Raw genomic sequence first — 57,671 nt, 5'->3', positions numbered from 1 at the left:
CCGCCAGCCGACAGCATGGCAAACAGTTCGCCCGTCATATAGGTGGACAGCGACTGGATCAAACCGTCGCGCAGCAGCACCCATTTGCTATGGGTGCCGGGTAGCACCAGCCAGCCATCACGGTGGCCTAGCGCCACAGCGCCCAGCAACTGGGTCTCTTCGCCACGCATCACATCCACCGCAGCACCGCTGCGGTAACGGTAGCCCGGTACGATGTGGCAGCGGCCCGCCCATGCAGGGTCCTGCAGTGCCGCCAGATGGGCCGGCAAAAGCTGCACCGGAATGGCGCTATCGAGGTAATCGACCTCCTGCCAGCCGGAAGCGCTGCCCACCATACCGGACATCACCACCGGCACGTGATCGGCCACGCCCATGTTCTGGCATAGCAGCGTCAGCGCGTCGCTAAAGCGTTCGCGTCCGCCCACAGCCAGCATGCCCAGACCATCTTCATGTTCGGCCAGACACTGGCCCTGTTGATCGATCAGATAAGCGCGGCGGTTACTGGTGCCCCAGTCTACCGCCAGAATTTGTTTGTCCACGTTGCAGTTTCCCTATGCAGATGCTGCAGCCATGGTAAGGAAAACTAGCTAACGCTTCCAATGAATTATCTCGTCCGAGTAATACGAAAATAGTATAGGCGAGGGCGAAAATGCCCCGAAATCGTTGCCCCTGAAGTGGCTTTGGTTTAGTATGGCCGACAATAATATTGCCCAGGCCCGCAAGTTTATGGAATCGCATACCCAGTCCTCCCGAAATCTGTTTCTCGCAGGCGTAATCGCCGGAGCGACCCTACTGGGTGGAGGGCTTTATTTCGCAAACCAGACGCAGGCTGGTGCACCGAACGTCACCGCACCGTCCCTGCCGGCCGCCAGCGCTAGCAGCAGTGTCGCCAGCGCCCCAGCCGCCACGGCCAGCGTAGCGCGTGCCAGCAGCGCACCGGCACCGGTTGTCACGGCCGAAGCCCATCACCTGCACAGCAAGGAACAGAGCGCCGCCGCCCTGATGGCGCTGCCGGAACTGCAGGCCTGGTCGGCCATCATCGAAAAGAATTCGGCTGGCAAATCGCGTGGCGCGCTGATCGAATACGACCCCACGCCACGCAAGCTGAACGGCAAACTGTATTACCAGTTCAGCTTCGTCGATAACAGCAGCGAAGCGGCCCAGCGCTGGGAAAGCTTCCTCGTCTCGTCCAGCGACGACGAAATTCTGGTGGAAGATGCCAGCACCGACGAAGTGATCAGTCTGGCGCGCTGGCGGCGTGAAAAACACCCGTCCAAGCGCACCAGCATTGACGGTTAAGCTTTGACCGCTTGTGGTGCTGGCGCCATGCCGGCACCCACCCGCCCTATCCAGAATACGGAAAACAGCGTCAGCCCTACGGCCAGCCAGCCGTTCAGGCCATAACCGCTGATATGCCCGCCCGCATCCGTCTGCAGCAGCAGACCGCCCAGTAGCGCCCCCACCCCATTGCCCATAGACTGGATCGCCGAGTTAGTGCTGAGGAAAGCACCGCGCCGTGCCGGCTGTGGCACCGTCGTCATCAGCGCCTGCAACGGAATATTCCGCCCTGATAGCGCCATCATGAAGAACGGGAAGAACAGCAGCACGCCCCACAGGGGAAGCTGCGGCATATGGGTCATGAACAATATCGGCGGCAGCGAAAGCAGCGCCACCGCGCGGTAGACGAACTGGGCGCCGGCGCGGTCGGACCAGCGGCCGATGCGGCGCGCGCTGAACAAAGTCGCCACCCCGCCGGCCAGATACACGAAAGTGATTTCCGCCGGCTGCACGCCGATGTTATTCACCAGCACAGGCGAAATGAAAGGGATTACCAGCATCCCCGTCAGCATATTCACGCCGGACAGCAGAAAGGCCTTCTGGTGTCCCGGCACGCGGTACAGCGCCAGCAGTTCGGGCAGCACCTGCGCCAGCGGCACACGGCGCGCCAGATGGCCATCCAGCGCAGGCAGCACGCGCCAGGCAGCCGCCCAGATCAGCAGCGAGAACAGCACCAGCAGATAGAACGGCGAGGCCCAGCCAAAGTGGGCGGCCAGCATCACACCGGTGGGCACGCCCGCCACGGCAGCCAGACTGAAGGACGTCATGACGATGCCGGTGGCCGCACCACGCCGCTCGGCGGGTATCAGATCGCCGATGATGGCCATGATGATGGAAGCGAGCACCCCGCCCGTCAGGCCGGCGAAGGCGCGCGACAGCACCAGCACATGGAAGCTGGGCGCCAGCGCGCAGGCCAGATTCGACACAGTGAACAGCGCGAACATGGTCAGCAGCAGACGCTTGCGGTCAAAGCGGTCGATATACATCGAAGCGAGCAGGCCGGAGATACCGGCGCACCACGCATAGGCCGACACGGCGCCCGAAACGGCCGCCGGCGAGATATCGAAGGCGCGCATCAGCTGGGGCGCCAGCGGCATCATCACCATGAAATCCATGATGACGGTGAACTGGGTCAGCGCCAGCAGCCACAGCACGATGCGCTCGCGCGCCGGTGCCAGTACACCGGCCGAAGTAGCGGCACTCGGACTCATTCCAGCCCCTGAATCTCTGCCGTCGCGCGACGCAGCACGGCGCGGATGGCATCGAGCCGCTGCGGATTGGACTGGAAATCCTGCGCCTGCGTAATCACCGCATGTTTCAGTTCATGCATGAGGGTGCGCAGATCATCGCGCGCATCGGCCGGATCGCCCATGCGCTTCTGGATCGCATCGACGAATTGGCGGTTCTCGGCCAGAAACGCCTCGCCTTCCGGCGTAATCGTGTGCAGCTTCTTATTGCCGTCGGCACTGGCGACCACATGGCCCATATCGAGCAGCATAGACAGCAGCGGATAGATAGCGCCCGGGCTAGGCGTATAGGCGCCGCCCGAACGCTGCTCGAGTTCCTTGATGATTTCATAGCCGTGACGTGGTTTCTCCGCGATCAGCTGCAGCACGATATAGCGCATGGCGCCCGCATCGAACATTTTCGGGCCACGGCCGCGGCCACCGCCACGCAGACCGTGATGTTCGCCATGGCTGGCGTGATGGCGATGCTGATGATGTGAAAATTTAAACATGATAGAGCTCCTTAAGATATGGCAACTTAAGTAATATCTTCTTACGATATAACTTAATAAGATATATCTTAAACTCTTTTCTAAAGAATGCAAGAAAAATTCGGGGTCAAGATTCGGGGTCAGATCTGTCATTCGGACAGTCGCCCCGTTAGATTGAGCCAGCTCAATACGGACGTAAAAAATCAAAGACGCCTTCAATCTCACGCTTGAAGCGCGAAATTGAAGGCGTCTTGAGTTTGCTCAACAGTGTGCGGGCAATGTCCGAATGACAGACCTGACCCCGAATTGACGGTGGGGAGATTAGCCGTCGAGGTGGGAGATCAGTAGGCGGCGGTTTTCGGCGTCACCGCCGCTGGCTTTGTGCTCGACCACCAGTCGCGAGTTCTGCGCGTCGAGCGAGATGCCGACCGAGAGGATGTCGATCAGTAGCAGCTGCAATATGCGCGAGATCATCGATAGGAAGGTGGTGCTGTCTTCGCTGTGATCCACCGCCAGACACACGCTGGCTTTCTTGGCCAGCGGCGAATTGCTGGAGGTGATGGCGATGACGTCGGCACCCGCGGCGCGCGCTGCATCCACTGCTTCCAGCAACTCGGGCAGGCGGCCCGAATTCGAAATGGCGATCACGACGTCGCCCGGATTGAGCAACTCGGCCGCCAGCGTCAGCAGGTGCGAATCGCCATACGCCGAAGTGGGAATGCGGAAGCGGAAGAATTTGTGCTGACCGTCCAGCGCCACTACACGCGAATTGCCCATGGCGTAAAACTCGACGCGCTTGGCTTTGGCCACCAGTGCAATCGCTTTGTCGAGCGAGCGCACATCGAGCTGGTCGCGGAATTTCAGAATCGCCGATACGGTGTTGTCGATCACTTTGGCGCTCAGGTCGTGCGTGCTGTCGCTGACCCGCACCTGACTGTGACGCACCGGGATGGCGCCCGTCAGGCTGCTGGCAAACTTCAGTTTGAAGTCGGCCAGTCCAAGGAAGCCCAGCGAGCGGCAGAAGCGGATCACGGTCGGCTGGCTCACTTCGGCCAGTCGGGCGATATCGGCAATCGGTTCGTTCAGCACGAGGCGTGGCTGCTCCAGCACCAACTGCGCTACGCGCTGTTCGGCCGGCGTCAGCTCATGCTGCAGATGCTGCACCCTTTCCATCAGGGTGTTGGCACCGCTGCGGCCGCGCAGGTGCTCGGACAAAATCGTCGCTACGCCGTAGAAGGCCGGATTCGGCGTGGTAATCACATAGGTCGGGATCTCGGCCAGATAGCTGGTGAAACGGCCCTTGGCTTCGAAGCGGGCGCGGAACGGCGAGCTGGCAAACCACTCGCCCATGCGCGGTACGATGCCGCCGCCAATGAACACGCCGCCGAAGGCGCCCAGCGTGACCGCCAGATTGGCGCTGGCACCACCCAGCATGGCGCAGAAGCATTCCAGCACTTCCATGCACAGCGGGTCTTTATCGGTCAGCGCGCCGGCCATGATTTCCTGCGAGGTCAGATCACGCACTTGCCGGCCATTGCGCTTGGCGATGGCGCGGTAGATGATTTCCATGCCGGGGCCGGAGATCAGACGCTCGGTCGAGACGTGCGACCAGGTCTGCCATGCGTATTGCAGAATCGCGTATTCGCGTTCGTCGGCCGGGGCAAAGTTGGTGTGACCACCTTCCGAACCCAGCGTGACAAAACCATCCACCGTCGGGATCACGCCCGACACCCCGAGACCCGTGCCGGGACCCAGCACGCCGATGACGGAATTGGAAGCCGGCTTGCCGCCGCCTACCTGCATCAGGTCGGACGATTTCAGACCCGGCAGCGACATCGCCAGCGCAGTAAAGTCGTTCACCACCAGCAGCGTGTGCAATCCCAGCGCGCGCCGCACTTCGTCGGTGGAAAATTCCCACGCGCGGTTGGTCATGCGCACATAGTCGCCACTGACGGGATTGGCCACGGCCAGTGCGGCGTGGTTCAGCGTCAGGTCGGCATGGTCGGCCAGATAGGAACGCAGCATGGCGACGATGTCGGTGTAGTCGTCGCACTTGAGTACGCGCACCGCGCGGAACTCGCCGGGCGCCGTCTGCAGGGCAAAGCGGGCATGGGTCGCACCAATGTCGGCCAGCAGGCGCGGGCCATCAGCAAAGGCGGTACGGTTCAGTTTTTGATCCACTTCGGCTTGTTTCATTGTCTATACAGTTAAAACAGTTGGCGGAAGCATACCCGAAATACCCGATGTTAAAAAGCCGCAGCGCCAAGGCAAGGCCGTGGCGATGCCAAATCTCCGGCTTGTCTACTACAGCATCAGGCGGCGTAACCGAACCACGCGCCAAAGGCAGGCAGCTCGACCTGACCGTTCTGCACCGAACCGGGCAGGCCATAGCCGGCCAGCTGTTCGGCACCTGCGGCCTGTGGCAGCGAGCAGCTGACTGGCGCAGCACTGAGATTGAAGACGGCGATGATGCTGCGCTCACCTTCTGCATCGCGGCGCAGCGCCAGCACGGGTTCCGGTGCGTCGAAGAATTCGATGCCGCCGCGCGTCAGTTGCGGGAACTGGCGCCGCCATGCGATGAAGCGGCGGGTAAATTCCAGTGACGATTGCGCATCGCCTTCCTGTTTCGACGCGGCCTTGGCCAGATGGTCAGGCGAGACGGGCAGCCACGGTTTGCCCGTAGTGAAGCCACCATGCTCGGCATCGCTCCATGCGATCGGGGTGCGGCAGCCGTCGCGGCCTTTGAACTCGGGCCAGAAGGTGATGCCGTACGGGTCCTGTAGCAGTTCGAACGGCACATCGGCTTCGGCAAACGCCAGCTCATCACCCTGATACAGACATGGCGTACCTTTCAGCGACAGCTGCATGGCCAGTATCATCTTGGCGAAAGCAGCCGGTGCTTCAGGGCCGCCCCAGCGGGTGGCCACGCGCTGCACGTCGTGATTGCCGACCGACCACGAGGCCCAGCCGCCTTTTACACGGGCTTCGAAATTCTCCACCTGCTGACGGATGTAATGGGCCGAGCATTGCGGCACCAGCAGGTTGAAGCTGTAGGCCATGTGCAGCTTGTCGCCATCGGCCGTGTATTCGGCCATCACGGCCAGCGAATCATCGGCCCCCACTTCACCGATCGCCACGGCCTTGTACTCATTCAGCAGCGCGCGCAGCTTCTGCAGGAAAGCCAGATTCTCCGGCCGGCTCTTGTCGTAGATGTGGGCCTGCATGCCGTACGGGTTCACATCCGATACAGTCGCCGTATCACGGTTGGTGGCGGGCGGATTGCTGCGCAATTCAGTGTCGTGGAAGTGGAAATTGCAGGCGTCCAGACGAATGCCGTCCACGCCGCGCTCGAGCCAGAAGCGCAACGCATCGAGGTGCGCCTGCTGCACGGCCGGACTATGGAAGTTCAGATCCGGCTGGCTGGTGAGGAAATTATGTAAATAGTATTGACGACGGCGCGTATCCCACTGCCACGAGGAGCCGCCGAACACCGACATCCAGTTATTGGGCGGGTTGCCATCGGGTGCAGGATCAGCCCACACATACCAGTCGGCTTTAGGATTATCGCGGCTGGAACGGCTCTCCTTGAACCACGGGTGCTCCTCGGCCGTATGCGACATTACCTGATCGATCATAATCTTCAGGCCCAGGCTGTGCGCCTTGGCGATCATGCTGTCAAAGTCGGCCAGCGTGCCGAACATCGGATCCACATCGCAGTAATCGGAGATGTCGTAGCCGAAGTCCTTCATGGGCGATTTGAAGAACGGCGAAATCCACACGATGTCCACGCCCAGCGATGCGATATAGTCCAGCTTGGACGTAATCCCCGGCAAATCCCCCACCCCATCACCATTGGTATCCATGAAACTGCGCGGATAAATCTGGTAAATAATCGCTTCGCGATACCAGTCCGACGCGTGAGGAGAGACTTGTGTAAGTTGCTTGGTCATATGAGAATCCGGGGTGGGCTTGGTAGTGGATTATGTTTGTAGATAATATACATCACGAATCTATAATTTTCAATTGCTAACCACACCGCAGATTTTGCAACTTATCCGTTTAAAATCAATAACATAGAATTTTTACAGAAAATTCATTTCTAAAAAATAGTAGTCAAACTACACAAATCAGGAGAAACACAGTGAGCGATCACGGTAACGGGCCTATGCCCCGACAGATTCCCTACATCATTGCCAACGAGGGCTGCGAACGTTTCAGCTTCTATGGCATGCGCAACATCCTCACGCCTTTCCTGCTGAGTACCCTGCTGCTATTCATTCCGCTGGGCGACCGTCCGGCCGAGGCCAAGCACGTCTTCCACACCTTTGTGATCGGGGTCTATTTCTTCCCCCTGCTAGGCGGCTGGCTGGCCGACCGCTTCTTCGGCAAGTACAACACGGTGTTCTGGTTCAGCCTGATCTACGTGGCCGGCCACGCCTGCCTGGCCATCTTCGAAGATAACCTCCAGGGCTTCTATCTGGGGCTGGGCCTGATTGCCTTCGGCTCGGGCGGCATCAAGCCGCTGGTGGTAGCCTTTGTGGGCGACCAGTTCGACCAGACCAACAAGAACCGCGCCAAGCTGGTATTCGACGCCTTCTACTGGATCATCAACTTCGGTTCCTTCTTCGCTTCGCTGCTGATGCCCGTATTCCTGCGCGACTACGGTCCTGCCGTCGCTTTCGGTATCCCCGGCCTGCTGATGGCCGTGGCCACCTTCGTGTTCTGGCTGGGAAAACGCAAATACGTCCATGTGCCACCGGCCAAGCCAGATCCGAACGCCTTCAGCAGCGTGGCCCGTACCGCCTTGCTGGCCAAGCGTGAGGGTCAGGGCCGTCCCGGCCTGATGGTGGCGGGCGCCGGTGCAGTGGGCGCGCTGGCATCGCTGGCCATGACGCCGCAATGGGGCTTCGTGATTGCCGCCTGCACGGCACTGGTGCTGCTGCTGGCCTTTGGCGGCATCGGTGTATCGCTGCAACTGGAGCGTGCGCGCGGCCTGCATACGGATGAAGCGGTGGAAGGCGTGCGCGCCGTGCTGCGCATCCTGATCGTGTTTGCCATGATTACCCCGTTCTGGTCGCTGTTCGACCAGAAAGCCTCGACCTGGATCGTGCAGGCCAACACCATGCACAGCCCGCTGCTGTCGCTGTTCGGCTGGGAATTCACCCTGCTGCCCGCGCAGATGCAGGCAGTCAATCCAATTCTGGTGATGCTGCTGATCCCGTTCAACAACCTCGCCCTGTTCCCGCTGATGCGCGCCATCGGCATCACCCCTACCCCACTGCGCCGCATGGGCATGGGCATCGCCCTGTCGGCACTGGCATGGGTGGTGGTGGGCCTGCTGCAATTGCAGCTCGATGGCGGCGACAAGATTTCCATCCTGTGGCAGTTGCTGCCCTACGCCCTGCTGACGCTGGGCGAAGTGCTGGTATCGGCCACCGGTCTGGAGTTTGCCTATAGTCAGGCCCCCGCCACCATGAAGGGCATCATCCTCAGTTTCTGGTACCTAGCCGTTACCGTAGGGAACCTTTGGGTGCTTATTGTCAATTCTGGCGTGAAGAACGAAACCGTCAGCGCGCAAATTGCCAGCAGTGGCATGAGTCCGATTGCCTTCCAGATGTTCTTCTTCGCCGCCTTCGCAATGCTGGTGGCAGCACTGTTTGCGCTGTATGCCACACGCTACAAGATGGTCGATAATTATCGGAAAGAAACTATGAGTTAACTGGTTTCACTATTAATTGTTGCCGCAGGGGAGCAAAATAAGGGAGTTACTTATTTTGCGAGCCCTGCATGAAGAAAGTCATCAGCCAGTTTTTATCCCTCCCCCTCTGGCGTCCCGGCGCCCGGCTTATGCGTACCATGCGCCTGCCGGGCAAATTCCTGCTGATTAGCGTCAGCTTCCTGATTCCCCTGATCTGGCTGTTCTACAGCTATAACGCGGCCGCCACGCAGGATTTGCGCACGGTCCGCAAGGAACGGCTGGGCATAAGCCTCATGTCGCCGCTGCTACAGGCCCGCGAAGCGGCCATTAGCTGGCGCCTGCAGGCGCGCAATGCTGCTGATGGCGAAGCAGCGCCCGAACTGAGTGCCGCCCGCAGCGCGTTCGACAGCGCCTTGCAGAAACTCGACAGCGTAGAAACGGGATCGGCCAATGCGCTCGGCACCAAAGCCGACATGGTCAATGTGCGCGAAGCCTATCGGGTCGCGCAAGGCAATTTCAGCTCTGGCGAAGACGCGGCACAGAAACTGCGCGCCCTCGATCTGGCGCTGGTGCGACTGGCCGAAGGAGCACTGGATAATTCCGATCTGTCGCTCGATCCGGCACTCGATAGCTACCACCTGATGAGCGCTGCCCTGCTGCACGCCCCGCAGGTGATCGATCGCCTGTCCGAGCTGCGCACACTGGGCCGCAACGCCCTGAAAGCAGGCACGATCACGCCGCAGCAGAACGCCCAGATCCAGCGTCTGCAGGCCATTATCGAACACGAGCAGCGTCAGGCCAAACAGGACCGCGCCATCGTTGCCGCGTTCAAACCGCAATATGCCAGCGCCCAGCGCAGCGAAAGCGAAGCGGCGCTGAACGCGCTGGCCACGCTGCTGCGCAGCAGCTTCCCCTACGGCCAGAGCGAAGTGGCAGGCGACCGCAACGCCTTCGGTGCACAGGTCAGCAACGCCATCAAACTGCAGTTCGAAGATATTGCCGCCAATCTGGCCGTGCTGGACACCATGCTGGCCGAACGCGAAGCGAGTTCGCGCACGGCACTGTATGCCACCCTGACCCTGTGCCTGATTGCGATTCTGCTGTCGGCCTATCTGTTCGTCGGCTTCTACAATTCCATGCAGAGCGGCTTCAAGAAACTGCGGCGCGAACTGATCGCCATTTCCATGGGCGATCTGCGTTCAGACATCAAACCTACTGGCCACGATGAACTGGCCGGCATGCTGCGCGAACTGACCAATATGCAGAAGGCCTTACGCGATACCGTGGCAGCCGTACAGAAGGCCAGCGATCAGGTGGTGGCGTCGAGTATCGACATTGCCGACGGCACGCGCAATCTATCCAGCCGCACCGAGGCGGCCGCTTCGGCGCTGGAACAGTCCTCGGCCGCGCTGGAACAGACCATCTCCACCGTGCAGATGACGGCCGATTCGGTACGTCAGGCTTCCGCCATTTCGATCGAAAACGCCAGCGCCGCCACCCGTGGCGGCGACGTGATGCAGAACGTGGTGGTGACCATGGAAGGCATCGAAGCGTCGTCGAAAAAAATCAGCGAAATCATCAGCGTGATCGATGGCATCGCCTTCCAGACCAATATTCTGGCGCTGAACGCCGCTGTCGAAGCAGCGCGTGCCGGCGAACAGGGGCGCGGCTTCGCCGTGGTGGCGACGGAAGTACGGGCGCTGGCCGGCCGCAGTGCCGAAGCAGCGCGCGAAATCAAGGCGCTGATTACCCAGAGCTCGCAGGAAGTCCGGGCCGGTACGGACGTGGTACGTCAGGCCGGCCAGACCATTACGGAAATCGTCGCCAACGCGGCACAGATCAAGACCCTGCTGGACGACGTCGCCAACGGTGCGCGCGAACAGAGTCTGGGCATAGGCCAGATCGGCGAAGCTGTGGCCGAACTGGATCGCAACACGCAGGCCAACGCCCAGCTGGTGGAAGAAACGGCTGCCTCGGCCGGCACCCAGCGTGATGTGGCCATCCATCTGGCGGCACAGGTGGATGAATTCCGCCTGCCCGGCAAGGGCGCCGGCAAGCTGGTGGAAGGCGTCGACGTGGACAGCATCATCGATGCGCACCGCCAGTGGAAAGTCAAACTGCGCGACGCCATCGAAAAAGGCGACCAGATCGACGTCAAGACGCTGGAGCGCGATGACTGCTGCGCACTGGGCAAATGGATCTACGGCGACGGCCAGCGCCTGAGCGGCCGCCCCAGCTTCGTGACCCTGATCGACAAGCACGCACGCTTCCACCGCATCGCCGGTCAGGTGGGCGAATTGATCAACAAGGGCGAGTACCTGCGCGCCGAACAGGCACTGGGCCATGGCACGCCATTCTCCAAGGCGACGACCGAAGTAGTGGAAGTGCTGTCCGGTGCAAAACGCGTAGGTTTCGAGTAAAAAACAGCCATCAAGTATCAAAACTACAGATTTTGGATTACCATAACCGGCAAATCCAAGCGTATTGCACCTGATTTTGTAACTGCACTACGAAAATTCTAACGTTTCGGAGACTTGTATGGCTGCTCATCCCCGTGCCGTGTGGCGTTTCGCCGCCGGCCTCACTCTGGGCGGCGCCACGGCGCTGTCCGGCCACGCCAGCGCGGCTACCCCCGCGCTAGCCGCCTGCGACGGCCCTTACGCCACCACCCTGCAGGCCGCGCCAGCCAGCGATGCCCGTGCCTACTGGCTGGATCGCCAGACCATACAATGGCCCAATACCGGCACCAGCGCCAGTGATGGCGTGTTCAAACTGTACTACGCCAGCAGTCCTGTCATCAGCGCCGTACGCGGTGCTGCCGTGCGGGGCGCCGAACTGGCCCTCACGCTCAATCCCGCCAGTGCCGCGCTGCCAGAAGCGCTGGCACAGCGCTTCCGCTTCGTCGGCCGTGGCGCCCAGTTACAACTGGCCGCTGCCGATAGCGCACGTCTGCCGCAACTGCTGACCGGCCAGCTGCTACTGGTGCAGGAAAGCGCCGACGGCAAAGTGCGCGATGCCACCGGCCTGCAGCTGGCCGGCGTGCTGGATGATCTGTATGCCGCTGCGGCGGATGTGGGCGACCTGGGCGTTAGCGTCGGCACTGGCGCGCCCGCTAGCGTGGGCTTCAAGCTATGGGCGCCTACTGCCCAGCAAGTCTCCGTCTGCACCTATGCCAGCGGCGCGGCGGCGGCCAGCAGCATCCTGCCCATGCAGCGCGACAGTGCAACCGGCGTCTGGTCGCTGCAGACTGGCGCCGCACAGGATGGCCAGTACTACCGCTACGTCGTCGATGTCATCGCCCCTTCCACAGGACTGGTACGCAATCTGGTGACTGACCCGTACTCCGTCAGCCTGACCACGGATTCACGCCGCAGCTATATCGCCGATCTGAATGCGGCTCGCCTGAAACCGGCCGGCTGGGAACGCGAGCACCGCCCCAAACGGGTCTACTTCCAGCCCGACATGACGGTGTACGAACTGCATGTACGCGATTTTTCCATCAACGATGCCAGCGTCAGCGTTGCCAACCGCGGCAAGTATGGCGCTTTCACGGAAAGCGCCAGCAACGGCATGCAGCATCTGACGGCGCTCAGCAAAGCCGGCATGACGGATATCCACCTGCTGCCCGTATTCGATATCGGCAGCGTGCCGGAACAGGGTTGCGTCACGCCGCAGATACCGGCCGGACTGGCGCCCGACAATACCGAAGCACAGGCCATCATCGCCCGTACTCAAGCCAGCGACTGCTACAACTGGGGCTATGATCCCTACCACTACAGCGCACCGGAAGGCAGCTTTGCCAGCGACCCGGCCGATGGCGCTAGCCGCATCATCGAGTTCCGCCAGATGGTGCAGGCGCTGCACAAGACCGGTCTGCGGGTGGGCATGGACGTGGTGTACAACCATACCTTCATCGCCGGCCAGAACGAGAAGTCGGTACTCGATCGCATCGTACCGGGCTACTACCACCGTTTGAACGGTAATGGCGATGTCGAGCGCTCCACCTGCTGCGACAACACGGCCACGGAAAACCGCATGATGGGCAAGCTGATGATCGATTCGGTAGCGCTATGGGCGCAGCAGTATCACATCGACTCGTTCCGCTTCGACCTGATGGGGCATCAGCCACGCGCCGCCATGGAGCAGCTGCAGGCACGCGTCGACAGCGCCGCCGGCCGCCACATCAACCTGATCGGCGAAGGCTGGAACTTCGGCGAAGTGGCCGATGGTGCGCGCTTTGTGCAGGCGTCGCAACTCTCGCTCAACGGCAGCGGCATCGGCACCTTCAGCGATCGCGCACGCGATGCCGTACGCGGCGGCGGCGCTGGCGATAGCGGCCTGCAGATGATTAGCCAGCAGGGCTATATCAACGGCATGGTGTACGACAACAATACCCAGGCAGCGCGCCGCAGCGTGACCGATCTGCTGCAGACGGCCGACATGGTGCGCGTCGGTCTGGCCGGCTCGATCCGCAGTTACACCATGCGGCGCTATGACGACAGCGTGCAGCCGCTGCAGAACATCATCTACGGCGGCAACCAGCCGGCCGGCTACGCCAGCGAACCGGGCGAAGTGGTGAACTATGTGGAGAACCACGACAACCAGACGCTGTACGACATCAACGCCTTCAAGCTGCCCGCCTACACCAGCAGTGCCGAGCGCGCGCGCGTACAGATGCTGGGTGCTGCAATTAACGCCTTCAGTCAGGGCGTGGCCTACTTCCACGCAGGCATGGATATTCTGCGTTCCAAATCGCTGGACCGTAACAGCTTCGAGTCGGGCGACTGGTTCAACCGGCTGGACTGGACCTATCAGGATAACTACTACGGCATCGGTGCGCCCCGTGCGGAAGACAACGGCAAAGACTATGACCTGATCCTGCCGCTACTGCGCAACAGCAGCGTCAAGCCCACGCCGCAGGACATCGCGTTTGCGCGCGATGCCTTCCGCGATCTGCTCCGCATCCGTGCCAGCAGCACCCTGTTCCGTCTGCGCAGCGCGGCGGAAATCCGCCAGCGTCTGAGCTTCTACAACACGGGTAGCCAGCAGGTGCCGACCGTACTGGTGGGCCACCTTGAAGGCGCCGGTTATCCGGGTGCCCAGTTCAAATCCATTACCTATCTGATCAACGTCGATACGCAGGTGCAGAAACTGGTGATCAGCGAAGAAAAAAACCGTCGCTACCAGCTGCATCCGGTGCACACCAGCATGACCGCAGCGGACAAACGCGTGGCCTCGGAAGCCAAGTTCGACGCCGGCACGGGTTCCTTTGTAATTCCGCCACGAAGTGCCGTGGTATTCGTAGAAACGTACTAAAAAATCATGCTATCTTTCCGGCTCCCTATGGATCCGGAAAGAGATCATGAAGAGACACCACTACGCAGCAGCCCTGTTCCTGTCAGTGTTACTTTGTGCCTGCGGTGGCGGCGACTATGTGCCGCAGGCGAATCATGCGCCCGTGGCCAGTGCCGGTCCGGCACAAATCGTCAGTGTGGGAACTTCGGTGAAACTGAATGGCTCGGCGACCGATGCCGATCAGGATCTGGTGTCGTACACGTGGACGCTATCCAGACCGGCGAATAGCGCCGCCTACCTGCTCAACTCCAAAGTGGCGACACCAACCTTCAATCCCGATGTGGCGGGTGTGTATGTGGCCACGCTGATCGTCAATGACGGCAAGCTCGATAGCCTGCCGTCCACCGTGATGATCACAGCGCAGTAAGCGAGGGGCATTAAGTGCAGCGCTTGCCGCGCAATGCAGCCGGCGCCGGCGCCGGCCCTGCCGCTGCCTAACTATCAGTCCTGCCCTATCAGCAGCACGGCATTGCGCGTGCCGAAGTTCACCTGACCATTACGCACCACGGCAGATTTTCCACTGTAGTAGTCGCGCACTTTGGCGCCATCGGCAAATACGCCATGTAGCGCAATGCTGGTGCTGCGGTCGGTCGGCAGATCGAGCGCCACCACCACCTTATCCTGCAGCGCGCCCTTGCTGTAAGTACGCTTGAAAACGTAAGGCTGCGCCTGCAGTTGCTGATGCACACCAGCGCCAACAGCGATGTGCGCCTGACGGAACAGGCCCAGCTTGGCCCAGTGCGCGCGCACTTCGCCTACGCGATAGCCGTCACGCTGGGCATTCTGTTTCAGCTCATCCCAGTTCATAAAGGAACGCAGCTTGGCATCGCCCACGGCATCGGCCACATCGAGCTTGCGCGCGGTCTCGTCGCCGTAATAGATCTGCGCCGCGCCCGGTGCCAGCAGCAGCTTGTTGGCCGTCACGAAAGGACGCTTGCGCGCCGCATCGTATGGCCGATCAAAGTCATGCGAAGCCAGATAGTTAAGCACCGAATAGCCTTGCAACGCGCCACCGTGCAGCATGGCGGAATAGCGACTGAACATGCTCTCGTAATCCTGCTCGGCATCGGCCACGGTGCCGAAGTTGATCAGGCTATCGAAGCCGTTCTGGTAGTAGTTGGCCTGCTGGCCGCCACCTAAGTCGTGCAACTGACCATCGTCCAGCCGGTAGTTATACACCTCGGCCGTCATGTAGAAGCGGTCATCCGACAGCTTCTTGGCAGGGTTGGCACGCTTCCAGTCTTCGAACGCGGCATCGGCCACATTGCGCAGCTCTTTCCAGACAGGCGCTTCCACGTGCTTTACCGTATCGGCACGGAAGCCATCCACACCGTATTTACGCACCCAGTCGCTATGCCACTTCATCAGGTAGTAGCGCGGCGCACGGGGATAGCCGGTGCGCGCAAAGAACTCGTCCAGCTCGCGCTGCTCGCGCTCCAGCCGGCCTTCGCGCTGCCACTTGGCCACTAGCGCTGGCGGCAGCGCCACCGGCGTATCGCTTTCCGTACGCACGTCCGGTAGATTCTTCACCAGCGTGCAGCTGATGGTACTGGCTGCGTCTTTATAAGTGCAGGCCGGCCCCGTCCGCACCCACTCGTCCGGCCACACGGGATCGGCTTGCGTTACCGGCCCCGTGTGGTTCATCACCACGTCCAGCAACACGCGGATACCGCGCTGGTGCGCCGCTTCGACCAGATCGCGGAAATCCTGCTCCGTGCCCAGATTGGCGTCGACCGCGGTGAAGTCGCTGGCCCAGTAGCCGTGGAAGCCATACGACTGGCCCGTGCCTTCATCAGTGCCGGCATGGATCTGCTCCACGGGCGGCGTCAGCCAGATGGCGTTCACGCCCAGACTGGTGAAATAACCCTCGCGGATTTTCGCCGTGATACCGGCCAGATCACCGCCCATGAAACCGCGCAGCGGCGCAGCATCGGCTTTGCGGCCATAGGCCAGATCATTGGCCTTATTAGCGTTATTGAAGCGGTCCGTCAGCAGGAAATAGACTGTCGCGTTATCCCACGAGAATGGTCGAGCGGCCTGCACCGTGGCTTTACCTGCCTGCGGCGCTGCGCTGGCCACTGTGCTGCCGCCCAGTGCCAGAGCCAGTGTGAGTGCGATTGGGGTCAATTTCATGCTGTCGTCCTGTAGTAGGTTGAATTGAGAGCTTAGGTGATAACGCTAGGGCGCGCACGGCCGGTCCAGCCGCTGATCCCGGCCACCTGTTCGGCGATCAGGATCAATGCGGACAGGGCCTGCTGCGTGAGCAGGTGGTGATAGGTAGGGTCGGCTTCGTAGCGCTCCAGATAGACGCGCAAGGTGGCGCCTTCCGTGCCCGTGCCGGACAGGCGGAACACGATGCGCGAACCGTCAGTCATAACGATGCGCACGCCCTGCCCCGTCGAAACAGAGCCGTCAACCGGATCGGTGTAGGCAAAATCGTCGGCATAATCGACCACGTAATTGCCCAGATCCTTGCCTGCCAGTGCGGGCAGCTTGATACGCAGCGATGCCATCAGCTCGCTGGCGGCGTGGGCGTCGATGGCCTCGTAATCATGGCGCGAATAATAGTTACGGCCAAAGCGGGCCCAGTGTTCGTCCACCAGCTGCTGCACAGGTTTGCCCGTCACAGCCAGCAGATTCAGCCAGAACAGCACAGCCCACAGGCCATCCTTCTCGCGGATATGGCTGGAACCCGTGCCGTAGCTCTCCTCGCCGCACAGGGTCGCCTTGCCGGCATCGAGCAGATTGCCGAAGAACTTCCAGCCGGTGGGTGTTTCAAAGCATGGGATGCCTAGCGCTTCGGCCACACGGTCGGCCGCACGCGAAGTGGGCATGGAACGGGCAATGCCGGCCAGTCCCTGACGGTAGCCAGGCGCCAGCGTAGCATGCGCCGCCAGCACGGCCAGACTGTCGGATGGGGTCAGTTCGAAACGGCGGCCGACGATCATATTGCGGTCGCCATCACCATCCGACGCAGCGCCGAAATCCGGTGCGTCCTCATCGGCCATGATGGCGATCAGCTGGGCTGCATTGACGGGATTCGGATCGGGATGGTGGCCGCCGAAATCTTCCAGCGGCACGGCGTTGATCACCGTACCGGCCGGCGCCCCCAGCTGCCCTTCCAGTATGGCCTTGGCATACGGACCGGAGACCGCGTGCATGCCGTCGAAGCACATGCGGAAGCCGCTGGCGAACAGTGCGCGCATGGCATCGAAATCGAACAGCTGCTGCATCAGCTCGGCGTAATCGGCCACCGGATCGATCACCTGCACCGTCATCTGCTCCAGCTGATAGGTCGCCGGCTGGCTCAGGTCGATCTCGTCACTATCGCTGATGCGGTAGCTGTTGATGGTAGTGGTGCGCTGGTAAATCGCTTCGGTCACACTCTCCGGTGCCGGCCCGCCGTTGGCGATGTTGTACTTGATGCCGAAATCGCCATCGGCACCACCGGGATTATGGCTGGCCGATAGCACGATGCCGCCCATGGCGCCATATTTGCGGATCACGCAGCTGAGCGCAGGGGTGGACAGGATGCCGCCCTGCCCCACCAGCACACGGGCATAGCCATGGGCCGCCGCCATGCGCAAGATGGTCTGCACAGCCACGCGGTTGTGGTAGCGGCCATCGCCGCCCAGCACCAGCGTCTGGCCGCTGCAATCGCCCAGCGTATCGAACACGCTCTGGACAAAATTCTCGAGGTAGCCGGGCTGCTGGAAGATGGTGACTTTTTTCCGCAGACCGGAAGTGCCGGGCCGCTGGCCCGTGAAAGGAAGAGTGCTACGTACCTGGATGCTCATGTTCGCTCCGCGCAGTAGTAGGGCAGATTTCAGGCACCTCGCGCGCCAGCTGCACTAGCCACGAATGGCCAGTGTAGCGACGCGAAAAGTGATCATACGAACAATATTACCTTACTGGCCGACAGGTTCTGCGTTATCGCGCACAATCAGGGTCAGCACACCGGCCACGATCATGCACACCCCACCCAGCATCACAGTCTGCACGGTGTGGCCCGCGAACAGGTGCTTGGTAACGAAGCCCAGCAGCAGACCGCTGACGATCTGCGGAATCACGATGAAGAAATTGAACACGCCCATGTAGTAGCCCATGCGCTTGGCTGGCAGCGCGCCCGCCAGAATCGCATATGGCATGGTCAGAATACTGGCCCACGCAATGCCCACACCGATCATCGGCAGATACAGCAGGCTGGCATCATGAATGGCATACAGGCTAAACAGGCTAACGCCGCCGATCACCAGACAGCTCATGTGGACAAATTTACGGCTGGTGTAGCGCGCGAAAATAGGCAGAATGAACGCGGCCAGTGCCGAAACGCCGCTATACACGGCAAACATCACGCCCACGCGGTTCCCCGCTTCTTGATATGCCGCAGACTGGGCATCCACCGTACCGAACACGTTTTCGCCGATGGCCGAGGTGGTGTAGATCCACATGGCGAACAGCGCGATCCACGTAAAGAACTGTACCGCTGCCAGTTGCAGCATGGTGGCCGGCATGCGGGTGAAGCCGCCCATGATTTCGCGCACGGCAAAGGCCATACCTTTGGTACGACGCTGCTCTGCGCGGAAAGCTTCCAGATCGTCAGGCGGGGTCTCTTTCGCCGTCAGCACGGTCCACAGCACGGCCAGCATGTAGATGGCGCCGCCGCTGTAGAAGGAGTAGCGCACGGTATCCGGAATGGCACCATTGACGGGCACATTGCTGACATGCAGATAGTCGGCAAAGATGGTCGGCAGCAGCGACGCGATCACAGCGCCCCAGCCGATGAAGAAAGTCTGCATGGCGAAACCGGCAGTCTGCTGGGAAGGCCCCAGTTTGTCGCCGACGAAGGCGCGGAACGGTTCCATCGACACGTTGATGGCGCCATCCATCAGCCACAGTACAGCCACGGCCATCCACAACGCGGTGGAATTGGGCATCAGGAACAGTGCGATCGAGGCCAGCAAGGCACCGATAAAGAAGAATGGACGGCGGCGACCCCAGGTCGGGTGCCAGGTGTTATCACTGAGGTAGCCGATGATGGGCTGTACCAGCAGGCCCGTTACAGGGGCGGCCAGCCAGAACAGGGAAAGATCGTCGGGATTCGCACCGAGTGTGGAAAAAATACGGCTAGTGTTGGCATTTTGCAGCGCAAAGCCGAACTGGATACCGAAGAAGCCGAAGCTCATATTCCATAACTGCCAGAACGACAGAATGGGCTTACTGGTGGAAGTGTGCATGCGGCGTGTCCCCGACTATTTTGAGATTTGTAGCAAAATAACACGCCGCACTATGTGTGTCAAATGATAGAACCCAAGGTAAAATACAGGAAAAAAGCCACCCGCACGGTGAATATCCCTGCTTAAATGTAGCCAAACAACATAAACACGGACCATTTCGAGACGACCCGACTACATGAAAAAACCAACTTTGACCCGCCTCGCCGCCCTGCTGCCCCCGGCTCTAGCTCTGCTGGCCAGTCACAGCGCACTGGCACAGAATGCCGCCCGCAAGTTCGAAACGGCCAGCCAGCGCGACGGCGTACTGGAAGTGCGCACCAGCGATGGCTACTACCTGATCAAGCCCTACACGGGCAGCATCGTCGAAACCACCTTTGTGCCAAACGGCCAGAGTATCGAGCCGGCGTCGCATGCTGTGGTACTGGCACCGACGGGCATAAAAACCACACTGGCCAGCAAAGCTAACAGTGTCGAATACACGGCTGGCGGCATGCAGGTGACGATTACCAAAGCACCGTTCCAGATCAGCTACGCCTACAAAGGCCGCAAGCTGGTGGCGGAAAAACACGGCTACCTGACGAAGCAGGACGATCCTGTCAACGGCAGCAAGGATATCCATCAAGGCGCCGCACGCCCGCTGGAAGCCATCGAATTCGCGCTCGACAAGGACGAAGCCCTGTATGGGGCGGGTGAACGCGCCACCGGTATGAACCGGCGCGGCCAGCGCTTTACCCTGTATAACAAGGCGCACTACGGCTATGGCGAGCACTCCACCCAGATGGGCTATGGCATGCCGCTGGTGCTGTCGTCGAAGATGTATGCGCTGCACTTCGATAATTCCTACACCGGCTATCTGGATTTCGACAGCCGCAAGGACAATAGCCTGAGCTACGAAACCACGGGCGGCCGCAAGACCTATCAGGTAATCGCCGGCGACAACTGGCAAGACCTGATCGCCAGCTACACCAGCCTGACGGGCAAGCAGCCCTTGCCGCCGCGCTGGGCGCTGGGCAATTTTGCTATGCGCTTCGGCTACCGCGACGAAGCTTTCGCCCGCGCCACCGTGAACAAATTCATCGCCGACGATATCCCGCTCGATGCCATCGTGTTCGACCTATTCTGGTTCGGCAAGGACATCAAAGGCACCATGGGCAATCTGGCCTGGGATAAGGATAACTTCCCCAACCCTAGCGGCATGATCAGCGACTTCCGCAACAAGGGCGTGCAGACCGTAGTGATCACGGAACCGTTCATTGTCGATACCTCGGCGCGCTGGCAGGAAGCCATCGACAAAAAAATCCTCGGCACGGACGCCAGTGGTGCCCCGCTGGCCTACGACTTCTACTTCGGCCACACGGGCCTGATCGACATCTTCGGCCAGAACGGCAAGGACTGGCTCTGGAACATCTACAAAGAACTGCACCAGCAAGGCGTGGCTGGCGTATGGGGCGATCTGGGCGAACCCGAAGTACATCCGGCCACCATGCAGCACGCCACCGGCAGCGCCGACGCCGTGCACAACATCTATGGCCACCAGTGGGCCAAGCTAGTCGCGGAAGGCTATCAGCGCGACTACCCGACCGAACGCCCGTTCATCCTGATGCGGGCCGGTTATTCGGGCACCCAGCGCTACGGCATCATCCCGTGGTCGGGCGATGTGGATCGCAGCTGGGGCGGTCTGCACTCGCAGCCGGAGATCGCCCTACAGATGGGCATGCAGGGTGCCGCCTATATGCACTCCGATCTGGGCGGCTTTGCCAACCCCGTGCTGGATAACGAACTATATGTACGCTGGCTGCAGTATGGCGTGTTCCAGCCCATCTTCCGCCCCCATGCACAGGATGAAGTAGCACCGGAACCCGTGTACCGCGACGACGCCACCAAGGCGCTGGCGCGTGCCGCCATCCGCCTGCGCTACCGCCTGCTGCCATACAACTACACGCTGGCGTTCGAGAATAACCAGCAAGGCCTGCCGCTGATGCGCCCCATGCTGTACGAAGAACCGCGCAACGCCAAAGTGCAGGCCATGTCCTCCACCTACCTGTGGGGTAAAGACCTGCTGGTAACGCCAGTGCTAGCAAAGGGCGCCAGCACGGTGGAAGTCTACTTCCCTGCGCGCAGCGTGTGGTTCGACTTCCACACGGGTGCCAAACATGCGGGCGGCATGAGCGACAGCGTCAAACTGGAAGCGGACCACATTCCCGTGTATGTGCGTGGCGGTGCCTTCATCCCTATGGCCAAAGTAGTACAGAGCACGCGCGACTACAACACCCGCCACCTCGAACTGCACTACTACCACGACGCCAGCGTCAGCGCGGGCAGCGGCAAACTGTACGACGACGACGGCAGCACCGCCAACGCCTACGAACAGGGCCAGTACGAACTGCTGAACTTCGCCAGCAAGCTGCAGGGTCGCGAACTGACCATCAAGGTCGATTCCGCCACGGGCAAGCAATACCAGCGTCCGGACCGCAGCATCGCCCTGCAGGTACACAACATCAGCCGTGCACCGACGGTGGTGCGGGTCGATGGCAAAGCCGTGATTTTCGTCTGGGACGAAACCAGCAAAGTGCTGAGCGTGGCCATGCCGGCCAGCAGCGCCGCCAGCCGCAACGTCAGCATCACCCTTTAACCCCTGGGGTCAGGTCGGGCAAAGTGCAGGTGTCAGGTCGGGCATTGGTGCACAGTTCGCTACACAAGTAGCGAGCTCTGCGCCAATGCCCGACCTGACCCCGCTTAGGTGTATCATTGCCGCCCATCGGATGAATCCATCCGGTGCCATGACAAGATCAGCTAGGGAGATGCCTGTGACACCAAAAATTATCAGCACGCTGCTGGCGCTAGGCGCCATGTCAGCCGCCAGCACCACCGTGCTGGCCGCCCCCACCCAGAAACCAACCGTTGCCGAAGCCGAGCGCTTCCTCAGCGAGACGGAAGCCAAACTCAATAAACTGAATAACGAGCAGGCACTGGGCGCCTGGGTCGGTTCCAACTTCATTACCGATGATACGGAAGCGATTGCCTCCTTCTTCGCCGAGCGCTATCTGACGGCCTCCGGCGAAGCGGCCATCGGCGCACGCCGCTTCAACGGCCTGAAACTGTCGGCCGATTCGGCCCGCAAGCTGATGCTGCTGCAGCAGACGCTGGTGTTCGCCAATCCGAAAGAGCGCGAACAATATGCCGGTCTGCAGGCCGCCCTGAACGGCGCCTACGGCAAAGCCAAGTACTGCCCGAAAAATGCCGACGGCAGCGCAGGCACCTGCATGGCACTGGGCGAAATGGAAAAAGTGCTGGCGAATAGCCGCGACGAAGCCAAGCTGAAAGAAATGTGGGCCGGCTGGCACGCCCAGTCGCCTGAATACAAAGGCAAATACCTCGACTACATCGCGCTGTCCAACAAGGGCGCCAAGCAGATGGGCTTTGTCGATACGGGCGCCATGTGGCGCTCGCAGTACGACATGCCGGCCGACGCGTTTGCCAGCGAAATGGAACGCCTGTGGCAGCAGGTCAAGCCGCTGTATGACTCGCTGCACACCTACAGCCGCTACAAGCTGCGCGAAACCTATGGTGCCGATGTGGTGCCGCTGGAAGGCCCGATTCCTGCACACCTTTACGGCAATATGTGGAGTCAGACCTGGAACAATCTGTATCCGATTCTGAAGCCAGCTACCGGTGCAAGTAACTACAGCCTGACCAAGGTGCTGGAAGATCGCAAGACCGATGCCAAGCAGATGACCAAATATGCGGAAGCCTTCTACACCTCGCTGGGCATGCAGAAGCTGCCCGCGTCGTTCTGGGAGCGTTCGCTGTTCACCAAGCCGCGCGACCGCGATGTGGTGTGCCACGCTTCGGCATGGCCGATCAACGAGAAGGATGATGTGCGTATCAAGATGTGCATCAACCCGACCGCAGAAGACTTCACCGTAATCCACCACGAACTGGGTCACGTCTACTACTTCCTCGGCTATACGGGCCAGCCTTACCTGTACCGTGGCGGCGCCAATGACGGCTTCCACGAAGCCATCGGCGACACCATCGCCCTGTCGATTACGCCTGACTACCTGCAGAAAATCGGTCTGATGGATCAGGCGCCTGATGCCGATGCAGATATAGGTCAATTACTGGAACGCGCACTGGGCAAAGTTCCAATGCTGCCGTTCGCCTACATGGTCGATAAATGGCGCTGGGATGTCTACGCCGGCAAGACCAAACCGGCTGATTTCGACAAGAGCTGGTGGCAGTTGCGCGAGCAGTACATGGGCATGAAACGTCCTGTCGCGGCAGACGCCAAAGGCGCCGGTTTCGACGCCGGTGCCAAGTACCACGTGGCCGCCGATGTACCTTACGCCCGCTACTTCCTGGCCAATATGCTGCAGTTCCAGTTCCACCGTGCGCTGTGCCGCGAGGCTGGCTACACGGGGCCTCTGCACCGTTGCTCGATCTACGGCAACGCCAAAGCAGGCGCCAAACTGCAGCAGATGCTGGCCATGGGCGCCAGCAAACCGTGGCCGGAAGAGCTGAAAGCCATTTCGGGTGAAGAACGTATCGACGGCGGTGCGCTGCTCGATTATTTCGCACCACTGAAGACCTGGCTGGATGCCCAGAACGCTGCCTACGCAGCGGCTGCCAAGAAGTAAAAATGCTAACAGCAGCGCCCGAATACGGCGCTGCTTTTTAGCGACATTCCGAGACTCCGCGCAGCCCAGCGTGTATGATGAAGCACCCCAATCTGCGGGTGCTTCATCAGCTAAAAAATCGGAGTAAAAATGAGTCTGGGACTGGTTAAAAAAGTCGTCATCGTCGGTGGCGGCACATCGGGCTGGATGACCGCCGCCGCGATGTCTACATTAATCTCCAACGGTTGCGAAATCCGCCTGATCGAATCCGATGAGATCTCCACCATCGGCGTAGGCGAAGCCACCATTCCTGTCATCCGCGGGTTCAATGACCTGATCGGCATCGACGAAAACGAATTCCTGCGCAACACGCAAGGCACTTTCAAACTCGGCATCGAGTTCGTCAACTGGGGCAAACAGGGCGACTCCTATCTGCACGGTTTCGGCGTGATCGGGCGCGACCAGATGCTGGCGCGCTTCTACCATTACTGGCTGAAGATGTATCAGGAAGGTAAAGCGCCGAACATCGAAGACTATTCGATCAACACGGCTGCCGCACGCCAGTTCAAATTCATGCGTGCCGACCGCGAAAGCGGTGATTCCCCACTGGCCGACATTTCCCACGCCTTCCATTTCGACGCTTCACTGTATGCCAAATACCTGCGCCGCGTGAGCGAAAGCCGTGGCGCCATCCGCACCGAAGGGCGCATCGTCAAAGTCGAACAGCGCGCCAGCGATGGCTATGTGGAAGCTGTGGTACTGCATAGTGGCGAACGTATCGAAGGCGATCTGTTCATCGACTGCTCGGGCTTCCGTGGCCTGCTGATCGAGGAAACCCTGAAGACAGGCTTCGAGGACTGGTCGCACTACCTGCCGTGCGATCGCGCGATTGCCGTGCCGTGCGCTTCGGTCAGCCCGCTACTGCCCTACACCCGTTCCACCGCCCACAAGGCCGGCTGGCAATGGCGCATTCCGCTGCAGCACCGCATCGGCAACGGCCATGTGTACTGCAGCCAGTTCATGCAGGAAGCCGAAGCAGAAGATATCCTGATGAATAATCTGGATGGCAAGGCGCTGGCGCATCCGCGCCACCTGACGTTCAAGGCGGGCAAGCGCAAGCTGGCATGGAACCGCAACGTGGTGTCCATCGGGCTGGCCGGTGGCTTCATGGAGCCACTGGAATCGACCAGTATCCATCTGGTGCAGACAGGCATTACCCGTTTGCTCATGATGTTCCCGCACATGGGCTTCGAGCAGGCCGACATCGACGCGTTCAACCGCGCCAATGACGACGAATACATCGGCATCCGCGATTTCCTGATCCTGCATTACAAGCTCAATCAGCGCATCGGTGATCCGTTCTGGGACTACTGCCGCAATATGCCGATTCCTGATACGCTACAGCGCCGCATGGATCTGTACCAGAGCAACGGCCGCTTGCTGCTGTCGCGCGACGAACTGTTCACGGAAACCAGCTGGATACAGGTGATGCATGGTCAGGGCCTGCGCAGCAAGGGCTACCACCCGCTGGTGGATCAGCGCACGCCGGAGGAAATCGAAGGTTTCCTCAACAACGTCAAGGATGTGGTACAACGCTGCGTCGATCACATGCCCACGCACGAGGAGTACATTGCAGCGCATTGCGCCGCAGAGAAGATGTAAGTCCGGAAGCGAGGCAGCGCCTGGACGCTGCCTCGTTACCCTTTTACTTAGGCATAGGCTGGCGCGGCGCAGCGCAATGCTGCGCGATAAAGTCGGCGTGGGTAGGCATATGCTGCACACACTGAGCGATCACATCGCGTATGCTCTCCAGATACTTCTCCGCTTCTTCCACCGGCAGCAGATCGGCCAGCGGATCATAGCCTTGCGGCTTTAGATTCTGGCCGTGCATCACCTGCAGCCAGCCCGTCTCCGCAAACAGCTCGTTATCGAAGCGCACCACGCGGCCACGTGCCTGGAACAGATCAATCTTGTGCTGCAGCGAGTCCGGCACCGGCATGGCAGCACACTGTTTCCAGAACTCGGAATCATCACGCTGATTGGCCTTGTAGTGCAGGATCACGAAGTCGCGGATACGTTCGTATTCGAAGCGGCTCTGGCGGTTGTACTCGGCCACTTCCAGCGGATGGAAGCCGCTATCGGGGAAGAACTGCAGCAGCCGCGCAATCGACGACTGGATCAGATGGATACTGGTCGATTCCAGCGGCTCGAGGAAGCCGCTCGATAGCCCGATCGCCACCACATTACGGTTCCAGCCCTGCTTGCGCATGCCCGTCTTGAACTTGATCTGGCGCGGGTCGGCCAGCACAGCGCCATCCAGATTTTTCAGCAGGATATCCTGTGCCTGCGCATCGTCCATAAAGGCACTGCAATACACATGACCATTACCCGTGCGGTGCTGCAGCGGAATACGCCACTGCCAGCCCGCCGTGTGTGCAGTCGAACGGGTATAAGGCGTCAGCACGGAAGCGGATTTGCACGGCACCGCCAGCGCACGGTCACACGGCAGCCAGTGCGACCAGTCCTCGTAACCCGTCTGCAGTGCCTCCTCGATCAGCAGACCACGGAAGCCGGAACAATCGATAAACAGATCGCCTTCGATACGCTCGCCCGATTCCAGCACCACCGCTTCCACAAAGCCGTTATCGGGCCGCAGCGCTACACTGGCGATCTTGCCCTCGGTACGGCGCACGCCGCGCTGCTCGCACACGCCGCGCAGGTAGCGCGCATACAGGCTGGCGTCGAAGTGATAGGCGTAGGCGATATCGGCCAGCGGCGAATTCGGCAGATCAGGCCGCGCCGGCATGAACTTGTTATGGCGTGCCGCCATGCGCGTGATTGAATACTCATCCAGCTCGCGCGCCTTGCCCAGCGCGCGCAGGCGCTGCCAGTACTGATCGAAACGCACGGTCCACAGGTCCTGTCCGAGGATGCCGAAGCCGTGGATATAGCGGTCGCCCAGCTTGCCCCAGTTGACGAATTCGATGCCGAGCTTGTAGCTGCCCTGCGTGGCCTTCATGAACTCCGCTTCATCGATGCCGGCCACCTGATTGAAGCGCTGGATCATCGGTATGGTGGCTTCGCCCACACCGACAATGCCGATTTCGTCCGACTCCACCAGCCGGATGTTGTACTGCCCGCGCAGCACAGTGGCCAGCGCGGTCGCGCTCATCCAGCCTGCCGTACCGCCACCGACGATCACGATGTTTTTAATCGCAGTCTGCTGCATCCAACTCACTCCTCGAAAAACCTGCTCCAGAAACGAAACAACCCCGGCGAACCGGGGTTGATGTTAGCACTAACTACCGACTACTTACGGAAGTTAGAACTTGTAGGTCAGACCGAACTGGTAAGTACGACCGAACACAGTTTTGTACGAGATGGCGCTGGAATCAACACCGTTGTACTCCTGGTAAGGCGTATTGTTCCAGTTGTTAGCCTGTACGTAGACCGACAGACCTTTCAGGAACGACTGCTGGAATTCATACGAAGCCTGCAGATCGATGATGGTCTCGCCTTTTACGAAGGTCAGCTGTGCGTTGTCCTGGTAGTCGCTGATCTGACCCAGGAAGTCCGAACGGCGACGGGCAGCCCATGCGAAGTGGAAGCCATTCTTCTCGTAGTACATACGCAGGTTGGTTACGCGCTTCGACAGGCCTGGCAGAGGGATCTTCACGCTGCCTACGCCCTGAGTAGCGAAACCGACTGCTGGCAGTTCGATACCGCTCTCGGTGTTCGAGAAGTTAGCCGAAGCACCGAAGCCGTCCAGATAGGTCGACACCAGCGAGAACGGTACGTTGACTGCGAACTCGTAGCCGTGCAGGTTGCCGCCGTCGCCGTTGGTCGGGGTGGTCAGCAGACCAACCGTCGAACCAGCGTATGGGCCGGTGGTTGGCAGCGGGGTAGCAGCCGTAACCTGACCTTTGAAGTCAAACGCACGTGGTGCACGCAGGATGTAGGTATCGAGCTTTTTGTAGAAGGCAGCAGCGCTGAAGTAGCCCTTGTTGCCGAAGTACTTCTCGTACGATACGTCCACTGCTTTAGCGCGGAACGGTTCCAGCTTGGCGTTACCGCCGCTACCGGTCAGGATAGGCACGTTGTTGTTCTTGCTCACGCCGAAGGCCGAGCTAGCGCGCATATCGTCCAGGTTTGCACGGGCCAGCACTTTCGCCAGACCGAAACGTACCTGCTGTTCGCTACCCAGATCGAACGACACGTTTGCGCTAGGCAGGATGTCGTTGTACGAGGTGCCGTCGGCGATCACAGCCGATGGGCAGGTTTCTGCGGTGATGCCGGTGCAGGTTGCCAGATCCACTTTGTTACCGGTGGTCGACTGGCTGGTGTGCACGAACTGGGCACCGAAGTTACCGCGGTAGCTCAAGCCAGCCAGCGAACCGTCCAGATCACCCATGGCGTAGGCGGTGGTGACTTTTTCCGACACCGACCAGTCTTTGGCCAGCACGCTTGCATCGACCCACTTAGCCAGCGTGTAGATCGAACCCAGCGTACCGGTAGGGTCGAACGAAACGATAGGAATGCCGGTGGTACCTGCGGTGGTGACTTCGCTGCCTGGAACGGTAGCGGTAGCGTAGCCGTTGGCGCCTTTCACAACCAGACGACCTTCTTCGCCGTAGCGTACTTTGCTACGCTTGGTGTAGTTCACGCCGAACTGCACGGCAGCCACTGGGCCCCATTCCACTTGCTGACGGCCCGACAGACGGACTGCATCAATCTTGTCATCCACGTTAGGCAGTGCGACATAGCCAGCCTGTGGCGAGTTAGGACCACCACCCCAGCCATCGGTGTCGGTCAGGAAGGTCTGCGAGCGGTTCGAGTAGTCGAAGCTCGAGGTCAGTTTCATACCCGACAGGTTTTTGCCATCGAAGCCAGTCCACGAGAGGGAGCCGATCTGCGAAGCTGCCACGTTACCAGCCTGACCAGCAGTGGTTTCGTAACGCGATGCGTTTTTGGTCGCTTTCGAGTGCGACAGGTCGCCGGTCAGGGTCCAGTCAGCCACTTTCCACTGGGTATTCCAGCCGATCGCCGTCAGTTTGTCGTCGGCCGATTCTTTGTGGTTACGTACGTCGCCTTTGAAGTTGCTGAACGTACCGCTGGTGGCTACACCGTTCTGGATGGTGGCGTTGCTCAGTACACCAACCGGGTCATAGCCGCCCCACGAGCCGCCGATCGAACCTTCCAGACCGGTTTTCTTCAGGCTCGAGCTACCTGCCGAGTAGAACAGGTCGACCGAAGTCTTGAAGTCTTTGTTAGGACGGTATTGCAGCATGGCGGACACGCCATCGCGGTTGTTTTTCGAGGTTTCCGTGTCAGCTTTGAAGCCGGCAGGAACCACGACGCTCTGACCGTTGTAGGTAATGGTGTCGGTGCCGCCGCCTTCGAATTTCTGCTGGCCGCCGCCGTTTTCTTTGTAGCTGGTGATACCCACTGCCACACCGATGGTGCGGTTAGCGAACTGGTCCACGTAGCTGAAGGTGTAACGCTTGCCGTCGCCTTCTGGCGAGCCGGAACGCACGCCGGTGCGCTCGTTACGGATACCAGCAGCCAGCACGCGCTTGCCGAAGTCCAGCGGCTGCACGGTGCGCAGGTCGATGGTCGATGCCAGACCCTGACCGATCACGGTCGCATCCGGAGTTTTGTAGATCATGGCGCTGCCGATCAGTTCTGCTGGGAACAGATCGAATTCAGGGCTACGGGCATTGCCGGTCGACGCCATTTCGCGGCCGTTGACCAGAGTACCGTTGAAGCTTGGTGCCAGACCACGCACGCTGATGTCAGCGGCTTTACCCGAACCGCGGCTACGCTGGGCGGTGACGCCTGGCAGACGGGAGATCGATTCAGCCACGCTGGAATCCGGCAGCTTGCCGATGTCTTCCGCGGAGATGGCTTCAACGATGGAGGTGGAATTCTTCTTGATCGAGATCGCTGCTTCGATACCGCGACGGATACCGGACACGACCACGGTCTGTACGTCGGCCGATTTGGCGTCGGCTTGAGCGGCCGTTACATCAGCAGCCTGAGCAGCTTCGCCTTGCGCAGCTTCTTGCGCGTAGACATTGCTTGCCATCATAGACAGGAATACAGCGCAGCCTGCTGCCACTGGATTCAACTGGAACGCAGCGCTTTGACGGCGCTTATTCGCGAAAATACTCATTTAATGTCCCCTCAACACACGACACAAAAGTTAATTCCCGCAAACATCAGCCGCTCCGCAAGCCGGGGCGTCTCAAACTACACGGGATCCAAGGAAAAACAACGTTCTTAAGACGTTCTGGAAAGAATTTTGTACTAAAACTAGATTCTATGTCAAACAAAAGCACAGCCAGCTACGCTTGAAAACACGCATACAAGCGGGTTTCCCTAGCGAATACGGCCTTCTCGTTGTATTTCGGCTACAGCAACTGAGCAAAGAACTTGTAGTGGAACTACATATTTCCAACCAAGACCACTTTTTTCTGCAAGAATTTTTCAACATCCAGCCGCCTATCGGGCACTAAACAGACGGGAGCGGGATGGCACGGAGACAAATTTCAGGCAAACTTTGTATTTTGACTAAAATTGCTTTTCACCCCCACCACAATCTATGCACTTTTTTGACGCAAACTATTGGCTATTAAGGCAAAGTGGTTGAAAAGCAATAAAAAATACCGTCTGTAGTACGACTACTCACCTCTAACGGAGACTACATGAACAAGCGTCTGCTGCTGGTCGCTCTAGCCAGCCTGATGGTAGGTGGCGCCAGCGCCGCCCCTGCCGATTACCGCATCGACCACATGGAACCGCCCAGCTGGTGGACCGGCATGCACGAACGCAGCCTGCAGCTGATGGTGCATGGCCCGCAGGTCAGCCAGCTCACCCCGCAGCTGCACTACCCCGGCGTGACCATCACTTCGGTGGAGCGGGTGGACAATCCCAATTACCTGTTCATCAATCTGCGCATCAGCGCCAGCGCACGCGCGGGCGAACTTGATCTGACATTTGTCGCCCCCGCACAGGCGGGCGCGGGCAAACAGGCCGGCGCGCCCAATGCCGCCGCCCTGCACTACCGCTATCCGCTGCAGGCGCGTGCTGCAGGTTCGGCCCAGCGCCAGGGCTTTGGCCGTGCCGATGCCATCTATCAGGTCATGCCAGACCGCTTTGCCAATGGCGATGCAACCAATGACAATGCGCCCGATATGCGCGAACAGGCCAGCCGCGCCGAGGCTTCCGGCCGCCATGGAGGCGATCTGCGCGGCATCACCAACCATCTCGACTACATCGCCGCCATGGGCTACACCCAGTTGTGGCCTACCCCGCTGCTGGAATCGAATATGCCGGCCTATTCGTACCACGGCTATGCCGCCACCCACCACTACCGCATCGACCCGCGCTACGGCAGCAACGAGGACTACCGCGCCATGGTGGCGCAAGCCCGTAGCAAAGGGCTGGGCGTGATACAGGACGTGGTGCTCAACCACATCGGCAGCCAGCACTGGTGGCTGCAAGACATGCCGGAACCGGACTGGCTGACCTATCAGGGCAAGTTCGTCCCCACCGAACACCACCGCGTCGCCGTGCAGGACCCGTACGCATCACAGCAGGACAAACGCAACTTCACCGAAGGCTGGTTTGTCGAAAGCATGCCCGATCTGAATCAGGCCAATCCCCGCGTGGCGCGCTACCTGATCCAGAACACCCTGTGGTGGATCGAATATGCCGGCCTGTCCGGTCTGCGCGTGGATACCTACAGCTACTCCAATACGGACTTCCTCAGCCGCTGGTCGGCCGCCGTCATGGCCGAATACCCGCGCCTGAATCTGGTGGGCGAAGAATGGAGTACCCACATTCCCGTGGTGGCGCACTGGCAGCGCGGCAAACCCAATGCCAACGGCTATGTGTCGCACATGCCCAGCATGATGGACTTCCCGCTGGCCGATGTACTGCGCCGTGCGCTGGCCGCACCCGAGGGCGGCGATTACAGCCTGACTAGCCTGTACGAAGCGCTGTCGCAGGACTATCTGTACGCGGATGCAGGCAATCTGGTGCTATTCGAGGGCAATCACGACATGTCGCGCCTGTTCAGCGAACTGGGAGAGGATGATCAGCTCTACCGCATGGCGCTGGCCTTTGTGGCGACCGCGCCGCGCATCCCGCAGTTCTACGCCGGCACGGAAATCCAGATGCCGAGCACCACCAAGGGACGCGACGATGCTTCCTACCGGCGCGACTTCCCCGGTGGCTGGCAAGGTGACGCTATCAATGCCTTCACGGGCGCCGGCCTGACACCGCAGCAGAAATCCGCGCAGGACTACATGAAGAAGCTGCTCAACTGGCGCAAGAGCGCCAGTGTGATCCATCACGGCCGCACCATGCATTTCGGACCTGAACAGAACACCTACGTCTACTTCCGCTATGATGATCAGCGCAAGGTAATGGTGGCATTCAATAAAAACTCCACCGAGACGGTACTAAACACAGCACGTTTTCAAGAGATGCTGAAGGGTGCCCAGAGCGGCACGGATATCATGACTGGCCAGCGTGTCACGCTGGGTCAACAGCTTACCTTGCCGGCGCGTTCGGCACTGATACTGGAGATTGCCCCTTGAAGCCCCACCCGCATATTCTCTCTGCCAGCATCCACATCGCTCTCGGCCTGCTGGCCGCTAACGCATTGCTGGCACAGGCCAGCACGCTAACAGTCAGCTATCCCGTACCGGCAGCCGCGCCCTACACGGTGCAGTACAGCGTCACGCCACTGGAACAGGGACTACGCCGCTACACCCAGCGCAGCAGCATGCCGGTACGCGTGGGCGAACAGGAGATCAGCTACAGCGAAGTGGCCGGTCAGCCCGTCGTCCGCAGCGGCAATGCCGGCTTCGACGCGCTGTTCTCGCTGGCCGGTCTGGAAATGGGACAGAATTCCGTCAGCCAGATCCGCGACGGCAGCTACAATAACGGTCAGCCGATCAGCTGCAACTGCTTCGAGACGGGCGAATACTGGCACTACGTCTGGACCCGCGATCTATCGTATGCAGCCTCGCTGGGGCTGGGCATGCTGGACCCGCGCCGCGTGCGCAATTCGCTGGAATTCAAGCTATCCGGCTATCGCACCGGCATCACAGCTGCCAGCAATGTGGCCGGCAGCAGCGACGGCCTGCAGATCATTCAGGATACCGGCAGCGGCGGTAGCTGGCCCGTCAGCACGGATCGTGTCAGCTGGGCTTTCGGTGCCGACGAAGCGCTCAAGGCGCTGGCGCCGGACGAACGCCGCGCGTTTGCCCGCACGGCCCTGCGCGCCCTGTCCAACACGCTGGAAAACGACCGGCTGGCAGCCTACGATAGCGGCGACGGCCTGTACACGGGAGAGCAGTCCTTCCTCGACTGGCGCGAACAGAGCTATGCGCCATGGATCACGGCCGATCTGGCCAGCATGGCCAGCAGCAAAGCCCTGTCCACCAACGCGGCCCACTACAAGGCGCTGACGCTGGCGGCACAACTGGCCGGCGAGCAGCAACAGCCGGAACTGGCGCGGCGTTATGCCGGCTGGGCAGAAGATCTGAAGCGTGCCATCAACCAGCGCTTATGGCAGGCCGATAGCGGCATGTACAGCAGCCTGACGGCCGGCCACTTCGACAGTGCGCCACTGTACAAATACGACTGGCTGGGCCAGTCGCTGGCCATCATCACCGGCATTGCCGATGCGCGTCAGGCCGCCAGCATACTGGCGCACTATCCGCACGGCCCCATGGGTGCGCCCGTCATCTACCCGCAGCAGGCCGATACGGCGATCTACCATAACCGCGCCATCTGGCCTTTCGTCACGGCTTACGGCCTGCGCGCGGCCGCCATGGCAGGCAATACCGCCGTGGCCGATGCCGCCTATCAGACCCTGATGCGTGGTGCGGCCACCAATCTGTCGAATATGGAAAACATGGAATGGCTGAGCGGCCTGCCCATGCTCAAAGACCAGCACGAAGGCAAAGACCTGAGCGGCCCCGTGATTAATTCGCGCCGCCAGCTTTGGTCGGTGGGTGCCTATCTGGGCATGGTGGTCGGCCATGTGTTCGGCGTGCAGACCACCCAGCAGGGCATCGCTCTGCGCCCCTTCATCACGGCACAACTGAGGCGCGAACAGTTTGCCGGCAGCGACAGCATCAGCCTGCAACACCTGAACCTGCGCGGCAAGCAGCTACAAGTCACCTTGCGCCTGCCTCCCGTCAAACAGAGCGATGGCAACGGCTATTACAGCGTCGCCGGCATCAGCCTGAATGGCAAACCAGCCGATAGCAATATCGACTGGGCTGCACTGGCCGAGGACAACCTGATCATCATCACGCTCGGCGCGCTGCAGGCGGGCCAGCAGCAGATCCACAAAGTCAGCGCAGCGCCACTGGCACAGGACAGCAGCGTGACAGCTCCAGCCGAACCGCCACTGCCCGTGCTGGCACGTGGCAGCTTCGGCTTCCCCACTCTGAGCTTTGGCGCGCCGCCACAGGGCGTGCGCTACAACGTCTACCGCAATGGCCGACTGGCCGTGCAGGGGCTGACCAGCCAGAGCTGGGCAGATCGCCGTGCGCCGCTGATGGGCAAGGGAGCTGCGGACAACCTGTGCTACAGCTTGGAAGCCGTGCATCAGGCCAGCGGCCTGCGCAGCCACCATACGCCGCCCGTCTGCCTGCACAGCGGCGTGGAAATTGCGGCCGATGATATGCGCGTGCAGTCCAGCATCAGCCCGCAGCAGGGCCGCATTGCCAACTGGGGCGCCAGCAGCGATACCTTGGTAGTGAACCAACTGAAGGTAGAACGGGCTGGCCGCTACGCCGTGCAGCTGAAATACCGCAACGCGGCGCACCAGATCAATCTGGGCATCAGCGGTGGCGTCAAGTGGATGACCCTGAGCGACAGCAACCAGCGCATCGTTGCGCAAGGCGTGGTGCAACTGCCGCACAACGCTGCCGTAGGCTGGTCCACGCCGCTGACGGCACAACTGCAGGCAGGCAGTTACCGCCTGCAGCTGAGCGACTTCTACAACATGAGCTACCTGCAGAGTAACAGCAGCTATGGCGATGCGGGCGGCAAGCAAGGGCCGTCCAACCGCTTCGATCTGTACGGCTTGCGCCTGCTACCATTGGCTGCCGCTGGCGCAGACAGGCCGGCGCGCAGCCCAGCCCGCGCGGCAGCAGGAAGCGGCGCGACCGCAACTGCCAGCGCTGCGGCCGAGCCGCCACCTAAGCTGCCACCTAAGCTGCCGGCGCTGTCACCGCAGGGCAGCGTAACGGTCACGCCCCCGCTGGCCTCACCCCAGCTGGGCAACCAGCGCCAGCTACGTATCTACCTGCCACCCGGCTATGCGCGCGATACGGCGCAGCGCTATCCCGTACTGTACATGCATGATGGCCAGAACCTGTTCGATCCTGCCACGGCAGCCTATGGCGCCGCATGGGAAATGGCCAGCGTGATGGATCGATTGATTGCCAGCGGCGAAATCCCACCCGTGATCATCGTCGGCATCGACAACAATGCCGACCGCATCCCCGAGTACACGCCCTGCTGCGATCCGCAGTATGGCGGAGGCAAGATCGATGCCTATCTGGCCTTCATTACCGACACCGTCAAGCCGTGGGTCGACTCCCATCTGCGCACCCGCCCCGAACGCGAACACACGGCCGTAATGGGCTCCTCGCTTGGCGGGCTGGCCTCGGTCTATATGGCGCAAAAGCGGCCCGATGTTTTTGCCATGGCGGCCAGCCTGTCCGGCTCGTTCTGGTGGAACCAGCAGGCGCTGATCCGCCAGCCACCGGCCCATCTGCCCGTGCGCTTCTATCTTGATGCGGGCACCAGCAGCGATGGTCTGGAACAGACAGAAAAAATGCGCGACGCCTTGCTGGCACAAGGCTATCGCGCACATACGGAACTGGAATTCGATGCCGCCGAAGGCGCCATCCACAATGAACGTTCATGGGCAGCGCGGGTAGAACGGCCGTTACGCTGGCTGTTCGCTGCCCGCCCCGCTAGCAGCCAATAATCGTCCCATCCCCCGCCACCCGCCAGCAGTGACGCACTAGCCGTCACACAGCAGCAACCCGCGCAGCACCAGCTGCGCGGGCCCGAGAGCTTCAGGCCGGTGCTGCCAGCAAGGCGCGCTTCGGCGCTGCCGCCAGTCTGACCCCACCCTGCAATTTAAACACGCTGACAGCATCCGTCAGCCGTGCTGCCTGCTGCTCCAGCGCTTCTGCTGCCGCAGCCGATTCTTCCACAAGTGCCGAGTTCTGCTGGGTCACGCTATCCATCTGGCTGATGGCGCTACTGATCTGTTCAATGCCATCGCGCTGCTCGACACTGGCCACACTGATCTCGCTGATGATGGCCGTGACGCGCTGCACACTGGCCACCACTTCGCCCATCGTGGCCCCCGCTTCGCCCACCAGCCGGCTACCTGCTTCAACCCGCTCGACCGAATCGCCAATCAGTTCCTTGATTTCTCTGGCCGCTGCCGCCGAGCGCTGTGCCAGATTGCGCACTTCCGTCGCCACCACAGCGAAACCGCGCCCCTGTTCGCCCGCACGCGCCGCTTCCACGGCCGCATTTAGCGCCAGAATATTGGTCTGGAACGCGATGCCATCTATGACGGAAATAATATCGACGATCTTGCGCGACGATTCGTTAATCGACCCCATGGTACGCACCATCTGCTCGACCGCATCGCCACCTTTGGCAGCCACCGACGATGCCGCGTCAGCCAGCCGGCAGGCTTCCGTCGCATTGACATTGTTCTGCTGTACGGTGCTGGTCAGTTCCACCATCGCTGCGGCGGTTTCTTCCAGCGAACTCGCCTGCTCTTCCGTGCGTCCCGATAGATCGAGATTGCCTTTAGCGATTTCCGACGACGCCATATAGATGCTGTCCGTCCCTTCGCGCACTTTGCCGACGATATCGCTCAGATTGCTCTGCATCTGCTTGAGCGCGCCCAGCAATTCGCCGATTTCATCCTTGCCATGTACCTGCACTTCGGTGCGCAGATCACCTGCCGCCACCGTCTGCGCCATGTCCACTGCTGCACTGAGGGGACGGGTAATGCTGCGGATCAGGGCCACCACCGTCACCCAGCCCACCATCAGCGTCACCGCCAGTGTGATGCCCATGGCCAGCACTGCCTTGTCATGCGCGGACTGGTTGGCGAGCGCCATTTCCTCCGTCAGCCGCTGCGATTCCTTGCTGATGTAGGCCACGATCTCGTCGATTTTCTTGGTCGGCTCGCGGTCCACGCCTTTGACCAAACCATCGACGATGTGCACACTTTCGGGATTGGCGCTGTCATACTGCTTGAGCGCCGACATGTATTTGCTGACCAGTTCATTCTGGGTGCGGATCGCCTCATCCACCAGTGGCGTACTCAGTTCGAGTTTTTTAAGCAGATCGTCCAGTTGCTTGAGTTTAGCGCGCGTCTGTTCGCCGCCTTTAACGAAAGCATCGCTATATTTTTGCAGTGCTGCCGGATCATTGCCACGAATGAGGATGTTCTTCCATTCCTGCACCTGTATCTTGAATTCCACCTGCGCCGCACGGGCAGCATCGATGGCCTGACTCAGCGCCACCGAACGCGCCATCGCTTGCGCGCTGATATCGTTGGTATCGTTGAGCGCACGCCAGCCGCCCGTGGCGACGATCGATAAAGCGATAAAGAAAAATACCCCGAGTAAGCGCAGCCTGAGACCTATCTTCAGATTCGACAAATTCATGACTTCCCCCTTGGCAACAATTCGGAACCATCATGCCCGCCTTGCATGGAAAGACCAACACAAACGACGGAAAAATTTAACAAACTGATTTTTCTTGCAACACTTTCAAATGACTAGCAACTGCCCCGTAATCTTAGGCAGAGCCGAATTCGATCCGGTATTTATTGGTCGCTTCCGTATTCGGTGGAAACACTTCGCTGCCGATATAGCGCAGTCCCAGCTTTTCCAGCAGGCGGATGGAATTCACATTGTGCGGTTTCGTAATGCCCATCAGCGCAGGCAATTTCAACTGCTGGCGTGCATAGTCCAGTACGGCGGCAGCGGCTTCATAGGTATAGCCCTGGCCGAAATAGGCGGGCCGGATGGCATAGCCGATATCCACCTCGGGGAGCGTGTCGCGCTTGATCAGACCGCACAGGCCCAGCGGCTGACCATCGCTCTGACGCTCCATTACATACAGCGAATGACCGTGCAGCGCCTGCATGGCCATCGGCCCTTCCATGATGGCGGTACGCGCCCCCTCGACACTGCGCACACCCTTGTCGCCGATATTTTCCAGCCAGGTAGGATCGTTGACCAGCTCGAAATAAAACGCCGCATCGTCAGGATGCATGGTGCGCAGGTGCAGGCGCTCGGTACTCAGTATCTTCATGCTAGAAATCAACCTCGAAAAACAGGACACTGCGCGGCAGGCCATATGACGATGCGTGCACTTTGCCTGAGCGCAACAGAAGGGATGATCTGATTGTCGAGGATTTCATACGGCAAGTCCAGCCTGCCCTGCCGAACTGTGGCTTCTAGCGCTGCAAGCGGAAATCCACTTGGGCGGGACGGCCGGCAAGATGCAGTCGGCTCACGGCGGGCGGCGCTTCGGCGATCACCTTACCACGCCGCATCACCAGCCGGCGCGCAGCGCGCAGCCGGATCGCGGCCACCGGATCGGGCGCATCGAGCAGCACCAGATCGGCATGGTTGCCCACCGCCACACCATAGTCGCGCAGCCCGAGGATACGGGCTGGCGTGCTAGTCACCGCCTGATAGCAGGCACGCATGGCGTCCTGCCCCGTCATCTGGGCCACATGCAGACCCATGTGCGCTACTTCCAGCATATCGCCCGAGCCCAGGCTGTACCATGGGTCCTGCACGCAATCGTGGCCGAACGCCACCTCGACACCGGCCGCCAGCAGTTCCGGCACGCGCGTCATGCCGCGCCGTTTCGGATACGAGTCGTGCCGTCCCTGCAGGGTGATGTTGATGAGCGGATTGGCGATCGCTGCCACACCCGCTTCGCGTATCAGCGGCAGTAACTTGCTCACATAATAGTTGTCCATCGAATGCATGGAAGTCAGGTGCGAGCCGGCCACCCGCCCCTGCAGCCCCAGCCGCTGGGTTTCATAGGCCAGCGTTTCGATATGGCGCGACAGTGGATCATCCGATTCATCGCAATGCATGTCCACCATCAGCCCACGCTCGGCTGCCAGTTCGCACAGCAGCCGCACCGAGGTAGCACCATCGGCCATGGTGCGCTCGAAATGAGGTATCCCGCCCACCACTTCGACGCCCATATCGAGCGCACGGCGCAGATTGGCCAGCGCCGTCGTGCTGCGCAGCACCCCATCCTGGGGAAACGCCACCAGTTGCAGATCGAGGTAGGGAGCGACCTGACGCTGTACTTCCAGCAGGGCTTCCACTGCCAGCAGGCGGTCATCGCACACATCGACGTGGGAGCGGATCACCAGCAGGCCCCGTGCCACCGCCCAGTCGCAATACTGCAGCGCACGTTCGATCAGTGCCTGCTGGGTCAGTTGCGGCTTCAGTTCGGCCCACAGCGCGATGCCTTCCAGCAGCGTGCCGGAAGCATTCACCCTTGGCAGGCCATAGCTGAGGGTGGCATCCATGTGGAAGTGGGCATCGACAAACGGCGCACTGAGCAGATCACCGCGCGCATCGATTTCCTGCGCCCCGCGCAGCGGCAGGGCAGGCCCGATGGCCGTGATGCGTCCGGCTGCAACTGCCACATCCACCCCGCGCTGGCCATCGGCCAGACTGGCATTGCGGATCACTGTATCGACCGTCACTTCCATCTGCGCTCCCGCTTATTTTTTCCAGTAAGAGAATTCTGTCTCGTAGCACTCGGTCTGCAATTCCGCGATACGGTCCTGCATGGCTGCCTGCGCATCGAGGATGGCCTGATTGTAGACAGAGGGACCGATTTCACGCAAACAGAAATCCAGCAGCAGGCGCGCCTTCAGATCGCCCAGTTCCTCATCCAGTTGATCAGCACAATAGCGCTGTATAGAACCGATCAGACGCTGCTCCACATCCTTGTCCAGCTTGATCGCCATGGTGGCGTCCTTTCATTGAAATACATAATTTATTGCGCCGCAGTAATTCATTGGCAGCAAGATACGAAAATGCTTTTCAAGCCCTATATTCAAGGCTAGAATCAAATTATTGCATCGCACCAAATCTACCGGCAAAGCGCAGTCGTGCCGACATTCTAATCGCCCAGGAGAAACCATGTCTTCGATCACCGAACAGTTTTCCGTAGCCACCCGTAGCCAGCTGGAAAACCAGATCACCCTGCTCAACACGCTGGCCAGCAGCGCCGTGGCCAGTGCCGAGAAGCTGTTTGCCCTCAACCTCAACACCACCCGCGCCAGCGTGGCCCAGAGTTCGGCCAATGCGAAAAAGCTGCTGGAAGCGCGCGGTCCACAGGAGCTGTTCCAGCTGAACCAGGCCGACACGGTGAATTTCGATCAGTTCTTCGACTATGGCCGCACACTGTATGGCATCGCCGCCAGCGCCCAGACGGAACTGCTGCAGAGCGCCAAAGCCAGCCTGGAAAAGCTCACTCCCTTCAGCGCTGCAGCGCCAGCAGCCGCACCAGCCAAAGCGGTCGCACCGAAGCTGGCTGCCCCCAAGCTGGCCGCCGTCAGCAAGGCCGAGAGTGAAAAGCCGGTGGCCGCCAAGCCAGCCGCGAGCAAACCTGTCGCCGCCAAGCCGCTAGCCGCCGTTGCGCCTGCCGTAGTGGTGGAAGCAGTGGCGGTGGAAGTTGTCCCCAGCGCCCCCGTGCAAGCCCAGCTGATCGAAGCAGAAGTGGTGGAAGCCAAACCCGTGCCAGCGACCAAAGCCCCAGCTAAAGCCAAACCCGCCGCCAAAGCCAAGAAATAAACCTGCGGGGTCAGGTCGGGCAAAGTGCAGGTGTCAGGTCGGGCACAGGGGCAACGCTTGAGTTTGTCCCTTTGCCCGACCTGACCCCGAATTGCTTTGGTGTATGCTAGCGGGCTGTATGCTTCATGCTGGGTTCTATGGCAACACTTTCTCGATTGATAGGCGGCTTTGTGCGCCAGCACCGCCGCGCTTATGCGCTCTCGGCCATCATGCTGGCTGGTGTCGCCACACTGACCATCTGGGTGCCGCGCAAAGTGGGCGCCATGATAGACGGGCTAGCCAGCCACACGCTAAGCACCAGCGAGCTGCTACACGAAATCGTCTACCTGCTGCTGATCGGCGCAGGCATCTACTTCCTCCGTGTGGGCTGGCGCCAGATTCTGTACGGCGCTGCCTACCAGCTGGGCGTTTCCCTGCGTACCCGTTTGTACACCCGCCTGACTTTGCAAGGACCGGCGTTCTACCAGCAGCAGCGCACGGGCGACCTGATGGCGCTGGCTACCAACGATATCGATGCGATCGAAATGGCGGCCGGCGAAGCCATGCTGGCCGGCTTTGATGGTGCACTCACGCTGGCCATGGTGCTGGGCGTGATGCTGCTGGGGGTGGACTGGCGGCTGGCCTGCATCGCCCTGCTGCCCTTCCCTCTGATGGCGTGGTCATTCTGGTTCATTTCCGGCCACATTCACACGGCGGCGACGCAAACCCTCAAGCACTTCAGCGCCCTGAACGACCACGTGCAGGAAACCCTGTCCGGCGTACGCACCTTGCGCGCGCTGGGGCTGGAGCAGCGCAGCGCCAGCCATTTTTCTACGCTGGCACAACAGGCTTCCGATGCCAGCCTGCGCGCGCAGGTGTGGGAAGCGGCCTACGAACCGGCCGTGGGCCTGACGCTGACGGCGGCCGGTGGCCTGACACTGGGACTGGGCGGCTATCTGGTCTGGCAGCAGCAGCTGACTATCGGTGCGCTGACCAGCTTTTCCATGTATCTGGGCCAGCTGATCTGGCCCATGTTCGCGGCCGGCTGGGTGCTTTCGCTGATCGAACGGGGGCGCGCCGCTTGGCAGCGCCTGCAGCCCATGCTGGATGCCCCGCTGGCGATCGACGATCACGGCACGCTGGCGCAGGTGGGCGCCGGCCCGCTGCAACTGCAGAACGTGAACTACCACTATCCGCAGCAAAGCGCCGCAGCACTGGACCACATCAGCCTGACGCTGGCCGCCGGCCAGACGCTGGGACTGGTGGGGCCAACCGGCAGCGGCAAGAGCACGCTGCTGCGCGTGCTGCTGCGCCAGCTCACGCCGCAATCAGGCAGCGTGACATGGGCCGGCCAGCCGCTGGCCGACTACCAGCTACAGGCGCTGCGCGCGGCGATCAGCTGGGTGCCGCAGGAATCCTTCCTGTTCTCCGCTTCGATTGCGGAAAACATCGCGCTGGCGCGCCCCGATGCCAGCAGCGCCGAGATCGAACAGGCCGCCCGCCTGGCCGATATCCACGACGATATCCTACGCTTCCCGCAAGGCTATGCCACGCCCGTGGGCGAAAAAGGCATCACCCTGTCCGGCGGCCAGCGCCAGCGCGTGGCCATCGCCCGCGCCCTGCTGGCCGATAACGATCTGCTGCTGCTCGACGATGCCCTGTCGGCCGTCGATACGGGCACGGAAACCCGCATCCTGCAGCATCTGGAACAGCTGCGCCAGCAGCGCACGGGGCGCAGTGCCATCATCGCCAGCCACCGCCTGAGCGCTGTCGTCAACGCCGATCTGATCGTGGTGCTGCGCGCCGGCCGCATCTGCGAAACGGGCAGCCACCAACAGCTGCTGGCCGCCAACGGCTGGTATGCCAGCCAGTGGCGCTATCAACAACTGGAAGCCAGTCTCGATGCATCCTGAATCCCCCAACAAAACCTCGGCGGCGCAGGCCTTCCGTCCCGCGCTGGCGCTGCTGCAGCGCGCTGCCCGTCCCGACCTGCATCACCTGTGGCGCGCCATCGTCTGGCTGGTGCTGGCCGCCCTGTTGGAAGTGCTGGGCCCCATCATGGGCAAGGCCCTGATCGACCAGCACCTGCTGCCCCATCATCTGGACTGGCCGCGCATGGCCGCCCTGCTGGCCGGCGTGGTGCTGACCGGCTGGATCGCCAGCGGCCTGCGCTACCTGCAACTGGTGCGGCTGTCCGGTCTGGCCATGCGCTCGGTGATGCGGCTGCGCGAAATGGTCTACAGCCATGTGCTGCAACTACCTATGGCCTATTTCGACCGCGCCATCACGGGCCAGCTGGTCTCACGCGTAACCAACGATACGGAAGCGGTAAAGACCCTGTACATACAGGTGCTGTTTGTGATGCTCGATAGTTCCATCGTACTGATCGGCACGGTGGCCGCGATGGCGTGGCTGGACTGGCACCTGATGCTGATCGTACTGGCCCTGCTGCCCATGGTGCTGCTGATCGTCTGGCTGTACCAGCGCTGGAGCGCACCGGCCGTGACGCGTGCCCGCGCCCTGCGCAGCGACATCAATGCACAGATGGCCGAATCCATCGCCGGCATGAGCGTGCTACAGGCCAGCAATGCCGAGCGCCGCTTCGGCCAGCGCTTTGCCCGCACCAATCAGGACCACTACCACACCCGTCTGGCCGAACTGCGCGCCAATGCGTGGCTGCTGCGCCCCGCGCTCGATCTGTTCAACATCATCCTGCTGGCTGCAGTGATTTTCCTGTTCGGCCAGCGCCCCATGACGGCGGCCGAAGTGGGCGTGCTGTATGCATTCATCAGCTATCTGGCACGGGTAATCGAACCGCTGATCCAGATCACCATGCAGTTCAGCCAGCTGCAGCAATCGGTGGTGGCCAGCGCCCGCGTTGCTACCCTGCTGGACGAAACCCGCGCCGACGAACATAACGGCAGCGCCCCACTCGCTGCCAGCACTGGCGCAACCGCAGACGATACCGTCGCCGTCAGCATCGACCATCTGAGTTTCGGCTATCACCCCGATACGCCCGTGCTGCACGATCTGTCGCTGCAGATTGCCAATGGCAGCTATATCGGCATCGTCGGCCACACGGGTAGCGGCAAGTCCACCCTGCTAGCGCTGCTGCTGCGCTACTACACGGCGCAACAGGGCAGCATCCGGCTGTACGGCATGCCGCTGGCAGGCATTGCCAATCAACGCTTCCGCGCCGAAGTGGGACTGGTGCCGCAGGATCCCTTCCTGCTGGCTGCCTCGGCAAGAGAAAACATCGACATGGGCCGCGGCCTGTCCGATGCTGCCATCGAGGCAGCGGCACGCGCTGCCCATGCCCACGATTTCATCTGCGCACTCGAACAGGGCTATGACAGCCCACTGGGCGAAGGCGGTTCGCGCCTGTCGGTCGGCCAGAAGCAGCTACTGGCGATTGCCCGCGCACTGGCCGGCCAGCCACGCATTCTGCTGCTGGATGAAGCCACATCGCACATCGATTCGCAGACCGAACAGATCGTGCAGACGGCGCTCGATGCCCTGCGCGGCCGCGTCACCGTGATCGCGATTGCGCACCGCCTCTCCACCATCCGCGATGCCGACCGCATCATCGTGCTCAACCACGGCCGCATCGCCGAGCAAGGTGCGCACGAGCAACTGATGCAAATTAACGACGGTATCTACCAGCGCTTATACCTGCTACAACAACTGGACGCTTGAAACTGCCTGAAGCAAGCATTATATTTTTCTAAGATTCCGCCGCGCGCCGGTGCAGCAATCCAACAGTTGCACCGCCGGGGCCGCAGAAACTGTGGCGTTTTCACCAAAATCACAGGGAATGCGGCATTTCCAATCAGCAACAAGAATATAATCAGCTACACATTTATCCAGGCCATCATCTGAGGAGAGCGATTGTTGGCTGCACGCACCCATCACCCCCGGCAGCAGACCGGCGCGATCGCGCTGGCCGCTGCATTGCTGTTGACGCCGCTACTGGCCTCGGCACAGGCCGAGGGTTCCGGTATGTATCAGCGCATCCTCGACATCCGTGATCTGAGCCGCTTCGTTCCCGAAAAAGCCCTGACCCAGTTGCAGGCATTGCAAGCCCGAGCCGAGCAGGAGCCACCCGCCACCCGCGCCGAACTGCTCAACCAGCTCAGCGTAGCCTACCTGCGCAGCGGCCAGCTCGATGCGGCGCTGAACGCGGCGGAACAGTTGATCAGCTATGGCCGCGCCCAGCAGGACGACGCCATGCTGGCCAAAGGTCTGCTGGCCAAGAGCTATGTGCAGTTCGAGAAGGCCGATGCCCGCACGGCCTACCAGCTGGCGGCAGAAGCGGAAAAGATCGCCGCCAAAACCAGCAATCTGGCATTGCGCTCGCAGGTGGAAATCACCATGAGCCAGGTGTATGCGGAACAGGGCGATTTCCCCAAGGCGCTCAGCAAGTTGCAGCAGGCGCTGGATACGGCCAAGCTGGCCACGGAAGATCCCGTCATGCTGTTCGGCGCGCTCAACACACTGGTGCAGCTGTACACCCAGATGAAGGAGTATGACAAGGCCGATAGCGTGCTGCAGGAGCTGCTGGCACTGGCCGAGCAATTGCATTCGCCGGGCCGCATGGCCACTGCCAAGACCACCGAATACGGTCTGGCCATCGACATGAAGCAGTACAAGCGCGCTATTCAGGCGCAGCAACTGGCGCTGGATCTGATGCGCAAACTGGGCTCGGAGCGCATGATGGGTCTCGCGCTCGGCAATCTGTCCGACGCCTATCTGAAGCTGCTCGACTACCCGCGCGCCGCCCAGTATGCGGCCGAATCCTTGCGCTCGACGCTAAAGTCGGGCGACCGCAGCATGGAATCCACTGCGCGCGGCAATCTGGCTCAGGCCTACCTCGGCATGGGCCGCATCACCGAAGGCAAGCGGGAATATGAACAGGCGCTGGCGCGCTACGAACAGGAGAACAACAAGCCGCTGCTGCAGGCCGCCCTGCGCGAATACGGCGAAGCACTGGAACGGGTAGGCGATATGGCCGGCGCCGTCTCGGCCTATCACCGCGAGCGCACCATTTCCGACCAGCTGTTCGAACGGGGCCGCCAGCAGGCCGTGCTGGAACTGCAGGAAAAATACGAGACAGAGAAAAAGCAGCGCCAGATCGAACTACTGAGCCGCGACAACCAGCTCAAGGGCACCGAACTCGATAACAAACGCCTGCAGCAGCGCGTCTGGTGGCTGCTGGCACTTGTGACGGCGCTGGGCGCCATGATCGTCGGCATGCTGTACCGCCGCGTGCGCCATGCCAATGCCCAGCTGGAAGTGAAGAATCTGGAACTCAAGGCGCAGTCGGTACGCGATCCGCTCACGGGCCTGTACAACCGCCGCCACTTCCAGGACTTCATGCGCGCCCTGCCCCTGTGCGATCAGCGCGACGCCGAAGTCGTGGGCGCCCTGTTCCTGCTCGATGTTGACCACTTCAAGCATATCAACGATAGCTACGGCCATGCGGCCGGCGACGCCGTGCTGAAAATGCTGGCCGAGCATCTGCGCGAGGCGCTGCGTGAAACCGATATGATCGTGCGCTGGGGCGGCGAGGAATTCCTCGCCTACCTGCCGGCCGTATCGCGCCACGGCATCGACGATGTGGCGCGCCGCATCCTGCGCAGCATCGCTGCCCAGACCGTGGAGTATCAGGGTCACAGCATCACGGTGCAGGTCTCAGTCGGCTATGCGCCGTTCCCGCTGGCGCCGGACGGTACACCGCTGCCGTGGGAACGGGTGGTGAATCTGGTCGATATGGCGCTGTATCTGGCCAAGGCACATGGCCGTCACCGCGCCTACGGCGTGCGCGGTTTCGCCAACTTCGAACACACCTCGCTGGAAGCCATCGAGCAGGATCTGGAACGGGCCTGGCGCGCCGGCTTCGTCGATCTGTCGGTGGTTCTGGGCGATGCGCCCGATGCCGTGCCGCCCAGCCCGAACGAGCTGAATAACGTGGTCCACATCAAGCACGCCCATAAAAATAGCCACGCTACCTGAGTCGGTAGAGTGGCTATCGCTACTGGCGTCGCGGCGGTTTTGTCTGCCGCCCGCCCAGGCTAACGCTTATTCTGCGTTGATTTTCTTCGGTGCGGCCGGTGGTGCGAAGGCGATGCTTTCCGTTTCCGGTGCGCCCTCCAGTGCCTCCGACTGTTCCAGCCAGTTGCGCAGCTTTTCCATGCGGCGGATCAGAATACCCTTGTGGCTGATATACCCCACCTGCTCGAAATTTTCCGCCTTGACGGTCATCTTGGAAACCGTCGGCAGATTGTCCACCAGCCGGTCGAAGGCCTTGCGCGCCTTGTGTTCCCACTTCTGCAGGTGCGGTTCGTTGAAGCGGTTGCTCTCGTAATAGATCGTCAGCGTGCGGTCGTGATTACCAAAGCCGACGATGGCCGCCCCCTTGCGCACTGTTTCCAGCAGATCGGGCTTGATGTTCGGCGTCGGCACGAACAGCGCCGCGCGGCCTGTCGCATCCGGCCGCTCATACGGCAAATCCTGTCCCATTAATACGCTCATCACGCTTCCTGTTGTTATGTTGCCTTTAGGCTATATTTCGATTCTATCCTGCGATTTTGCACAATACAAGGAGAAAGCGCAGTAACGTGTCGTTGCGGATAATCATCACGGGGCAAGTCGTATAATGCCGGCTGTCCCGTTTTTATGGCGCTTGCGCCCCTGTCAACATGAACTCCCCTACCCCTGCCAGTGCCAGCACCGCCAGCCGTTTCGGCGTAATTCCCGAATCCGCGGTGGACACGGCGGCTATCAATATTGGCAATACGGTACGCATCGCCATCGGCCTGACGGAACAGCAAGCCGCGCTGATCGTGCACGACCAGCGCACCGATCTGAACCGCGCGCTGACAGAAGGCTATCGCCGCAGCCTGCCGCAGGCCGAGTTTATTGATTTCGACAGTGTCACGCCGGAGCAGGTACTGGCCGCGTTCGACCGCTATCAGGCCGGCGATCTGGTGGTACTGCTGCAGTCCACCAGCTTCCGGCTGGAAGCCTTCCGCATCCGTATCGAACTGTTTAAACGGGGACTGAAAGTGATCGAGCACGTGCATCTGGCGCGCATGCCTGATACCGCGCAGGGCCTGCTGTACATCGATGCGCTGGCCTACGATCCGGCCTACTACCGCGGCGTGGGCCATGCGCTCAAGGCCTGCATCGATTCGGCGCCGTATGGCGTGGTCGATAGCGGCCATGGTGAAAAGCTGGTGTTTGGTTCGCCGTTCGAGAGCGCCAAGCTGAATATCGGCGACTACAGCGCCATGCAGAATGTGGGTGGCCAGTATCCGCTCGGTGAAGTGTTCACCGAGGCGCAGGATCTGGAAGCGGTGAACGGGCGCGTACGTATCTATGTATTCGGTGATACCAGCTTCCGCGTCAACCAGCCGGCCACGCCGATTACCCTGATCGTGGAAAAAGGCCGCGTCATCGGCACCGAAAACAGCACGCCCGAATTCGACACCGTGCTGGAATTAATCCGCGCCCATGAAGGCGAAGTGTGGTTGCGCGAACTGGGCTTCGGCATGAACCGCGCCTTCTCGCGCGAACGTCTGGTGGCCGATATCGGCACCTACGAGCGCATGTGCGGCATCCACCTGTCGCTGGGCGCCAAACACGGTCAGTACGCCAAGCCGCAGTTCCGCCGCGCCGACACGCGCTACCACATCGACGTTTTCGCAATTACCGAAGGGGTGTATCTGGGCGAACAATGCGTCTACCGCGACGGCGCATGGCAGCTTGCCCCTGTGGCCGGCTACTAGGCGCCCAGCAGCCCGGCGGCCATCAGCTCGCGGTCCCATGGCGGCGCGGGCTGGTATTCGGCCAGCAGAAAATCGATTAATGCACGTACTTTGGCCGATGGCTGGCGGCTGGCGGGATACAGTGCGCTCAGGTGATTGAGCGGCAGCGTCCAGTCCTGCAGCACGGGCACCAGCGTGCCCGCCAGTAGTGCACGCCATGCGAGAAACGTGGTGTTGTAGACGATGCCCAGCCCGCGCTGCGCCGCCTGCTGCAGCACCAGTCCATTATTCGCCGTAAAACTCGCCGCCACCCTTACCGCGGCACGCTGCTCGCCCCTGCTGAACTGCCACAGCGTACCATCCGTCAGGTGACTGAAATGCAGGCAGCGGTGCTGCTGCAGTTCCTGCGGATGGCGCGGCATTCCGTAACGCTGCAGATAATCGGGCGAGGCGCACAGAATGGCGCGGCAGGGCGCCAGTGGGCGCATGGCCAGCGCATGCACATCCGGTATGCCGCCAACGCGGATAGTCAGATCAAATCCGTGCGCAATCGGGTCCAGCAATGCGTCGTCCACATACAACATTGGCGTCAGTTGCGGGTGCAGTGCGCTGAAGCGTGCCACCGCATCGGCCAGCCACTCGCTGCCAAAACTCGACGGCGCCTGTATCCGCAGCGGCCCGGCCAGTCCTGCACCGGCCGTGGCCTGGCTCACCTGATGCAGCGTGCGGGTGGCTTCCTGCGCCTGTGCCAGTGTGGCCTGACACGGCGCCAGATACGCCAGCCCCGCATCGGTCAGACTCACTTCGCGGGTGGAACGGTGCAGCAAACGGGCCTGCAAACGGTCTTCCAGCTGAAGTATGTGCTTACTGACCATGGCTCGCGTCAGGCCCAGCCGGCGCCCCGCCTCGCTGAAACTGCGCCAGCGTGCCACCTCGACAAAGATTTCCATCGCCCGTAATTGATCCATGCCGCCATTGTCTCGATTCTGACGACAATGTGTCAACCATAGCCCCATTGTGAGCAGTCGGTTGTCGCCCTAAACTGCCAAATTGCACTGTATTCGCCCTCGAAACCGGAAAACGCCATGCTGACTGACATCCAGAAACAAGAATATCAACGTGACGGCTACATCGTCCTGCCCAATTTCAAAAGCGCCGAACAGATCGCTGCCCTGCGCGCCCGCGCCGAGCAGATCGTCGAGGAATTCGATCCCAGCCAGCGCTCCGGCATCTTCAGCACCATCGAGCAGGAAAAAACCAATGACGACTATTTCCTCGGCTCGGACAACACCATCCGCTGCTTCTTCGAGGAAGAAGCCTTTGGTGCGGACGGCCAGCTGAAACAGGCCAAGGCCCTGTCGATCAACAAGATCGGCCACGCCATGCACGATCTCGATCCCGTGTTCCGCAGCTTCTCCACCGATGTGCGGCTGGCCGAACTGGCACGCGATCTGGGTCTGGCCGAAGCGCAGGTGTGGCAATCCATGTACATCTTCAAGCAGCCCGGCATAGGCGGCGAAGTACGCTGGCATCAGGACGCCACCTACTTCGACACCAACCCGATCAGTGTCACCACCTTCTGGTTCGCACTGGAAGATGCCACCCTGCAGAACGGCTGCCTGTGGGCCGAACCGGGCGGCCACAAAGGGCCGATGCGCGAGCGCTTCCTGCGCAACGGTAACGAGCTGCGTATGGAAACCCTGAGCACTCAGCCATGGCCGGACAACAGCACCGCCGTGCCGCTGGAATGCAAGGCAGGTAGTCTGGTGTGCTTCCACGGCCTGCTGCCGCACTACAGCGCACCGAACCGCTCGCCCATCTCGCGCCATGCCTACACCCTGCACGTGACCGACGGCGCCACCGAATACTCGCCGCAGAACTGGATACAGCGCGATGCGGCCTTCCCCGTGCGGGGCTTCATCTGATGAAGATCGAAATCTTTGCCGCCCACTGGGGCAATAACGAACTGGCGCCGGAAGTCTTCATCGAGCGCGTCAAGCAGGCCGGTTTCGACGGCATCGAAATGTCGCTGCCGCTCGATGGCGCCCAGCGCGAGGAATGGACCAGCCGCATCGCCGCGGCAGGACTGGGGCTGATCGTGGCACAGTGGGAAACCGTATTCCACAGCGATTTCGAGGCGCACCGCGCGGCACTGGAACAGCTGCTACACAATGCCTGCGCGGCCCGTCCGCTGCATGTGAATTCGCACACAGGCAAGGACTACTACACGCACGAGCAGAACCTGCAGCTGCTGCAGCTGGCAGCCGATATCTCGCGCCAGCACGGCGTGCCCATCGTGCATGAAATCCACCGCAGCCGTTTCAGCGGCCACCCCATGCTGCTACTGCCCTATCTGCAGCAAATGCCGGAGCTGCAACTGACAGCCGACCTGTCGCACTGGTGCTGCGCCTGCGAATCGCTGCTGGAAGACCAGCCGCATACGCTGGCCGCCACCCTGCCCCATGTGCGTCACATCCACGCCCGTGTGGGCCATGCGCAAGGCCCGCAGGTGGCTGACTTCCGCGCACCGGAATCCGCCGCGGCACTGCAGGCGCATCTGGGCTGGTGGGATGAAATCATCCGGCTGCGCCGCGCCGCCGGTGCCAGCCGCATGACGCTGACGCCGGAGTTCGGTCCCGTGCCATATACCCAGACCCTGCCCTATACGCAGAAGGAAGTCTCGAATGCGTGGGAACTGAATGTAGCCATGCTGGAGCTGCTGCGCCAGCGCTACGCCTGAAGCATCCGTCAGAGCGCCGCAAGCTGCGGCGGCTCAGGCTGCTGCTCCGGCGGCAGCACCAGCGGCAGCACCAGCGTGACCGTGGTGCCTTTGCCTGCCAGCGACTCCACCTGTATGGTGCCGCGCAGGACGCCGGTGACGATGTTGTAGACGATGTTCATGCCGAGACCGGAACCGCCCTGCCCCAGTTTGGTGGTGAAGAAGGGATCGAAGATCTTGCGCAGCGTCCCCGGCGACATGCCCACGCCATCGTCGGCAAACCGCAGCGTGACGGCATCGGCACTATCCTGCCAGCCTTCGATGCTGATGCCGCCGCACTCGCGCCCGTCAAAGCCGTGCAGCAGCGCATTGCCGATCAGATTACTCAGCACCTGACTCAGACTACCGGGATAGGAATCAAACTCCACCCCGGACGGCAGATTCACCGTGACGTTGCAGGCATTGCGGCGCAGTTGCGCCGCATAGGTCGCCAGCGTGTCATGCACCACTTCATCGAGCTTGAAGCGGCGGCGCTGGCCACTGGCCTGATCCACCGCCACCTGCTTGAACGAGGTAATCAGATCGGCCGCGCGGGTCAGCGAACTATTCATGATGTCGCAGGCTTTGCGCGCATCCTGCATGTGGGCTTCCAGTGCCGAGCGTTTCAGCCCGCCATCGTGGGCGAGTTTATGTTCCAGTTCGCGCACCATATCGCTCAGTGCACTGGCCGTCAGCAGGCTGTTACCGATCGGGGTATTCAGTTCGTGCGCCACACCGGCCACCAGTGCCCCCAGTGCCGCCATTTTTTCCGAAGTCAGCAGATTGGTCTGGGCCTGCTTCAACGTCTCCGTCAGCGCGGCCAGATCGGCGCGTGCCTGTTCCACCTTGAGCTTCTGGCGTTCCAGCTCGGCCAGACTGTATTCCAGCCCGTGGCGCGCTACCGTCATGCGCCGCGTCGACACTAGCAGCGCGGCGATCAGCGCGCTGATGATCACACCGGCTATGCCTATCAGTATTACCGGCCATGGCGCACGCGTGTAGCGGCTGCCGGCATAGCCTTCCATCGTCAGTTGCCACTGGCGCATGCCCACCGCGAGCGGCTTCTGCACGGCCAGTTCTTCCAGCACAGGAGGTGTAGCCTGCGCCAGCGTGCCGCGGTTGCGGCTATCGAACATCAGGGTCTGATCGCTGGCCGCCAGTGCTGCTGCATCCTGCTGGTAGCCACGGTCATGAATACGCACATGCAGCTGATCCAGCATGGCCGGTTCGATCACTTCACGCATCAGCGTATTGACCTTGAACACGATGGCCACAAAGCCCACCAGCGCCGCGTCACGCTGGGCCGCTGTCTGCAGCGGCGCGCCATTGCGGTAGACCGGCGCGCGCGCGACGAATCCGGGCTCACCACTACTATCCTGCACCAGCGTAATCCGTTCGGTGGCAACGATCTGGCCGCTGTCGCGCCCCAGTTCCAGCGCGCGCCGGTGCGGCGGTAGCGCTGCCAGATCCAGCCCGAACGCCGCTTCGTTGCCTTTCAGGGGCTCGGTGTATTCGATGATGTAATGGGGCTGCTGATTGCTGGCCGGATGCACGCTGAAAGCGGGATAGCCTTGCTTGCGCACGGCGGTACTGAAATCCTGCAGACGCTGATCCGGCACGCGCCGCACAAACTGTATGGCCTGAAAACCCGGATAGCGCTGATCCAGTTTCAGTTCGTTGACATAGCGCTGGAAGCGCTGCCGGTCCATGCTGTCATCCAGCGCATACACACCCTTGATCGCCAGCAGCACATCGAAATAGGTCTGCAGCCGGTTCTCCGTATCGCGCACCACTTTCTCGGCATCGCGCTCGAAGTTACTACGGATCTGGTGCTGCTGCGCCGTCAGCACAATCTGACAAGTCGCCGCGGTCAGGCATAAGCCTATGAAAAAAGCCAGATAGCCGCGCGACTTGAGCATGAGGGTCAGCGCCTATTCCAGCGCAGCCGGCGCACTAGCAGGAGTCGCGTCCTCGTCGCGGTAACGCGCGGCGATCTCCATGAATTCTTCTTCGATGGTCAGCATGGCGTCGACCACATCGGGGTCGAAATGTTCGCCGCTGCTCTGGCGTAGCATCTCCATCGCCGTTTCATGACTGAAGGCAGGCTTATAGACCCGCTTGGAAATCAGCGCATCGTACACATCGGCCACTGCCATCAGGCGCGCCGAGATGGGTATCGCATCGCCCACCAGCCCTTGCGGATAACCGCTGCCATCATATTTTTCCTGATGCGAGTAGGTGATTTCACGCGCAAAGCGCAGGAAGGTATTCGAGTAGCCCAGCTGGTTTTCTACCGCCACGATGGCATCGCGGCCATATACCGTGTGCATTTTGATGACGGCAAATTCAGCCTCGGTCAGACGATCAGGCTTGAGCAGAATCGCATCAGGTATCGACACCTTGCCAATATCGTGCAGCGGCGCCGCCTTGAACAGCGACTTGATATTGGCGTCGCTCAGTTCGTCGGCAAAGCGCGGGTGATGCTGTAACTGGCGTCCCAGCGCCGCCACATAGTGCTGCACGCGGCGCAGGTGATTGGCGGTTTCGTATTCACGAGTCTCGGCCAGCGAAGCCAGCGCCCAGATCATGGCATCCAGCATCTGGCTCAGTTCCACCGTCAGTGCATCCACCACATGTTCGAGCAGATTGCGCTGCTGCTTGAGCAGTTCGCGCGAATTACGCAGCTCCACATGGGCCGCCACCCGTGCGCGCAGCAGATCGGCAATCACGGGTTTGTACAGCACGTCCACCCCGCCTTCCAGCAGGGCGCGCGCTTCGTCCGGCTCCTGCTGCAGGAAGATCACGGGAATTTCCGCCGTATCGGGACTGGATTTGAGTTGCTGGCAGACGCTATAGCCATCCGTATCGGGCAGTGCCGTATCGAGCAGCACCAGATCGGGCCGCGGCACCTGCTGCATCAGCTGCAGCACGCCGGCGCCCTGATTCGCCAGCAGCACTTCGTAATGCTCCTGCAGCATCCCGTTGATCGCAATCAGGTTGTCCGCCGCTGCATCGGCAATCAGCACGATGGCCTTTTTGGTGTTCATGCGCCGCCACTCCAAAGGTTGTTCCCTAGCGTTATATTACCTGACAGTAGTGCCAGCCAGACATATTTCTCCGCTTTATATATACACCATACTGCATGACCACACAGCGCCAGACCGGCTCGCCTAGCTTGCAATTGGATAGCGCACTATCTATACTGCATGCATGACGACGCCCATACTCCCCCCCACCGTCCCCAAGCTGGACCAGCAGCTGTGCTTTGCGCTGTATTCCACTTCGCTGGCCATGAGCAAACTGTACCGCAAACTGCTGCGCGGACTGGGTCTGACCTATTCGCAATATCTGGTGATGATGGTGTTGTGGGAACGCAATGAACTGACGGTGTCGGAAGTGGGCGAACGCCTGTTTCTCGATTCCGCCACCCTGACGCCGCTGCTCAAACGCATGGAGCAGGCCGGCCTGCTGACGCGTGCCCGCGCCGCCAGCGACGAGCGTCAGGTCATCATCAGCCTGACAGCGCAAGGCGACGCATTGCGCCACCAGGCCGCCCAACTCCCTCCTTCCATTCTGCAGGCGACGCAATGCAGCGTCGATCAGGTGGTCGGCATGAAAACCCAGCTGGACGCCCTGCGCGCCAGCTTGATGTCCGCTAGCTAGCTCCTACCATGTCCAGTCCCGCACCGTTCTACACCCACCCCTCGCAAATGGCCGAAGCGCTGCGCAAGGATGGCTATGCCATCCTGCCGCCGCAGGATGTGGCCGCACTGGCCGGCGTGCCGCTGGCCACACTGAACCAGCTGATTCCCAGCTGGGACGGGCTGGAACCCGATCTATACATGAAGGATGGCGGACGCTATCGCCGCCGCCGCCACTCCTGCTTCATCCTGCACGGCAGCGAACTGCAGCAGACGGCGCACCGCGCCCACTGGCAGCCGCTCGAATACAACGCCCTGCATGGCGGCATGAACCGCCTGTTCGAGCCCATGCTGGCGCAAACCGTGGCGCTGCCTGCATGGCCGGCGCTGCTGCAAGGACTGGGGCAACTGTGTAGCGCGGCACGGCGCAGCAGCACGCCATGGTATGTGGAAGCGCACCAGTTCCGCATCGACACCACCGATGGCATCGGCCGCCCCACGCCGGAAGGCGCACACCGCGATGGCGTGGATTTCGTCGCCGTAATACTGATCGGCCGCAAGGATATCAAGGGCGGCGAATCGCGCCTGTTCGAAGCGGACGGCCCCAACGGCAAACGCTTCACCATGACGGAACCGTGGACGCTGCTACTGCTCGACGATGCTGCCGTGATCCACGAATCCACCCCTATCCAGCCGCTGCAGCAATACGGCCACCGCGATACGCTGGTGCTGACCTGGCGCAGCAATGGCTTCCAGGGCCAGCCCGCAGTGCAACAGACAGTTTGATTTTTTGCCAATCTAGCGAGAACGACAGCGTAGTTCTACGGTATTGCACCGCAACATAAATAGGACTATAGTAGAACTGTCTCCTCCGAATGTCGCCTGACATTGGAACTGTGCCCGCCCATCTGGTAGCGGGCATTTTTTTTATTTACCTCACAATATTCCGCCGCGCTAGCCGACTGCATGCTGTCAGTTGCAGACTTTGCATGGTTCATGCCCATTAATTTAAACAACTGATTTAGTTATATCAATTGTTTAAATTATGTGCTGTAATGCCGCCATGAACGCAAAATCTACCCACGACGACAGCCGCAAACCGCGCTCCGATGGCGAGCAGTCGCGCATCCGCCTGCTGCAGGCGGCCACGCGCCTGTTCGGCAATCAGGGCTTTAGCCGCACCTCGACACGCGAAATCGCCCAGGCTGCGGGTGCCAACGTGGCCGCCATCAGCTACTACTTCGGCGACAAGGCCGGCCTGTATCAGGCCTGCTTTGCCTCCATGTGCGAACCGGCGCCCGACAACATCGCCCAGTTCGACCAGCCGCACTACAGCTTGCGCCAGTCGCTCGACGCTTACTACCGCCAGCTACTGGCCCCGCTGCTGGCGGGCGAAGATGCGCAGCAACTGGTGCGCCTGTTCTACCGCGAAATGCTGGAACCCACTGGTTTGTGGGAGCGCGAAATCCACAACAACATCAAGCCCGAACATCTGGCACTGGTCAATGTGCTGAGCCGCCATCTGGGACTCAGCCAGCCTGACGACCGCGTGCACCGGCTGGCTTATGCGCTAGTCGGCATGGCCATCCAGCTACTGGTCGGGCGCGACATCATCCACACCATCACCCCCCATCTGCTGGCCACACCGGCTGCCATTGCCGAATGGCTGGAATATCTAGGCGACTATGCCGAGGCTCTGGTGCGGGCCGAACAAAACAAACTTCAACAAGGATAAGCATGAAGCTACTCAAACGCGCGGGGGCACTGGCCGCCGTCGCCACGCTGAGCGCCTGCGCCACGCAGGCGCCCGCGCCCCATGTGACGGCCAGTGTGCCGCAGCAGTGGCAGGCGCCTCTGCCACATCAGGGCCAACAGACCGAACTGGCGAACTGGTGGCGTGCCCAGAACGATGCGCTGCTGGTGCAACTGATCGACGCGGCGCAGACTGCCAGCCCGAACGTGGCCGCCGCCGCCAGCCGCATCGCCCAGTCGCGTGCCGAGCGGGTCGCGGCCGGTGCCGCGCTGGCGCCATCCGTGGATGCAGCGACCAGCATCAGCCGCGCCAACCAGCAATCCACCCTGCCCATGGGGACAGTATCGCAGGCAGCCCTGCAGGCGAGCTGGGAGATCGATCTGTTCGGCGCCAACCGCGCCGCACGCAATGCGGCGCAGGAGCGCTATGACAGCGCCCGCGCCGGCTGGCACGATGCGCGCGTTTCCGTCGCCGCCGAAGTGGCCAACCAGTACTACGGCCTGCGCGCCTGCCAGCAACTGCTGGCGGTGGCCCAGCAGGATGCCGCCTCGCGTAGCGCGACAGCAAAGCTGACCGAGCTCAGTGCACAGGCAGGCTTCCAGTCGCCCGCCAGTCTGGCACTGGCGCGCGCTAGCGCGGCCGACGGCAATAGCCGCGCCATTGCCCAGCGTGCCGCCTGCGATGTCGACGTCAAAGTGCTAGCCGCGCTGACCGCCATCGCCGAACCGGAACTGCGCCGCCAGCTGGCCGCCCCCAGCAGCACGGGCAGCGCTGCCGATGCAGCGGCACCAGCACTTGTGATTGCCGAACTGCCGGCCAGCACGCTGAGCCAGCGTCCCGATGTATTCAGCGCCGAGCGTGCCGTCAGCGCCGCCAGTGCCGACGTGGGCACGGCGCAAGCTG

Annotated in this window: 39 protein-coding genes (2 of these 39 cut by a window edge); 21 read left to right on the top strand and 18 right to left on the bottom strand. The window is 61.1% G+C overall.

Annotated elements, in window-relative coordinates; all coding sequences use genetic code 11:
• A protein-coding gene (locus ABNT42_RS12200) for a 2-dehydro-3-deoxygalactonokinase (RefSeq protein WP_348697300.1) crosses the window boundary here: on the bottom strand, positions 1 to 539 show its 5' portion. It extends 355 nt beyond the left edge of the window; only the first 539 of its 894 coding nucleotides appear in the window; it begins with the start codon at positions 537 to 539; its stop codon lies beyond the left edge, outside the window.
• Positions 540 to 690: 151 nt separating this feature from the next.
• Between ABNT42_RS12200 and ABNT42_RS12195 the strand changes: the two genes are divergently transcribed.
• Positions 691 to 1,299 (top strand): hypothetical protein, encoded by a 609-nt coding sequence (locus tag ABNT42_RS12195; protein WP_348697298.1) that lies wholly within the window; start codon positions 691 to 693, stop codon positions 1,297 to 1,299.
• On the opposite strand, the gene ABNT42_RS12190 is transcribed toward ABNT42_RS12195, so the two are convergent.
• The 4 genes from ABNT42_RS12190 to ABNT42_RS12175 form a co-directional block, all read right to left on the bottom strand.
• Positions 1,296 to 2,549, bottom strand: a complete 1,254-nt coding sequence (locus tag ABNT42_RS12190) for an MFS transporter (protein WP_348697296.1) — start codon at positions 2,547 to 2,549, stop codon at positions 1,296 to 1,298. The two genes, ABNT42_RS12195 and ABNT42_RS12190, sit on opposite strands and share 4 nt — an antisense overlap.
• A complete protein-coding gene (locus ABNT42_RS12185; RefSeq protein WP_348697294.1) occupies positions 2,546 to 3,076 on the bottom strand; it encodes a PadR family transcriptional regulator in 531 nt (176 codons plus the stop codon). Before ABNT42_RS12185 ends, ABNT42_RS12190 begins: the two co-directional genes overlap by 4 nt.
• Positions 3,077 to 3,376: 300 nt before the next feature.
• Positions 3,377 to 5,251 carry a glucokinase gene (locus ABNT42_RS12180; RefSeq protein ID WP_348697292.1) on the bottom strand — a complete coding sequence of 625 codons (1,875 nt, stop codon included), beginning with the start codon at positions 5,249 to 5,251 and terminating at the stop codon, positions 3,377 to 3,379.
• A 116-nt stretch (positions 5,252 to 5,367) separates the two neighbouring features.
• Positions 5,368 to 7,005 (bottom strand): alpha-amylase family glycosyl hydrolase, encoded by a 1,638-nt coding sequence (locus ABNT42_RS12175; RefSeq protein ID WP_348697290.1) that lies wholly within the window; start codon positions 7,003 to 7,005, stop codon positions 5,368 to 5,370.
• A 215-nt stretch (positions 7,006 to 7,220) separates the two neighbouring features.
• Between ABNT42_RS12175 and ABNT42_RS12170 the strand changes: the two genes are divergently transcribed.
• The 4 genes from ABNT42_RS12170 (at position 7,221) to ABNT42_RS12155 (ending at position 14,475) form a co-directional block, all read left to right on the top strand.
• Entirely contained in the window at positions 7,221 to 8,774 is a 1,554-nt protein-coding gene (locus ABNT42_RS12170; RefSeq protein WP_348697442.1) for an oligopeptide:H+ symporter, read from the top strand.
• Between the two features lie 128 nt (positions 8,775 to 8,902).
• A complete protein-coding gene (locus tag ABNT42_RS12165; RefSeq protein ID WP_348697288.1) occupies positions 8,903 to 11,173 on the top strand; it encodes a methyl-accepting chemotaxis protein in 2,271 nt (756 codons plus the stop codon).
• Between the two features lie 118 nt (positions 11,174 to 11,291).
• Positions 11,292 to 14,069, top strand: a complete 2,778-nt coding sequence (locus ABNT42_RS12160) for an alpha-1,6-glucosidase domain-containing protein (RefSeq protein WP_348697286.1) — start codon at positions 11,292 to 11,294, stop codon at positions 14,067 to 14,069.
• Between the two features lie 46 nt (positions 14,070 to 14,115).
• The gene (locus tag ABNT42_RS12155; protein ID WP_348697285.1) at positions 14,116 to 14,475 is read left to right on the top strand and encodes a PKD domain-containing protein; all 360 of its coding nucleotides are present in this window, start codon (positions 14,116 to 14,118) and stop codon (positions 14,473 to 14,475) included.
• Positions 14,476 to 14,549: 74 nt separating this feature from the next.
• Here ABNT42_RS12155 and ABNT42_RS12150 read toward each other — a convergent pair whose 3' ends face one another.
• From ABNT42_RS12150 to ABNT42_RS12140, 3 genes are all read right to left on the bottom strand, one after another.
• Positions 14,550 to 16,241: an alpha-amylase family glycosyl hydrolase gene (locus tag ABNT42_RS12150; RefSeq protein ID WP_348697283.1), complete on the bottom strand. Its 1,692-nt coding sequence runs from the start codon at positions 16,239 to 16,241 to the stop codon at positions 14,550 to 14,552.
• Positions 16,242 to 16,273: 32 nt separating this feature from the next.
• Positions 16,274 to 17,905, bottom strand: coding sequence for an alpha-D-glucose phosphate-specific phosphoglucomutase (locus ABNT42_RS12145; protein WP_348697281.1), 1,632 nt, complete (start codon positions 17,903 to 17,905; stop codon positions 16,274 to 16,276).
• A 111-nt stretch (positions 17,906 to 18,016) separates the two neighbouring features.
• Positions 18,017 to 19,345 carry an MFS transporter gene (locus ABNT42_RS12140; protein WP_348697279.1) on the bottom strand — a complete coding sequence of 443 codons (1,329 nt, stop codon included), beginning with the start codon at positions 19,343 to 19,345 and terminating at the stop codon, positions 18,017 to 18,019.
• A 175-nt stretch (positions 19,346 to 19,520) separates the two neighbouring features.
• Here ABNT42_RS12140 and ABNT42_RS12135 point away from each other — a divergent pair, with 175 nt between their 5' ends.
• The 3 genes from ABNT42_RS12135 to ABNT42_RS12125 all read left to right on the top strand — a co-directional run bounded on the left by ABNT42_RS12135 (position 19,521) and on the right by ABNT42_RS12125 (position 25,623).
• Complete coding sequence (locus ABNT42_RS12135) at positions 19,521 to 21,977, top strand: TIM-barrel domain-containing protein (RefSeq protein WP_348697277.1); 2,457 nt, start codon at positions 19,521 to 19,523, stop codon at positions 21,975 to 21,977.
• 169 nt (positions 21,978 to 22,146) lie between these two features.
• On the top strand, positions 22,147 to 23,982 hold the full coding sequence (locus ABNT42_RS12130) for a M2 family metallopeptidase (RefSeq protein WP_348697275.1): 1,836 nt from the start codon (positions 22,147 to 22,149) through the stop codon (positions 23,980 to 23,982).
• Positions 23,983 to 24,111: 129 nt separating this feature from the next.
• Complete coding sequence (locus ABNT42_RS12125; protein WP_348697273.1) at positions 24,112 to 25,623, top strand: tryptophan halogenase family protein; 1,512 nt, start codon at positions 24,112 to 24,114, stop codon at positions 25,621 to 25,623.
• A gap of 43 nt (positions 25,624 to 25,666) precedes the next feature.
• Here the strand turns inward: ABNT42_RS12125 and ABNT42_RS12120 are convergent, their stop codons facing one another.
• Positions 25,667 to 27,190, bottom strand: a complete 1,524-nt coding sequence (locus ABNT42_RS12120; RefSeq protein WP_348697272.1) for a tryptophan halogenase family protein — start codon at positions 27,188 to 27,190, stop codon at positions 25,667 to 25,669.
• A gap of 93 nt (positions 27,191 to 27,283) precedes the next feature.
• Complete coding sequence (locus tag ABNT42_RS12115; protein ID WP_348697270.1) at positions 27,284 to 30,049, bottom strand: TonB-dependent receptor; 2,766 nt, start codon at positions 30,047 to 30,049, stop codon at positions 27,284 to 27,286.
• 616 nt (positions 30,050 to 30,665) lie between these two features.
• On the opposite strand from ABNT42_RS12115, the gene ABNT42_RS12110 reads away from it, so the two are divergent.
• A complete protein-coding gene (locus ABNT42_RS12110; protein ID WP_348697268.1) occupies positions 30,666 to 32,564 on the top strand; it encodes a glycoside hydrolase family 13 protein in 1,899 nt (632 codons plus the stop codon).
• The gene (locus tag ABNT42_RS12105) at positions 32,561 to 35,983 is read left to right on the top strand and encodes an alpha/beta hydrolase-fold protein (RefSeq protein WP_348697266.1); all 3,423 of its coding nucleotides are present in this window, start codon (positions 32,561 to 32,563) and stop codon (positions 35,981 to 35,983) included. Before ABNT42_RS12110 ends, ABNT42_RS12105 begins: the two co-directional genes overlap by 4 nt.
• A 91-nt stretch (positions 35,984 to 36,074) precedes the next feature.
• Here the strand turns inward: ABNT42_RS12105 and ABNT42_RS12100 are convergent, their stop codons facing one another.
• The 4 genes from ABNT42_RS12100 to ABNT42_RS12085 all read right to left on the bottom strand — a co-directional run bounded on the left by ABNT42_RS12100 (position 36,075) and on the right by ABNT42_RS12085 (position 40,042).
• Complete coding sequence (locus tag ABNT42_RS12100; protein ID WP_348697265.1) at positions 36,075 to 37,697, bottom strand: methyl-accepting chemotaxis protein; 1,623 nt, start codon at positions 37,695 to 37,697, stop codon at positions 36,075 to 36,077.
• A 133-nt stretch (positions 37,698 to 37,830) separates the two neighbouring features.
• Positions 37,831 to 38,349: a GNAT family N-acetyltransferase gene (locus ABNT42_RS12095; protein WP_348697263.1), complete on the bottom strand. Its 519-nt coding sequence runs from the start codon at positions 38,347 to 38,349 to the stop codon at positions 37,831 to 37,833.
• 145 nt (positions 38,350 to 38,494) lie between these two features.
• Positions 38,495 to 39,781, bottom strand: coding sequence for an amidohydrolase family protein (locus ABNT42_RS12090; protein WP_348697262.1), 1,287 nt, complete (start codon positions 39,779 to 39,781; stop codon positions 38,495 to 38,497).
• Positions 39,782 to 39,793: 12 nt separating this feature from the next.
• Positions 39,794 to 40,042 carry a DUF2164 domain-containing protein gene (locus ABNT42_RS12085; protein ID WP_348697260.1) on the bottom strand — a complete coding sequence of 83 codons (249 nt, stop codon included), beginning with the start codon at positions 40,040 to 40,042 and terminating at the stop codon, positions 39,794 to 39,796.
• A gap of 175 nt (positions 40,043 to 40,217) precedes the next feature.
• Here ABNT42_RS12085 and ABNT42_RS12080 point away from each other — a divergent pair, with 175 nt between their 5' ends.
• From ABNT42_RS12080 to ABNT42_RS12065, 4 genes are all read left to right on the top strand, one after another.
• The gene (locus ABNT42_RS12080) at positions 40,218 to 40,871 is read left to right on the top strand and encodes a phasin family protein (RefSeq protein WP_348697258.1); all 654 of its coding nucleotides are present in this window, start codon (positions 40,218 to 40,220) and stop codon (positions 40,869 to 40,871) included.
• Positions 40,872 to 41,008: 137 nt separating this feature from the next.
• Positions 41,009 to 42,763, top strand: a complete 1,755-nt coding sequence (locus ABNT42_RS12075) for an ATP-binding cassette domain-containing protein (protein WP_348697257.1) — start codon at positions 41,009 to 41,011, stop codon at positions 42,761 to 42,763.
• Positions 42,753 to 44,546, top strand: a complete 1,794-nt coding sequence (locus tag ABNT42_RS12070) for an ABC transporter transmembrane domain-containing protein (protein WP_348697256.1) — start codon at positions 42,753 to 42,755, stop codon at positions 44,544 to 44,546. The genes ABNT42_RS12075 and ABNT42_RS12070 overlap by 11 nt, the downstream gene beginning before the upstream one ends.
• Before the next feature lie 195 nt (positions 44,547 to 44,741).
• Entirely contained in the window at positions 44,742 to 46,862 is a 2,121-nt protein-coding gene (locus tag ABNT42_RS12065; protein WP_348697254.1) for a diguanylate cyclase, read from the top strand.
• A 66-nt stretch (positions 46,863 to 46,928) separates the two neighbouring features.
• Here ABNT42_RS12065 and ABNT42_RS12060 read toward each other — a convergent pair whose 3' ends face one another.
• A complete protein-coding gene (locus ABNT42_RS12060) occupies positions 46,929 to 47,381 on the bottom strand; it encodes a hypothetical protein (protein WP_348697252.1) in 453 nt (150 codons plus the stop codon).
• A 167-nt stretch (positions 47,382 to 47,548) separates the two neighbouring features.
• Between ABNT42_RS12060 and ABNT42_RS12055 the strand changes: the two genes are divergently transcribed.
• Positions 47,549 to 48,637, top strand: a complete 1,089-nt coding sequence (locus ABNT42_RS12055) for a hypothetical protein (protein ID WP_348697250.1) — start codon at positions 47,549 to 47,551, stop codon at positions 48,635 to 48,637.
• On the opposite strand, the gene ABNT42_RS12050 is transcribed toward ABNT42_RS12055, so the two are convergent.
• On the bottom strand, positions 48,634 to 49,584 hold the full coding sequence (locus ABNT42_RS12050; protein WP_348697248.1) for a LysR family transcriptional regulator: 951 nt from the start codon (positions 49,582 to 49,584) through the stop codon (positions 48,634 to 48,636). The genes ABNT42_RS12055 and ABNT42_RS12050 overlap by 4 nt on opposite strands.
• A gap of 117 nt (positions 49,585 to 49,701) precedes the next feature.
• Between ABNT42_RS12050 and ABNT42_RS12045 the strand changes: the two genes are divergently transcribed.
• The gene (locus ABNT42_RS12045) at positions 49,702 to 50,541 is read left to right on the top strand and encodes a phytanoyl-CoA dioxygenase family protein (RefSeq protein ID WP_348697247.1); all 840 of its coding nucleotides are present in this window, start codon (positions 49,702 to 49,704) and stop codon (positions 50,539 to 50,541) included.
• Positions 50,541 to 51,356 (top strand): TIM barrel protein, encoded by an 816-nt coding sequence (locus ABNT42_RS12040; protein ID WP_348697245.1) that lies wholly within the window; start codon positions 50,541 to 50,543, stop codon positions 51,354 to 51,356. The genes ABNT42_RS12045 and ABNT42_RS12040 overlap by 1 nt, the downstream gene beginning before the upstream one ends.
• A gap of 8 nt (positions 51,357 to 51,364) precedes the next feature.
• Here the strand turns inward: ABNT42_RS12040 and ABNT42_RS12035 are convergent, their stop codons facing one another.
• Both ABNT42_RS12035 and ABNT42_RS12030 read right to left on the bottom strand, forming a co-directional pair.
• Entirely contained in the window at positions 51,365 to 53,293 is a 1,929-nt protein-coding gene (locus ABNT42_RS12035) for a CHASE domain-containing protein (RefSeq protein ID WP_348697243.1), read from the bottom strand.
• 12 nt (positions 53,294 to 53,305) lie between these two features.
• Positions 53,306 to 54,421: an HD domain-containing phosphohydrolase gene (locus ABNT42_RS12030; RefSeq protein WP_348697242.1), complete on the bottom strand. Its 1,116-nt coding sequence runs from the start codon at positions 54,419 to 54,421 to the stop codon at positions 53,306 to 53,308.
• Between the two features lie 163 nt (positions 54,422 to 54,584).
• Here ABNT42_RS12030 and ABNT42_RS12025 point away from each other — a divergent pair, with 163 nt between their 5' ends.
• From ABNT42_RS12025 to ABNT42_RS12010, 4 genes are all read left to right on the top strand, one after another.
• Positions 54,585 to 55,037 (top strand): MarR family transcriptional regulator, encoded by a 453-nt coding sequence (locus tag ABNT42_RS12025; RefSeq protein ID WP_348697240.1) that lies wholly within the window; start codon positions 54,585 to 54,587, stop codon positions 55,035 to 55,037.
• 8 nt (positions 55,038 to 55,045) lie between these two features.
• Positions 55,046 to 55,801, top strand: a complete 756-nt coding sequence (locus tag ABNT42_RS12020; protein ID WP_348697238.1) for a 2OG-Fe dioxygenase family protein — start codon at positions 55,046 to 55,048, stop codon at positions 55,799 to 55,801.
• A 277-nt stretch (positions 55,802 to 56,078) separates the two neighbouring features.
• Complete coding sequence (locus ABNT42_RS12015) at positions 56,079 to 56,750, top strand: CerR family C-terminal domain-containing protein (protein WP_348697236.1); 672 nt, start codon at positions 56,079 to 56,081, stop codon at positions 56,748 to 56,750.
• A gap of 2 nt (positions 56,751 to 56,752) precedes the next feature.
• Positions 56,753 to 57,671, top strand: partial view of an efflux transporter outer membrane subunit gene (locus ABNT42_RS12010; RefSeq protein ID WP_348697235.1) — the 5' portion only. Its footprint extends 572 nt past the window's final position; the window shows 919 of its 1,491 coding nt (coding positions 1–919); the start codon lies at positions 56,753 to 56,755; its stop codon lies off the right edge, out of view.

Origin of the sequence: Duganella fentianensis, assembly GCF_964031615.1 — a bacterium.
Lineage (GTDB): Bacteria > Pseudomonadota > Gammaproteobacteria > Burkholderiales > Burkholderiaceae_D > Rugamonas > Rugamonas fentianensis_A.
The sequence above is the reverse complement of the archived record's forward strand: the minus strand, read 5'-3'. Positions and strand labels throughout refer to the sequence as shown.

Coding starts and splice junctions, on each gene's coding strand:
- ABNT42_RS12125 (WP_348697273.1), top strand. CDS start 24,112: ATGAGTCTGGGACTGGTTAAAAAAGTCGTCATCGTCGGTGGCGGCACA.
- ABNT42_RS12145 (WP_348697281.1), bottom strand. CDS start 17,905: ATGAGCATCCAGGTACGTAGCACTCTTCCTTTCACGGGCCAGCGGCCC.
- ABNT42_RS12160 (WP_348697286.1), top strand. CDS start 11,292: ATGGCTGCTCATCCCCGTGCCGTGTGGCGTTTCGCCGCCGGCCTCACT.
- ABNT42_RS12155 (WP_348697285.1), top strand. CDS start 14,116: ATGAAGAGACACCACTACGCAGCAGCCCTGTTCCTGTCAGTGTTACTT.
- ABNT42_RS12165 (WP_348697288.1), top strand. CDS start 8,903: ATGCGTACCATGCGCCTGCCGGGCAAATTCCTGCTGATTAGCGTCAGC.
- ABNT42_RS12080 (WP_348697258.1), top strand. CDS start 40,218: ATGTCTTCGATCACCGAACAGTTTTCCGTAGCCACCCGTAGCCAGCTG.
- ABNT42_RS12095 (WP_348697263.1), bottom strand. CDS start 38,349: ATGAAGATACTGAGTACCGAGCGCCTGCACCTGCGCACCATGCATCCT.
- ABNT42_RS12085 (WP_348697260.1), bottom strand. CDS start 40,042: ATGGCGATCAAGCTGGACAAGGATGTGGAGCAGCGTCTGATCGGTTCT.
- ABNT42_RS12115 (WP_348697270.1), bottom strand. CDS start 30,049: ATGATGGCAAGCAATGTCTACGCGCAAGAAGCTGCGCAAGGCGAAGCT.
- ABNT42_RS12170 (WP_348697442.1), top strand. CDS start 7,221: ATGCCCCGACAGATTCCCTACATCATTGCCAACGAGGGCTGCGAACGT.
- ABNT42_RS12030 (WP_348697242.1), bottom strand. CDS start 54,421: ATGAACACCAAAAAGGCCATCGTGCTGATTGCCGATGCAGCGGCGGAC.
- ABNT42_RS12070 (WP_348697256.1), top strand. CDS start 42,753: ATGCATCCTGAATCCCCCAACAAAACCTCGGCGGCGCAGGCCTTCCGT.
- ABNT42_RS12050 (WP_348697248.1), bottom strand. CDS start 49,584: ATGGATCAATTACGGGCGATGGAAATCTTTGTCGAGGTGGCACGCTGG.
- ABNT42_RS12150 (WP_348697283.1), bottom strand. CDS start 16,241: ATGAAATTGACCCCAATCGCACTCACACTGGCTCTGGCACTGGGCGGC.
- ABNT42_RS12110 (WP_348697268.1), top strand. CDS start 30,666: ATGAACAAGCGTCTGCTGCTGGTCGCTCTAGCCAGCCTGATGGTAGGT.
- ABNT42_RS12025 (WP_348697240.1), top strand. CDS start 54,585: ATGACGACGCCCATACTCCCCCCCACCGTCCCCAAGCTGGACCAGCAG.
- ABNT42_RS12120 (WP_348697272.1), bottom strand. CDS start 27,190: ATGCAGCAGACTGCGATTAAAAACATCGTGATCGTCGGTGGCGGTACG.
- ABNT42_RS12090 (WP_348697262.1), bottom strand. CDS start 39,781: ATGGAAGTGACGGTCGATACAGTGATCCGCAATGCCAGTCTGGCCGAT.
- ABNT42_RS12190 (WP_348697296.1), bottom strand. CDS start 2,549: ATGAGTCCGAGTGCCGCTACTTCGGCCGGTGTACTGGCACCGGCGCGC.
- ABNT42_RS12015 (WP_348697236.1), top strand. CDS start 56,079: ATGAACGCAAAATCTACCCACGACGACAGCCGCAAACCGCGCTCCGAT.
- ABNT42_RS12135 (WP_348697277.1), top strand. CDS start 19,521: ATGAAAAAACCAACTTTGACCCGCCTCGCCGCCCTGCTGCCCCCGGCT.
- ABNT42_RS12180 (WP_348697292.1), bottom strand. CDS start 5,251: ATGAAACAAGCCGAAGTGGATCAAAAACTGAACCGTACCGCCTTTGCT.
- ABNT42_RS12040 (WP_348697245.1), top strand. CDS start 50,541: ATGAAGATCGAAATCTTTGCCGCCCACTGGGGCAATAACGAACTGGCG.
- ABNT42_RS12075 (WP_348697257.1), top strand. CDS start 41,009: ATGGCAACACTTTCTCGATTGATAGGCGGCTTTGTGCGCCAGCACCGC.
- ABNT42_RS12045 (WP_348697247.1), top strand. CDS start 49,702: ATGCTGACTGACATCCAGAAACAAGAATATCAACGTGACGGCTACATC.
- ABNT42_RS12195 (WP_348697298.1), top strand. CDS start 691: ATGGCCGACAATAATATTGCCCAGGCCCGCAAGTTTATGGAATCGCAT.
- ABNT42_RS12060 (WP_348697252.1), bottom strand. CDS start 47,381: ATGAGCGTATTAATGGGACAGGATTTGCCGTATGAGCGGCCGGATGCG.
- ABNT42_RS12175 (WP_348697290.1), bottom strand. CDS start 7,005: ATGACCAAGCAACTTACACAAGTCTCTCCTCACGCGTCGGACTGGTAT.
- ABNT42_RS12185 (WP_348697294.1), bottom strand. CDS start 3,076: ATGTTTAAATTTTCACATCATCAGCATCGCCATCACGCCAGCCATGGC.
- ABNT42_RS12020 (WP_348697238.1), top strand. CDS start 55,046: ATGTCCAGTCCCGCACCGTTCTACACCCACCCCTCGCAAATGGCCGAA.
- ABNT42_RS12140 (WP_348697279.1), bottom strand. CDS start 19,345: ATGCACACTTCCACCAGTAAGCCCATTCTGTCGTTCTGGCAGTTATGG.
- ABNT42_RS12055 (WP_348697250.1), top strand. CDS start 47,549: ATGAACTCCCCTACCCCTGCCAGTGCCAGCACCGCCAGCCGTTTCGGC.
- ABNT42_RS12100 (WP_348697265.1), bottom strand. CDS start 37,697: ATGAATTTGTCGAATCTGAAGATAGGTCTCAGGCTGCGCTTACTCGGG.
- ABNT42_RS12035 (WP_348697243.1), bottom strand. CDS start 53,293: ATGCTCAAGTCGCGCGGCTATCTGGCTTTTTTCATAGGCTTATGCCTG.
- ABNT42_RS12130 (WP_348697275.1), top strand. CDS start 22,147: ATGCCTGTGACACCAAAAATTATCAGCACGCTGCTGGCGCTAGGCGCC.